A 41,138-nucleotide genomic window follows, 5' to 3' on the forward strand; every position below is an offset into this window, starting at 1 on the left:
GGCGAGGGCCAACGGCACGCTGTAGGCGTGTGCGACGACTTGTCCGTGCTCGTCCTCGGCGAAGCCGCCCCGGCCGCCTCCGCCGCCTCCGCCCCGGCCGCCCCCGCCTCCGCCGCGCCGGCCATCGGTCGTGTCAACGTCACCTCACGATGCTCACCAGCCGCCGCCCACCCGGCGACTCACGTTAGCCCGTCCGGCGTTGAGGGTCCGGGCCCACCGGAAAAGCGGCGGACACCGTCACCGAGCCCGGCCCCCGGGACCCCCTTTCCCTCCTCACACCCACCGCGCCGCATCCGCACCCAGCGGGCCCGGCGGGCGGGACCAGTCGGCGGGGGCGCCGGTGTAGGCGACCGGGGGGAGGGCGTAGCGCAGGTGGGCGGCCGGGGCTTCGCGGGTGGTGAGCCAGGGGGCCGGGGTGTCGTAGGGGAGGGCCGTTTCCGGGGAGCCGCCGGGCTCCGCGCGGGCGTCGGCCGACGCGGGGATGTCCCGGGTCAGCCACGCCGCCGTCCGGGCGAGGGACAGCCGGACGCGGCGTCCCCGGCCGTCCCGCGACCGCTCGGTCAGGGAGCGCAGTACGGCCGCCGCCAGCAGATACCCGGTGCCGTGGTCGAGGGCCTGCGCGGGCAGCGCGCCGGGGTTCTCCGCCGACCCTTCGGTGACGGCGATGCCGGTCGCCACCTGCACCAGGCTGTCGAAGCCGCGCCGCCCGCCCCAGGGCCCGTACGCGCCCCACGCCGACAACTGCGCCACGATCAGGCCCGGCCGGCGTTCGGCCAGCGCCTCCGGGGAGAGCCCGAACCGGTCGAGGGAGCCCGGCCGGTAGCCGGTCACGACGACGTCGGCCTCCGACAGCAGCTCCTCGAAGACGCCCCGGTCGGCCGCGAGGTCCAGCGTCGCCGACCGTTTCCCGAAGCCGGTGTCGGCGTGTCCGTCGGCCAGTTCGGGAAGCCGGGGCGAGTCCAGGCGCAGCACGTCGGCGCCGAGCAGGGCGAGGGTGCGGGTGGCGACCGGGCCGGCGATGACCCGGGTCAGGTCCAGCACCCGCACCCCGGCCGCGGGCAGCAGCGGCCCGGCGCCGGTCAGGGGAGCGAGGGGACGCGCGGTCCCGGAGCCGAGTACGCCACGCTCGATCAGCGGCCGGGCCGCCACCGCCCGGGCCTGTTCATGGGCGGCCCACTCCTCGGGCGTGCGCGAGGCGACGGCGAGGCCACCGGCCGCGTACACCGTCTCCTCGACCTCCCGCGCGGACCGCGCGGCGAGCACCGCCGCCACGTCGTCCACGGTCGCGTCGTCCGCGAGCGCGAGGGCGGCGAGCAGCCGGGCCCGGTGATGGGGATAGTTCGCGTGGGTGCGCACCCAGCCGTCCGCCGTCCGCCAGAAGCGCGACAGGGGTGCGAAGGTGACCGGCGCGCGCCCGTCGACGAGCAGATGCCGTTCGCTGACGAACGCCGTGGCGACCGCCCCGTCGTCCACCGTCACGTGCGGGACCTCGGCACGGCCGGTCCGCCGGGCCGCCAGTTCGGCGGCGGCCAGCGCGCACCCGCCCACGCAGGCCCGCGCCATCTCCCGTACGGGCAGCCGTGCCTCCAGCGTGCCCGTCCGCACCACGGTCGAGACCGCGGCAGGCAGCGCGGGGTCCCCGTCCAGCTCCCGCCACACGGCGGCGATCGGTGATTGCGTCATACCGGCACTATGCAGAGTGGATCGGATCAACAGCCGCGCCGGGCCCCACCGCAGAAGGCCGGGCCCCCACCCGACGAGGGGGCGCAGCGCCGTGGCCCCGGCCGTCGCGAGGTACGACGGCCGGGGCCACGGAGGCTTGCGGCAGGGCTACTTGACCGCCCGCAGGGCGTTGACGACGCCGAAGCCGTAGAAGCCGTTCACCCGCTTGCCGCCCTCGCAGGTCGCGTCGACCACGCCGTCCCCGTTCCCGTCGTACGGGTCGGCCGGGCAACCCGGGTTGTCCGCCTGGGCCTTGAGCAGCAGCTGGAGCTGAGCGGGCGTCGCCCAGGGGTACTTGGACTTCAGCAGCGCGGCCACACCGGCGACGTGCGGCGTCGCCATCGAGGTGCCCTGGAGGTAGCCGTACGTGTTGTTCGGCAGCGTCGACAGGATGCGGCCGTTCTGCGACGGGGTGTCCGGGATCTGGTACCGGTCACCGCCCGGCGCCGCCACGTCGACAACTCCGTTGCCGTAGCTGGAGAAGTAGGACTTGGTGCCCTTGACGCCGGTCGAGGAGACCGTGACGACACCCGGCAACTGGGTCGGCAGATCAAGGCACTTGTGCGGGTCGACCGTCCGCGTCACCGGCGTCGAGTCGTCGGGGCTGGAGTCGTCGGTCAGCGCGTCCGAGGCGAGGTCGTTGTTGGCGTTGCCCGCCGCGGCCACGTTCAGCGTGCCCTTGCGCTGGGCGTACAATTGGGCCCGGTTGACCGCGTCGACGATCGCCTTCTGGTCGGGGTCGTCCAGGCAGTTGTACTGCCACGGGTCCACGTAGTAGCTGTTGTTGGTGATCTCCACGCCGTGGTCGGCGGCGAACACGAACGCGCAGACGACGCTCTCCGGATAGAAGAGCTGCGTGGAGTCCGGCTCGGCCACGGTGATGCCCGATACCTTCACGCCGGGGGCGACACCGGCGACCCCGATCCCGTTGCGGGCCGCCGCGATCTCACCGGCGACATGCGTGCCGTGGTAGTGGTCGGCGTCCACCGGGCGCCAGGAGCCGTACGACGTGTCCGGCTTGCCGCCCACGCAGTTCGCGGACTGCGAGGCGGAGAAGTTCGGGGCGATGTCCGGGTGCGTGTCGTCGACGCCGACGTCGATCACCGCGACGGTCACCTTCTTGCTGCCCGGGTTGATCGCGGCGGCCTTGTCGGCGCCTATCGCGCGCAGGTCCCACTGGTCGGCCTCAAGGGGCTCCGCGCCGGGAGCCGCCGCCTTCGCGTCCTTGGCGGCCTCGGCCGCCGACAGCACCTGCACCGCGCCCTCGTCCGTCGTCCCCGCCGCGGTCAGCGGCGAGGTGCGGGTGGCGCCGGCCGACTGCACTCCGCGCACCGCCCGGATCCGCTGCCCGAAGTCCGGGTTGGCGGAGTGGACGACGATCACACCGATCTGCTCGTACGCGATGACGACGCTGCCGCCGGCCGCGGCGATCGCCTTCTTCACCGACGCGATGGTGAGGCGGTCCGCCCGGGTGTTGACCACGTAGGAAAGGTTAGGGCCCTCCGCCGCCGTCACGGCGGGCGCGCCGGCCGGGGCGGCGGTGGCGACACCGGGCAGGAAGCCCAGCGAAGCGGTGAGCGACAGAACGACCGGCACGGCAAGGGCAAGACGGCGTCTGGAACGCAGATGAGCCATGGGATCTCCACATCATCCGGAAAACGGAGCTGCCCGAACACAGGTGGTGCTCGGGCAGGTACATGACGGAAATGGCGCAGGCTGAAGCTATCCTCCCGCCGCCCGGGCCAGCAATGACTTCCGGCGACGACTTCCGGAAGCGGGCCCTCAGGGCACGCGAGGACGGCGACTTCCGAAAGAATCCGGGGGAGTTGAACCGGCCCACGCGTGGCGCCGTGACCTTGGGCAGGGAGCCCGTGGACGATCGAGCCCCCTGCCGGATCACGGAACGGAGCCGCGGCCTCGCACCCCGTCACGTGATCCACATCACTGTGAGGTCAGCCGTATGCCCGTAGCCGAACCGACCCCATCCGCGAGCACCGGCTCGCCCCCGCCCACCGTCGCAACCGCACCCGCAACGCGAGGAGACACCGTGGCCACCGACGCCCCGCCACCCGCGAACGACGCCCCGCCGCCCGCGCGGACCGGCGCCCCCCTGCCGTCCACCGAGGAGTTCATCGAGGTCCAGCAGAGCGCCGAGTTCGGTGAACTCCGCCGCTCCCACCGCTCGTTCGCCTTCCCGCTGACCGTCGGCTTCATCCTCTGGTACCTGCTGTACGTCCTGCTCTCCAACTACGCGGGCGACTTCATGGGCACCAAGCTGTTCGGCAACATCAACGTCGCCCTGGTGCTCGGCCTCGCCCAGTTCCTCACCACGTTCCTCATCGCCTGGTGGTACTCGCGGCACGCCGCCGCCCAGCTCGACCCCAAGGCGGAAGCCATCAAGTCCCGGATGGAGGGCGGCGCATGAGTTCCGTACAGACCGGCCTGCACACGACGGTGCTCGCCGCGGGCGAGGCCAGTGAGCACCGGCCGCTGATCATCACCCTGTTCGCGGTGTTCGTCGCCGCGACCCTCGTCATCACCGTCTGGGCGGGCCGCCAGACCAAGGACGCCGCCGACTTCTACGCGGGCGGCCGGCAGTTCACCGGCTTCCAGAACGGCCTGGCCGTCTCCGGCGACTACATGTCCGCCGCGTCCTTCCTCGGCATCGCCGGCGCCATCGCCCTCTTCGGCTACGACGGCTTCCTCTACTCCATCGGCTTCCTGGTCGCCTGGCTGGTCGCCCTGCTCCTGGTCGCCGAACCGCTGCGCAACTCCGGCCGCTACACGATGGGCGACGTCCTCGCCTACCGGATGCGCCAGCGCCCGGTGCGCACCGCCGCCGGCACCTCGACCATCGTCGTGTCGATCTTCTACCTGTTGGCCCAGATGGCGGGCGCGGGCGTCCTCGTCTCGCTGCTCCTCGGCATCACCAGCGACGGCGGCAAGATCGGCATCGTCGCGCTCGTCGGCGTCCTGATGATCGTGTACGTCACCATCGGCGGCATGAAGGGCACCACCTGGGTCCAGATGGTCAAGGCCGTCCTGCTGATCGTCGGCGCCCTGCTGCTCACCTTCCTGGTACTGCTGAAGTTCGACTTCAACATCTCCGACCTGCTCGGCAAGGCCGCCGAGAACAGCGGCAAGGGCTCCGCGTTCCTGGAACCCGGCCTCAAGTACGGCGCCACCTCCACCACCAAGCTGGACTTCATCTCGCTCGGCATGGCACTGGTCCTCGGCACCGCGGGCCTGCCGCACATCCTGATCCGCTTCTACACCGTGCCCACCGCCAAGACCGCGCGGAAGTCCGTCAACTGGGCCATCGGCCTCATCGGCGCCTTCTACCTGATGACCCTCGCCCTCGGCTTCGGCGCCGCCGCGCTGATCAAACCCGACGAGATCATCGGCTCCAACAAGGCGGGCAACACGGCGGCCCCCCTGCTCGCCCTGCATCTCGGCGGCGTCGACTCCAACTGGGGCGCGATCCTGCTCGCCTCCATCTCCGCCGTCGCCTTCGCCACCATCCTCGCCGTCGTCGCGGGACTGACCCTCGCCTCGTCCTCGTCGTTCGCGCACGACATCTACGCGAACGTCATCAAGCGGGGCCAGGCCACCGAGAAGCAGGAGATGAGGGCCGCCCGCTACGCCACGGTCGGCATCGGCGCCGTCTCGATTTTGCTCGGCGCCCTCGCCCGCGACCTCAACGTCGCCGGTCTGGTCGCCCTCGCCTTCGCGGTCGCCGCCTCCGCCAACCTGCCCACGATCCTCTACAGCCTGTTCTGGAAGCGGTTCACCACCCAGGGCGCGCTCTGGTCGATCTACGGCGGCCTGGTCACCGCGGTCGGCCTGGTGCTGTTCTCCCCGGTGGTCTCGGGCAAGCCCACCTCGATGTTCCCGGACGTCGACTTCCACTGGTTCCCGCTGGAGAACCCGGGCCTCATCTCGATCCCGGTCGGCTTCCTGTTCGGCTGGCTCGGCACCCTGCTGTCTAAGGAGGAGCCCGACGCCGGCAAGTACGCCGAGCTGGAGGTCCGCTCCCTGACCGGCACCGGAGCGCACTGAGCCACCGGCACGGCGCGAGGACACCGGCACAGCACGGGCCCGTCGCGGACCGACTGGTGATCACCACTAGTAGGTCCCTACGACGGGCCCGCGCCGCGTCTCGTGGGATCGGGCCGCTGTCGTCACCCGGCCGGTCACGTAGGCTCGCAGATGTCCGGACCACGAGATCGGCATCGCGGAAGGAGGCCCACGTGCTCATCGACACCTTCGGCCGAGTGGCCACCGACCTGCGGGTCTCCCTCACCGACCGGTGCAACCTGCGCTGCACCTACTGCATGCCCGAAGAGGGCCTTCAGTGGCTCGCCAAGCCCGATCTGCTCACCGACGACGAGATCGTCCGGCTGATCGGCATCGCCGTCACCCACCTCGGGATCGAGGAGGTCCGCTTCACCGGCGGCGAACCCCTGCTGCGCCCCGGCCTCACCGGCATCGTCGAGCGGGTCGCGGCGCTCGCCCCCCGCCCCCGGATGTCCCTCACCACCAACGGCATCGGGCTGAAGCGCACCGCCGCCGCCCTGAAGGCCGCGGGCCTCGACCGGGTGAACGTCTCGCTGGACACCCTGCGGCCGGACGTCTTCAAGACCCTCACCCGCCGCGACCGGCACCGGGACGTCATCGAGGGACTCGAAGCCGCCCACGCCGCCGGCCTCACCCCCGTGAAGATCAACTCGGTCCTGATGCCGGGCCTGAACGCCGACGAAGCCCCCGACCTGCTCGCCTGGGCCGTCGCCCACGACTACGAACTCCGTTTCATCGAGCAGATGCCGCTGGACGCCCAGCACGGCTGGAAGCGCGACGGCATGGTCACCGCCGGTGACATCCTCGCCTCCCTGCGCACCCGCTTCGAGCTGACCGAGGAGGGCGCCGGCGAGCGGGGGTCCGCACCCGCCGAGCGCTGGACCGTCGACGGCGGCCCGCACCGGGTCGGGGTCATCGCCTCGGTGACCCGCCCGTTCTGCGCCGCCTGCGACCGCACCCGCCTGACCGCCGACGGCCAGGTCCGCACCTGTCTCTTCGCCACCGAGGAGACCGATCTGCGGGCCGCGCTGCGCTCGGACGCGCCCGACGAGGAGATCGCCCGGATCTGGCGGACCGCCATGTGGGGCAAGAAGGCGGGAGCGGGCCTGGACGACCCGTCGTTCGTCCAGCCGGACCGCCCGATGTCCGCGATCGGCGGCTGACTCCGCGACGCGATCGGCGGCTGACTCCGCGATCGGCGGCTGACTCCGCGATCGGCGGTGACTTAGCGACCGGACCGGAGATCGGCTGTCGGAGCCGGCCGGGTTCGGCCTGGAGACCACCCGTCGGGGCCGGGTTCGGCCCCGGGGCCCTAGCCCAGACACCAGGGAACAAGTAACCCGCCAGTAGGTTCCGGGGGTCGCTTCCCTGCCGTTTCCCGGTACCTGGTCGCATCGTTGGGCTGTCCGGGTGAATGCCCGGAGGGCCGACGACAAGGGGCGGGTGTGCAACAGGAGTGGTCGCCGGAAGAGCTGCTGGAGATGGGCAAGCGGCTCGACTTCGCTCTGCCCACGGCGCCCCGCCCCCGGACACCGGTCAGTGCCCTCGGCCAACCAGCAACGGAGCCCCGCCATGCCCGCTGAACAGTACGGACGCTGGATCAGCTGACGTACTTGTTTGCGATCCCGAGGAGTGGGAGCGAGGGCGCACGCACCGTTGTGACGGGGGCGAGAGCATGCGGAGCGAACATTCCGTGAGTGTGGAACAGGCCGTTGCACACATGGTCCCGCCAGGTTACGCGGGGTTCCCTGATCCGGAGTCGAGGCCTGAAGCCCGACGCGGCGGACTCTGGGAGGCGGCAAGCGCTCTCCAGGCCCCAGCCTCCAGGTAAGCGGAGTCTCAAACGGAGTCGCGGCGTCCCTGTCGGCGGTCGCCGACAGCGCGCACGCCGGTACGACAACATCACCGACAGCTACAACAACTGCGGGTACAGCGACTCGGTTGGCGCGAAGACAAACTTCTTGTCCGAGACCAGCTACGAGGCGGACGTCAACACCAGCTCCCAGTGCACCGACAGGGACGGGCTGAGTACCTGGGATGCAGGAGACCTCAAGAGCGGCGTCGTAGCCACGACCTGCTCGTGGACCTGGCCCATGCCCGGAGTCAAGAACGACCTGCGGGAGGCTGACGTCCGCTTCAACACCCACGACTACGACTTCACGAACAAACCGACCAGCAGCTGCTCGAACAAATACGACATCCGCTCCGTCGGTACTCATGAGGCCGGACACGTCTTCGGACTGGGACACGTCGGTTCGGGACACGAAAACCTCACCATGTACACGAACTCGTTCGTGTGCTCGACGAAAGCCAGGACGCTCGGCAAGGGAGACGTCCTCGGTCTTCGTAGCATCTACTGAGGAGAGGCTTGATGAGCTGGGTCGGGCGAAGCACGGCGCTAGTGGCGGCCGTGATGGTGTCAGCAGTCGCATGCACGGCGGGTAGCAGCAGCGACGGCGAGGAGTCAGGATCTTGTGAATACCGGATCCTGTACCAAGACCGAACGTACCGTGACGTTGCGAATGTGGAGTTCACAGTCGGAGAGAAGCTCGGCAAGGCCACCAAACCGCCTTGTGACGACACTGGCGGACAAGATGTATCCGAGGCGTCAGGGACGACAGAGACCGTCTACGAGGTCGACGGCATCTCTCCCAAGGTGGCCATCGCAGTCGGCGACACTCCTGGTGAAGCCAAGTTTGTCGCTGCCTACTCTGGCACGAAGCTTCCTCCCGAGGTGAAGAAGCTGACCGACGGCTCATAGCGCCGAGTGTGGGGCGTCGCAGCCCGGATAGTTGCGGCGCCCCGGCCGAGGCCGGCGGGGGCAGCCGGTCGCCTGTACCCCCACGTCGTCGTCCGCGGGACGCCCCCGCCGCCGATTGCCGCACGTCTGGTGGCGCAGTGCTGGGAACCCGCGAAGTTGTCGTATTGAGGTGAGTCTGCGCCCGGCCTGAGTGTCGGCAAACGAACGTCTGCCGACACTCGGCGCAGTGATCACGAACCCGCAGGTGGACAGTGTCGGCAACTCGCGTCGGCAATCAACGTCGGAGAACGGTCCCTCGGGTAGTTTCCGACGATGCTCATTGGCTACTGCCGCACATCGACGCCCGACCAGAACCCCGATCATCAGATCGACGCACTACTCCGCCACGGCGTCGACCGCGACAACATCCACATCAAGGTCGCCAGCGGCGCGAAGGCGTCGCGCCCGAAGCTCGATCTCGTCATGTAGCTGCTGCGCGAGGGCGACACTCTGAAGGTGACCGGCTCGACCGGCTCTCCCGCTCGGTGCTGCATCTGGTGACCCTCGGCGCCGAACTGTGCGAGCGGAGTATCGGGCTACACGTCATCGAGCAGGGCATCGACACCGCCACCATGGAGGGCCGCGCGATGTTCGGCATGCTGTCCGTACTCGCTGAACTCCAGCGTGAGCTGATCGTGGCGAACACAAACGACGGGCTCGCCTCCGCACGGGCCCGCGGCCGCGCGGGCGGGCGCCGGCCGAAGCTCACCGCGGACCAGGCCGCGCTGGCCCAACGGCTCTACGACGAGCGAGAGAAGACGGTCCAACAGATCGCCGACATGTTCAGCGTGCCGAGGTCGACGGTGTACGGGCACCTCGACAAGACCAGGACCGTACCTCGCCAGCCGAAGAAAACTGGGGGCACGAAGCCCTGAAAGCTACCGGCGGGTTACTTGTTCCCTGGTGTCCGGGCTAGGACTCCGGGGCCGGTTCGGCCGGGCGGCCGGCCGCCGCAGCCGTCTGGGGCCGCCCAGGGAAGAGCCCTCAGGCCTCCGGCGACTCCCACTCCTCCAGCCGGACCACGTCCTTCAGGAACCCGCGGATGCCGAGGAACTTCGACAGGTGCTCGCGGTGTTCGTCGCACGCCAGCCAGGTCTTCCTGCGCTCGGGCGTGTGCAGCTTCGGGTTGTTCCACGCGAGCACCCACACGGCGTCCGCGCGACAGGCCTTGGCCGAGCAGACGGGCGAGGAGGGGGAGTCGGGGCCGGAACCGGGCACGTTCAGCATCACTCCACCGACCCTAGCCGAGGCCGCGCCTGACGCGTCCCGCGCGGTCGGCCGACGTCCCCGGAGGGGCCCGGACCGGGTCCCCCGGCACCCCCACAAAGGCGACGCCGAGCAGCCACGGGGGGAGCTGCCCGGCGTCGGTCCGTCGCTCCGACGGGGGATGCGGAGCGCGTACGAAGTATGTCACGGCCGACCCGCCGCCCGGCACCTGAACAACATGATTGATCTGAGGTTTTCTTGAGCTTCGCGCGTGGCCGGATTCCGTTTCGGGAGGAACCCCCGGCCCCGTTTCAGCAGGCGTAACAGACCCCCGCGGGGGGCCGGCGGACCCGCTGTGCGTCAGCTCGGATCGTGCGGCGCGGGACGCGGCGGCGTCCCCGCGTCGGCGACGACGTCCTGCGGCACCGGACCCGCCGGACCGTCCTGCCGCGGCGGCGCGATCATCGGCCGGGAGGGCGCGGTGAGGAACGTGGAGGGGAGTCCCGGCGCGTTCTCGCGGCCCGCGTTGGCGATGACGACCGCGACGTAGGGCAGCAGGATGCCGAGGACCAACGCGACGATCGCCACATACCGCTCGACGTTCCACAGGGTGGCCGCGAGGATCACCGACACCGTACGGACGGACATGGAGATGACATAGCGGCGCTGCCGGCCGCGCACGTCCTCGTCCAGTCCCTGCCGCGCTCCGGTGATCCGGAAGACCTGGACGTCGCTCTGCTTCCTGATCACACTGCACCACCCGCCTGTCTCGGACGCTCCCCGGTCCGTACCCGGTACGAACCCGTCGAGAGCGGGCCCGGACAGCGTCCACGGTACGCCGCGGCTGCGCCGCCTTCGAGACCGGGGCAGGTCCGGTACGGGTGGATCGGCTGCGCCGTAGCGCGTATGGCCGTGCCCGACATGCGCCGTACGACGGACGCCACGACACTGGCGGTACTGCTCACGGAGAGCCGTACTAGGAGGCAGACATGGGCTGGTTGTGGGCGATCATCGTCGGGTTCGTGCTGGGTCTGATCGCCAAGGCGATCATCCCGGGCAAACAGCACAGCCCCCTGTGGCTGACCACGATCTTCGGCATCCTCGGAGCCATCGTCGGCAACGCGATCGCGCGCGGCATCGGCATCGCGGAGACCCGCGGCATCGACTGGGGCCGGCACGCGCTCCAGCTCGCCGCCGCGATCGTCATCGTCTTCCTCGGCGACATGCTCTACATGGCGGTGCGCGGCAACAAGGTGAAGGCGACCCGCTGACCGAGGCCCGGTGAGCCCGCTGACCGAGGTCCGGTGAGGCGCACGCCGGTACGGGACTTGCGCCCCGGGCGCGGCGCGGCGGTACGGCGAGAGGGGGCGGCCCCGTTCAGGGAGCCGCCCCCTCTCGCCGTCGTGCGCCGTCGTCCACGTACACCCCGAGGACGCCGTGCCGCGTGCGGCGGGGACCTCAGGCGCCGGTGATCTCAGGCGCCGGTGACCTCGACCGCCGCCAGGCTCTTCTTGCCCCGGCGCAGCACCAGCCAGCGTCCGTGCAGCAGGTCCTCCTTGGCGGGGACCGCGTCCTCGGCGGCGACCTTCACGTTGTTCACGTACGCCCCGCCCTCCTTGACCGTGCGCCGGGCGGCCGACTTGCTGGCCACCAGGCCGACCTCGGCGAAGAGGTCCACGACGAGACCCGGCTCGGCGACCTGGATGTGCGGCACCTCGGAGAGGGCCGCGCTCAGCGTCCGCTCGTCGAGCCCGGTCAGCTCGCCCTGGCCGAAGAGCGCCTTGGACGCGGCGATCACGGCGGCCGTCTGGTCGGCGCCGTGCACCAGCGTGGTCAGCTCCTCGGCCAGCGCGCGCTGCGCGGCCCGCGCCTGCGGCCGCTCCTCGGTCTGCCGCTCCAGCTCCTCCAGCTCCTCACGGGACCGGAAGGACAGGATGCGCAGGTACGTCGACACGTCCCGGTCGTCCACGTTCAGCCAGAACTGGTAGAAGGCGTACGGCGTCGTCATCTCCGGGTCGAGCCAGATGGCGCCGCCCTCGGTCTTGCCGAACTTGGTGCCGTCCGCCTTCGTCATCAGCGGTGTCGCCAGCGCGTGCACCCGCGCCTGCGGCTCCAGCCGGTGGATCAGGTCCAGGCCGGCCGTCAGATTGCCCCACTGGTCGCTGCCGCCCTGCTGGAGGGTGCAGCCGTACCGGCGGTACAGCTCCAGGAAGTCCATGCCCTGGAGCAACTGGTAGCTGAACTCGGTGTAGCTGATGCCCTCCTCGGACTCCAGCCGGCGGGCCACCGAGTCCTTGGTGAGCATCTTGTTCACCCGGAAGTGCTTGCCGATGTCCCGCAGGAACTCGATGGCCGAGAGGCCGGCCGTCCAGTCCAGGTTGTTCACCATGACCGCGGCGTTCTCGCCCTCGAAGGACAGGAACGGCTCGATCTGCGAACGCAGCCGCGTCACCCAGTTCGCCACCGTCTCCGGGTCGTTCAGCGTGCGCTCCGCCGTGGGGCGGGGGTCGCCGATCTGGCCCGTCGCCCCGCCGACCAGCGCGAGCGGCCGCAGCCCCGCCCGCTGGAGCCGGCGCATCGTGAGCACCTGCACCAGGTGGCCGACGTGCAGGCTCGCCGCGGTCGGGTCGAAGCCGCAATAGAACGTGACGGGACCGTCCGCGAGCGCCTTGCGCAGTGCGTCTTCGTCGGTGGACAGGGAGAACAGCCCCCGCCACTTCAGCTCGTCGACGATGTCCGTCACGGTTCTCGTATCTCCTTGGGTGGTCGCGTGGATCAGGTACGAGGTTATACGCCCTGGCTGACAGAGCTCATATTGAAGTCCGGCACCCGCAGCGGGGGCATCGCGGCCCTGGTGAACCAGTCGCTCCACTCCCGGGGCAGCGTCTTCTCCGTCCGCCCGGCCTCGGTGGCCCGGCCGAGCAGGTCCACCGGCGACTCGTTGAACCGGAAGTTGTTCACCTCGCCGACGACCTGCCCGTTCTCCACCAGGTAGACGCCGTCCCGGGTGAGCCCGGTCAGCAGCAGCGTCGCCGGGTCGACCTCGCGGATGTACCAGAGGCAGGTCAGCAGCAGACCGCGCTCGGTGGCGGCGACCATCTCCTCCAGCGACCGGTCCTCACCGCCGTCCAGGACGAGGTTCCCGATCGACGGCGCCACCGGCAGCCCGGTCAGCTCCGCGCTGTGCCGGGTGGTGGACAGATGCCGCAGCTCGCCCTCCCGGATCCAGTCGGTGGCCGTCAGCGGCAGCCCGTTGTCGAACACCGAGGCGTCGTCGCCCGAGGAGTGCGCCAGCACGAACGGCGCGGACTCCAGACCCGGCTCGTTCGGGTCGCTGCGCAGCGTCAGCGGCAGCTCGGTGAGCCGCTCGCCGATGCGGGTGCCGCCGCCCGGCTTGCTGAAGACCGTACGGCCCTCGGCGGCGTCCCGCGCGGCGGCCGACCACATCTGGTAGATCATCAGGTCCGCGACGGCGGTCGGCGGCAGCAGCGTCTCGTAGCGCCCGGCCGGCAGGTCCACCCGCCGCCGCGCCCAGTCCAGCCGCACCGCCAGCTCCGCGTCGAGCGCGGCCGGGTCGACGTCCTTGAAGTCCCGCGTCGAACGCCCCGCCCACGCCGACCGCGTCCGGTCCGGGGACTTGGCGTTCAGCTCCAGCGTCCCGTTCGGCTGGTCGTGCCGCAGCCGCAGCCCCGTCGACGTCCCCACGTAACTGGTCACCAGCTCGTGGTTGGCGAAGCCGTACAGCTCCCGGCCGCCCGCCCGCGCCCGCGCGAAGGACTCGCCGAGCGCCGGCGCGAAGTCGGCGAACACCGCGGAGGACGTCTCGGCCGGCGCGTCCGTGAAGTCGGGGGACTCCGGCACGCCCGTGACCAGCGGCCGGCCGTCCTCGGCGGGACCGGCGCCGCGCGCCGCCGCCTCCGCCGCCCGCACCAGCGGCTCCAGCTCGTCGGCGGTCACGGCCGACCGCGAGACCACGCCGGACGCGGTGCCCTCCCGGCCGTCGATGGTGGCGATCACGGTGAGCGTGCGCCCCCGGGTGACACCGTTGGTGGTCAGCGCGTTGCCCGCCCAGCGCAGGTTGGCCGAGGACTCCTCGTCGGCGATCACCACACAGCCGTCGGCCCGGGACAGTTCGAGGGCGCGCTCGACGACCTCGTGCGGCTTGTTGGTACGGGCGCTCATCGACCGGCCTCCTGCGTCGTGTTCAGAATGTTGACGCCCTTGAAGAGGGCGGAGGGGCAGCCGTGCGAGACCGCCGCGACCTGGCCCGGCTGGGCCTTGCCGCAGTTGAAGGCACCGCCCAGGACGTAGGTCTGCGGACCGCCCACCGCGGCCATCGAACCCCAGAAGTCGGTGGTCGTCGCCTGGTACGCGACATCCCGGAGCTGGCCCGCGATCCGGCCGTTCTCGATCCGGAAGAACCGCTGGCCGGTGAACTGGAAGTTGTAGCGCTGCATGTCGATCGACCAGGAACGGTCGCCGACGACGTAGATCCCGCGGTCCACCCCGCTGATCAGGTCCTCCGTGGACAGACCGCCCGGGTCCGGCTGGAGCGACACGTTCGCCATGCGCTGCACGGGCACATGCCCGGGGGAGTCGGCGTACGCGCACCCGTTGGAGCGGTCGAAGCCGGTCAGCCGCGCGATCCGCCGGTCGAGCTGGTAGCCGACGAGCGTGCCGTCCTTCACCAGGTCCCAGGACTGCCCGGCCACCCCTTCGTCGTCGTAGCCGATGGTCGCGAGGCCGTGCTCGGCGGTACGGTCACCGGTCACGTTCATCAGCTCCGAGCCGTAGCGCAGCTTGCCGAGCTGGTCGAAGGTGGCGAACGAGGTGCCCGCGTACGCCGCCTCGTAGCCGAGCGCCCGGTCCAGCTCGGTGGCGTGCCCGATGGACTCGTGGATCGTCAGCCACAGGTTGGACGGGTCGATGACCAGGTCGTACGCTCCGGCCTCGACGCTCGGCGCCCGCATCTTCTCCGCGAGCAGTCCGGGAATGCGCTCCAGCTCGTCGTCCCAGTCCCAGCCGGTGCCCCGCAGGTACTCCCAGCCCCGCCCGACCGGCGGCGCGAGCGTCCGCATCGAGTCGAACTCGCCGCTCGACTCGTCCACCGCGACCGCGGTGAGCTGCGGATGCAGCCGCACCCGCTGCTGGGTGGTCACCGTCCCCGCCGTGTCCGCGTAGAACTTGTTCTCGTGCACCGCCATCAGCGAGGCGTCCACGTGGTTGACGCCGTCGGCCGCCAGCAGCCGCGCGCTCCACTCGGCGAGCAGCCCCGCCTTCTCCTCGTCCGGCACGGAGAACGGATCGATCTCGTACGAGGAGATCCACGTCCGGTCGGCGTGCACCGGCTCGTCCGCCAGCTCCACGCTCCCCCACTGCCCGAGAGGCGTGGGAGGTGCCCCCACGCCGGAACCGGCCGCCTTGATCACCTGGGCGGACAGCTTCGCCATCGCCACGGCCTGCGAGGCGACCTTCGCCGCCGCGTCCATCGTCAGATCGACGCCCGACGCGAACCCCCAGGTCCCGCCGTGCACCACCCGCACCGCGTAGCCCAGGTCCGTGGTGTCCGACGAGCCGGCCGGCTTGGCGTCGCGCAACCGGAGCGAGGCGCTGCGCACCCGCTCGAACCGGAAGTCCGCGTGCTCCGCGCCGAGCGCCCGCGCCCGCGCGAGCGCGGCGTCCGCGAGGGCGCGCAGCGGCAGCGCCGTGAACGCTTCGTCGATGGAATGAGGCACCGAGGTCTCCCTGCTGTCGTGGCCTGTCGGGTCCGATCATGTCGCGCGGAACGGCTCCCGGGCCACGTCTTTCGCGGGACCGGGTGCTTTTTCGGCCGGGGCCGCGTCGGCTGTCCGACGGCTTTCTGTAGGGACCCGACAGCGGGCACCCGGACCCACTGTCGGTGCCCGATTCCCTCGGACGCGGGACGGACCGATAGGTTTTCGAGGAAGGCGCCTGCACACAGGGGGTGCCGCACGCGGGGGTTCCCGCACACGGGGGTTCCTGCTCGCAGGGTTTCAGTCCGCTATCGAAAGGGTGATCCGTTGAGCCGCTCGGTTCTCGTCACCGGAGGCAACCGAGGCATCGGCCTCGCCATCGCCCGCGCGTTCGCCGACGCGGGCGACAAGGTCGCGATCACATACCGGTCCGGCGAGCCGCCGGCCGCCCTGACGGAGTTGGGGTGCCTCGCGGTCAAGTGCGACATCACCGACACCGAGCAGGTGGAGCAGGCCTACAAGGAGATCGAGGCCGAGCACGGCCCGGTCGAGGTCCTCGTCGCCAACGCCGGCGTCACCAAGGACCAGCTCCTGATGCGCATGTCCGAGGAGGACTTCACCTCGGTCGTCGACACCAACCTGACCGGCGCCTTCCGCGTCGTCAAGCGCGCCAACCGCGGCATGCTGCGGGCCAAGAAGGGCCGCGTCGTCCTCATCTCCTCGGTGGTCGGCCTGCTCGGCTCGGCGGGCCAGGCGAACTACGCCGCCTCCAAGGCCGCGCTGGTCGGCCTCGCGCGCTCGCTCGCCCGGGAACTCGGCTCGCGCAACCTCACCTTCAACGTCGTCGCCCCCGGCTTCGTCGACACCGACATGACGCAGGCGCTCACCGAGGAGCAGCGCGCGAACATCGTCTCGAAGGTGCCGCTGGGCCGTTACGCGAAGCCCGAGGAGATCGCCGCGACGGTGCGGTTCCTCGCCTCGGACGACGCCTCGTACATCACTGGAGCCGTCATCCCGGTTGACGGCGGACTGGGAATGGGTCACTGATCACCATGAGCGGAATTCTCGAGGGCAAGCGCGTCCTGATCACCGGTGTGCTGATGGAGTCCTCCATCGCCTTCCACACCGCCAAGCTGGCCCAGGAGCAGGGCGCCGAGATCATCCTGACCGCGTTCCCGCGGCCGACGCTGACCGAGCGCATCGCCAAGAAGCTCCCGAAGCCCACCAAGGTCATCGAGCTGGACGTCACCAACGACGAGCACCTGGCCCGTCTCGCCGACCTGGTCGGCGAGGAGCTGGGCGGCCTCGACGGCGTCGTGCACTCCATCGGCTTCGCGCCGCAGGACGCGCTCGGCGGCAACTTCCTGAACACGCCGTTCGAGTCGGTCGCCACGGCCATGCACGTCTCGGCGTTCTCCCTGAAGTCGCTGACCATGGCCTGTCTGCCGCTGATGCAGAACGGCGGCTCGGTCGTCGGCCTCACCTTCGACGCGCAGTACGCGTGGCCGCAGTACGACTGGATGGGTCCGGCCAAGGCCGCCCTGGAGGCCACCAACCGCTACCTCGCCCGCGACCTGGGCAAGCAGAACGTGCGTTCCAACCTCATCTCCGCGGGCCCCATCGGCTCGATGGCCGCCAAGTCCATCCCGGGCTTCGGCGAGCTGGCCGCGGTGTGGGACTCCCGCGCCCCCCTGGAGTGGGACCTCAAGGACCCGGAGCCCGCGGGCAAGGGCGTCGTCGCCCTGCTGAGCGACTGGTTTCCGAAGACCACCGGCGAGATCATCCACGTCGACGGCGGCCTGCACGCCATCGGCGCGTAGCGCTCACGCCTGTACGGACGCCCCGTTCCCCGCGGCTCGCGGGGGGCGGGGCGTCCCCCGTTCGGCCTATTCGGCCGGGCGCCCCGGGTACCGCGGCACGCAGTCTGGGAGAACGCACCGCCCCGCAGCCGTACGGCCGAGGAGGTCCCCTTGTGCGCCTGTCCCGCCGCATTGCCCCGGCGCTCGCCGCTGTCGCCCTGGTGACGGCCGTACCGTCCGAAGCGATACCCCGGACCCTCGGCGACCAGGGCGGCGCGGGCCCCGCACGCTCCTCGCGGTCCCAGCCGTTCGGCGCCGACTGCCGGACCACCGTCACCGGCTCACACGTCGTGGCCTACTGCCACAACCCCTATGTCGACCCCGACAGCGTCCGACTGCACGTCGAGTGCGCCCGCTGGTGGGACATCGACACGGACAGCGCCCCCGCCGAGGTGGCACCCGCCGGCACCGTCCGGCTGACGGGGCGGTGCTGGAAGGAGATCCGCGCGGTCTGGATCACGCACGGCACCTGACGCCCCCGGCGAGGTCCTCCGGATCACGCACGGCCCCCGACGGTCGGCCGGGTCCTCACGGCCCCCGACGGCCGGCCGGGTCCTCCGGATCACGCACGGCACCTGACGCCCCCGGCCAGGTCCTCCGGATCACCGCACGCCCCCCGACGGCCGGCCGGGCCCGCCTTCGAGCCCACACGGCGCGGCACCTGTCCGCCCGGCCCTCCCCGCGCTCAGCCCCGGCGGGTCCCCGGAGCCCGGCGCCCGGTGTCCAGCCGCCCCGGCCGGCACATGAACGCGTAACTCCCCGCCTCCTCGGCCGCCTCCTCCGCCGCGCCCGCGCGGATCGCGTCCACGAGCCGGGCGTGGTCCATATGACTCTCCGGAGTCAGCTCCGCGCCCACGTCCTCGCGCAGCCAGTCGCGCAGCACCTCGCCCAGGTCCGCGTACATCGCCGTCATGACGTCGTTGTGCGACGCGGCCACCACCGCCAGATGGAAGGTCGCGTCCGTCGTCACGAAGGCCTCCGCGTCCCCCGACTCCCAGGCCTCCTCCCGGCGTACGAGGAGGGCGTCCAGCCCCTTCAGATCGCGCTCGGTGCGCCGCTCGGCGGCCAGTGCGGCGGCGCTCGACTCCAGCGTGGACCGCAGCTCGGCGATGTGCCGCGGATCGGCGTCCGCGAACCTGCGGTGCATCACGCCCGCCAGCTCGCTGGTCGTCACGACGTAGGTGCCCGAGCCCTGCCGGATGTCCAGCAGACCGTTGTGCGCCAGTGCCCGGACGGCCTCGCGCACGGTGTTGCGCGCGACCCCGAGCTGGTCGACGAGTTCCGGCTCGGTGGGGATACGGGAGCCCACCGGCCACTCGCCCGAGGTGATCTGGTTCCGCAGCTCGGCGATGACCTGCTCGGACAGCGCCGAACGGCGGGGATGGCTCAACGGCATGACGGTCCTTCGTACGGGCCCGGGTGCGGTCGGTCGCGCGGGCCGGAGATCCGGAGATTAACGCAGCGGGATTGGACAGCCAATCATCCCATGATTCTATGATGGGCCACATGGCAAGCGAGGAGACCCGGACGACGATGACGTCCCCCACCACACAGCGCCCCACCGAGAGCACGGCACCCCGGCCGCCCGCCCCGCGCGCGTGGGCGACCCGCCTCGTGGTCGCCGGCATCGTCCTCACCGCGCTGAACCTGCGCCCGGCCATCACCAGCCTCGGCGCCCTCCTCGAAGAGGTGCGCGACGGGCTCGGCATGAGCGGCAGCGTCGCCGGTCTGCTCACCTCCGTGCCGCCGCTCTGCTTCGCCGTCTTCGGCGTGACGGCCCCCCGGCTCGCCCGCCGCTTCGGACCCGCCGCCGTCGTCTGCGCCGGCATGGCCGCCATCACGGCCGGGCTCGCGCTGCGCCCCTTCGTCGGCGGCACGGCCGGATTCCTCGCCGCCAGCGCGCTCGCCCTGATGGGCATAGCCGTCAGCAACGTCCTGATGCCGGTCATCGTCAAGCGCTGGTTCCCCGACCGGGTCGGCTCCATGACGGGCCTCTACTCGATGGCCCTCGCGCTCGGCACCTCGGTCGCCGCCGCCGTCACCGTGCCCATGACCGACGCCCTGGGCGGCTCCTGGCGGGCCGGACTCGTGGTCTGGGCGGCCCTCGCCGCGGCTGCCGTCCTCCCGTGGATCGCGCTCGTCCGCGCGCGGGACACCGCTCCCGGGTCCGTCGCCCCGGACCCGGCGCCGGCTCCGCGGGGGGCCGCCGTACCGCGCATCACCCGCAGTCGTACGGCCTGGGCGCTCGCCGTCTTCTTCGGCCTCCAGGCCACCGCCGCCTACATCACGATGGGCTGGATGGCGCAGATCTTCCGGGACGCGGGCGTCGCCGCGGGCACCGCCGGACTGCTCCTCGCCGTCACCATGGTGATGGGTGTGCCGCTGGCCTTCGTCATCCCGCGCCTCGCCACCCGCCTGCCCCACCAGGGCCCCATCGTGGTAGCCCTCGGCGTCTGCGGACTCGCCGGATACGCGGGCCTCTACCTGGCCCCGGCGGCCGGCGCCTGGGCCTGGGCCGTCCTGCTCGGCATCTCCAACTGCGCCTTCCCGCTGGCCCTCACCATGGTCGGCATGCGGGCCAGGACCGGCGCCCGGGTCGCCCAGTTGTCGGCCTTCTCCCAGAGCACCGGCTACCTGCTGTCGATCCCCGGCCCGCTCCTGGTCGGCGTGCTCTACCAGCACAGCGGCGGCTGGGGTCTGCCGCTCGCGCTGATGGCCGGCCTGATGATCCCGCAGATCGGCGTCGGCATCCTCGCGGGCCGCAACCGGACGGTCGAGGACGAACTGACCGGCTGACCGGCTGACCGGCTGACCGCGCCCGGCGACAGGGCCCTGCGAACCGCGGGACCGTGTGAACCGCGGGCCCCGGTGACCCGGGCTCTGCGAACCGTGCCCCTTTTGAACCGGCCTCCGCGAATGAACCGGCCCGGTGCGAACGGGTGCCCGCGGACGGGTGCCCGTGAACCGGTACCCGGCGGCGCCGGGCCCGGCCCGGGGTGCGAGACTGACCGCATGCCTGTGCTCGACCCGAACCCCCAGAACGGCCAGAAGAAGCTGCTGCTCGTGCTCGGCGCGATGCTGGCCATCACGGTGATCATCGGCGTCATCGCCTCCATCGCGTCGCCGTGAACGCCCCGCCGCTCGGCCGGCCCGCCACGCCCGGAACGGGCCGGGGGTAGGGCTAACCCCCCGTCCCCTAGGGGGTGAGTGTCAGGGTCAACTGGGTGGATCACCGGATGGGTTGGGGCCCGCGCGCTCCGTACCTTCGAAGCATGGCCGCGAGAGGCGGCCGCGGACTCGAAGACCCACGGAGGCGGCATGTCGGCCCGTACGCACACCCGGATCCACCCGGCGACGCCCGGCCCCGTGGACACCCGCCTGCCCTGGTGGGCCCTCGCGCTCCCGACGCTCGCCTTCATCGCGCTCCTGCTGATGATCCTGAACCCCTCGGACGCGCACGCGACGAGCGGTGACCCGGCCATCACTCACGTGTTCGAGCGAATCCAGACGGTGCTGCACACGGCGGAGTGACGGGGACCTCTGACACATCCGACGGGGACCTCTGACACACTCGACGGGGATCTCTGGCACATCCCGCCACTACGGCATCACGCGCCACCCGGCCGGTCCATGCCACCGAGGCCACCCGGAGCGACCGCCGCACCGCTCTCGGGCGCGGCATCACCCCTGACGGGGGAGGCCGTCACCCATGCCGGGGGAGCACGTCAACTCCCTGCGCCTCGCGGCATGTTTCGTGCGAAGCTGGGACGCATGAGCGTCGCAGAACCCCGCAGGATCGTCCTCTTCCGGCATGCGAAAGCCGACTGGCCGCAGATGTCCGACCACGAGCGGCCGCTCGCCGACCGGGGCCGCATGGACGCCGCCGTCGCCGGCCGCAGACTGGGCGAGACCGGCATCCCCTTCGACCTGGCCCTCTGCTCCACGTCGGTGCGCACCCGCGAGACATGGAAGCACGCGGTCCAGGAACTCCCGCACCGGCCGAAAACCGTCTACGAGGAGCGGATCTACGAAGCCTCGCCCGGCGAACTGATCGCGGTACTGAACGAGACCCCGGACGACGTGCGAAGCGTGATCCTCATCGGTCACAACCCGGGTGTGCACGGCCTCGCCGACATCCTGGCCGGCCAGTCCGAGGACGACACCCGCGAACGCATGAAGGCCCAGGGCTTCCACACCGCCGCTTTCGCGGTGCTCTCGTTCGACGGCCCCTGGAAATCGCTGGAACCGGGATCGGCCTCCCTCACCGAGTACTGGGCGCCCACGGAATGACCCGCCGCTGACACGTACAGGGGCCCGGCACCACCAGGTGCCGGGCCCCTCGCCTGTGCGCGCGTAACGTACGGCGTCTCAGCGCGCGTCGGCGTCCTCGTGCATGTCGGCGGCCTCGACCTCTTCACGGGTGACGCCCAGCAGATAGAGCACCGTGTCGAGGAACGGGAAGTTCACCGCGGTGTGCGCCGCCTGGCGGACCACCGGCTTGGCGTTGAAGGCGACTCCAAGGCCCGCGGCGTTCAGCATGTCCAGGTCGTTCGCGCCGTCGCCGACCGCCACGGTCTGGGCCAGCGGCACCCCGGCCTCGGCGGCGAACCGGCGCAGCAGCCGCGCCTTGCCGGCCCGGTCCACGATCTCCCCGGTGACCTTGCCGGTCAGCTTGCCGTCGACGATCTCCAGGGTGTTGGCCTGGGCGAAGTCGAGCCCGAGCCGCTCCTTCAGATCGTCGGTGACCTGAGTGAACCCGCCCGACACGACGCCGACTTGGTAGCCGAGGCGCTTCAGCGTACGGATCAGGGTGCGGGCGCCGGGGGTCAGCCGCACCTGTTCGCGGACCTTCTGGACGACCGACTCGTCCAGCCCGGCGAGGAGCGCCACGCGTGCGTGCAGGGACTGCTCGAAGTCCAGCTCACCGCGCATCGCGGCGGCGGTCACCTCGGCGACCTCGTCCTCGCATCCGGCGTGCGCGGCGAAGAGTTCGATCACCTCGTCCTGGATGAGGGTCGAGTCGACGTCCATCACGACGAGGCGCTGGGCCCGTCGGTGCAGGCCCGCCGCCACGACGGCGATGTCCACGCCGAGAGCGGCGGCCTCGGTCACCAGCGCGGTGCGCAGCGCCTCGGTCTCGGCACCCGACACCGCGAACTCGACCGCCGTCACCGGGTACTTGGCGAGGCGGAAGATACGGTCGATGTTGCCGCCGGTCCTGGTGATCCGGGCGGCGATGGCGGCCGTGGACTCGGCGGTGAGAGGGTGTCCGAGGACCGTCACCAGCGAACGTCCGGAGCCGCGCGGGCGGTTGTCGCCGAGGCCGGAGATGATCTCCGCCTGCATCTTCATCGACTCCGCCCAACTGTGGACGGTGGCCCTCAGATCACCCTCCGAGCCCGGCGTCGGCTCGGTCACGAGCGCGCACAGCACCATGCGGCCACGGGTGACGACCTGCTCGATGTCGACCACGTCGACGGAGTAGGCGGCGAGGGTGTCGAAGAGTCCGGCGGTGATGCCCGGGCGGTCCTTGCCGAAGATCTTGACGAGGAGGGTGGGGACATCGGGGGTCTGCGAAGCGCTCATGGTGGTCCCACCGTATCGGGCGGGGTGTGGCGTCCGCCCGTCTGGTCCGCCTGACGGACAGGGAACACTCGGCAACATCCAGGTCCCCCGAGTGCCCCCGTCCCGGGCCCCCTGCTTCCGAGTCCCGCCCCGCTCCGCCGCACCCCCGGCGGAGCCCACCCCCCCAACCTTCTCTCGCCCCCTCCGCCCCTACCCAACCCGAACCTGGGGGCTCCGCCCCCAGACCCCCGCTCCTCAAACGCCGGAGGGGCTAATACTTTCGCCGCCGGCCCTTCAGACGCCGGAGAGGCTGAAACTCTCCGGCTGGAAATGTCGGCCCGCAGTCGCCCACCGGCGGGAGGGGCCGTGCCGGTACATCAGATGGTCGTCGCTTACGTTCGGATCGAGCAGGTCCCGCTTCTCGACTCACGTCTGATCCGGCGGCGACGACCGGATGTACCGGCACGGCCCCGACCCACCCACCGCCCCCGGGCGCTCGCCCGGCCTCAACGCCGAGGACTCCCCGGAGGAGGCGGAGGCGGAGGCGCCCCCGGCGGCGGCGGAGGCTCAGCCCCGTCCGACCGCCGCTTCGGCACAGGCCCAGGCCCAGGCCCCGGCCCCACGGGCCGCACCACCGTCGGCGCCCCGTACACATCCCCAGCCCCAGCCCCAGCCCCAGCCCCACCCCCGCCCCCTGCCCCCGACCCCGACCCGGACCCCGGGTCGGACTCCCGCCCCACCCCCGGCCGCCGATCCTCCGGCTCCGCCGCCCGCAACTCCTCCGGCACCCTCAGATAAGGATTCGTGTCCGGATTGGGCGCCCGGTACGGCCCCCGCGGCCGATAAGGCCCGGCCTCCTCACCCACCTCGGCGCTCACCCCCGATCCCACCTCGGCTCCCACCCCGGGCCCCACCCCACCCGGGGCCACCACCCGCCGCCCCGCCACCCCACTCACCCACGCCAGCAACGCCCCCACGCCCCCGGCCCCGGCGCCCCACACCGCGCCGAGGAGCAACGCCATCCCCAGCCGTCCGTGAAGCCGGACCCCCGCCCCGAACGCGTCGAAGCCGAGCACGGACAGCGACGCGTCCACCGACACGTCCGTCAGCCAGGCGAGCAGCGGCAGCGCCAGCGCGGTCACGACGCCGAGCCGGAGTGCGCAGAGACCGGCGAACCGCAGGGCACCCCCGCCCCGTTCATCGGTACGACCCGGTGCCCCCGCAGCAACGGCACCCCCACCCCGTACAACTGGCGTACGCACGGCCGTCAGGACGCCCGCGTACAGCATCATGAGCGCGGTCCCGACGGCCAACAGCCAGACGCGGCCGTCGAGTTCGGCCAGCCGGCCCAGCGTGACGGGCCGGTCGGCGGCGCCGTCGAGGAGGCGGTCGAGGGGGTCGGGCAGGAGCGTGGCGAGCGCGCCGGTGGCACGGCCGTCCCAGGGGACGAAGAGCCCGAGGGGGACGGCGAGCCACACCCCGTTGGGGGCGCCGAGCAGCGCCGCTCCCGCGATCCGCCGCGGATGCTCGTCACCGACCGCCGCGTACGCGGCCGCCGCCAGCCCGGCGAGGACCGCGACGAGCAGGACGGCGACGAGGGAGGCCACGGCGGGACGTACGACGCGGTGCACGGCGTCCCAGCCGGGCGGCAGGGGCGTGCGCCGGGAGGCGAGCAGGGCGATCAGCAGGACACCGGCGGCCCAGGCGGCTCCGCCCAGGAGGGTGGGCGCGGTGTCGACGGAGAAGCCGACGGCCGCCTTCGCCTTCACGAGGTCGCCGACCTTGCCCGGCAGCAGCCCCCCGAGATCGCCGAGTCCCCCCAGCCCGCCCGGCAGTTTGTCCGTGATGTCCCCGAGCCCGCCGCCCTTGGCCCCACCGCCGGTGACCTTGTCGAGCCCGAGCTTCCCGCCGTCGATGGTGATGACGTCGTGGCCGGCCCAGGCGAGCCCGCCCAGGGTGGCGACGAAGAGGACGATCACCGAGCCCGCGCGGGCGAGGAGTTCCGTCGGCGCGATCACAACTCCCGCCCCGCGCAAGGACCGCAGGAAGAGCCAGGCCATCAGGAGCGCGCCGACGAGCCCGACGCCGAGGGGCGTGATCTGGATCGCGGTGTGCGCCTCGGCCCCGTCGAGGCCGAAGGCGGACACGTCACCGGAGGGCGTCACCGAACCGTTCGCCCCGAGGGCCACGACGGCCGCGGTCATCGGCCCGAGCGAGCCCGCCGCGTCCGCCCCGAGCAGACGCAGCCCGAGCGCCGCGGTGCCCGCCATGCCGATCAGCGCCCAGCTCACGGCGGCGACCGCGGAGAGCAGCACGTCCCCCCACGGCACCCGCCCGGCACGCCCCCGTACCTGCCCGGTACCCCCCGGCACCCGCCCGGCGCCTGCGCCGTGGTGCACGGTTGTGTCGCCCATCGTCCGACCCCCCGATCCGCGCCGCGGTCTCCCCGCGGATGTCCCCCTCGCGGGGGATTACCACTCTCCGGGCCGGTTTCAACCCCGTCAACGGAAACGGGCAACCCGCCCGTACCCGTCGTTCCCGCGGCCCGACTTTCGGTCAGGGGGCTCCTACTGAAATAGTTCCCCACGATGTTCGACATCCCTAGACTCCCTGTGCTGGGGGTAACTCGGGGGACAACACAGTGGGGCTGGAGTGCCGGAACTCGTACTGGAATTGAATGGACGGACCTGGACGCTCGACGCCTCCAGGTCCTACGCCCTCGGACGTGATCCGCAGGGGGACATCGTGCTGGACGACGCCAGGGTGTCCTGGCGGCACGCCACGATCAGCTGGAACGGCCGTAGTTGGGTCATCGACGACCACGGGAGCACCAACGGGACGTTCGTACAGGGGCAGCGCGTCCACCAGACGGAGATCGGCCCCGGGTCGGCCGTACATCTCGGCAACGCGACGGACGGGCCGCGGCTGAGCCTGTCCGGCACGGCGGCCCCGGCGCAGCAGGCGCAGCAGCAGCCGTACGCGGCGCAGGGCGCGGGCGCCGGCTGGGCTCAGCAGCCGACTCCGCAGCAGGCTCCGGCCCAGGGCGGGCAGCAGCCGCCGCGGCAGGCCGCGGGCATCCCGCAGCAGCAGGGACCCGGTAGTGGCGCGGGGGCGCCGCCGGTCTACGGCGACCGCAGCCCGACGACGTTCCACCAGTTCTCGCTGGGACGCGTGATGCGCATCGGCCGTGCCCTGGAGAACGAACTGGTGGTCTCCGACCTCCAGGTCTCCCGGCACCACGCCGAGTTCCACGCGACGCCGGACGGCCGCTTCGAGATCCGCGACCTCGGCTCGCACAACGGCACGTACGTCAACGGCATCCCGATCGCCAAGGGCGGCTCGGCGCTGCTCGGGCCGAACGACATCGTCGGTGTCGGCCACTCCACCTTCCGGCTGGTGGGGGACCGGCTGGAGGAGTTCGTCGACACCGGTGAGGTGTCCTTCTCGGCCCGCCACCTGACGGTCACCGTCGACGGCGGCAAGCAGATCCTCAAGGACGTCTCCTTCGGCGTGCCCGAGAAGTCGCTCATCGCGGTGATCGGCCCGTCGGGCTCCGGGAAGTCGACGCTCCTGAAGGCGCTCACGGGCTACCGCCCCGCCAACCAGGGCGACGTCCTCTATGACAACCGCAACCTCTACAAGCAGTTCGCCGAGCTGCGGCAGCGCATCGGTCTGGTCCCGCAGGACGACATCCTGCACAAGGAACTGACCGTGCGGAAGGCCCTCAAGTACGCGGCCAAGCTGCGCTTCCCCGCGGACACCACCGGCCAGGAGCGCGAGGCCCGGATAGACGAGGTGCTGCGCGAGCTGAAGCTGGACATCCACAAGGAGAAGAAGGTCACCTCCCTCTCCGGCGGCCAGCGCAAGCGTGTGTCGGTGGCCCTGGAGCTGCTGACCAAGCCGTCGCTGATCTTCCTGGACGAGCCGACCTCCGGCCTGGACCCGGGCATGGACCGCGACGTCATGCAGTTGCTGCGCGGCCTCGCGGACGACGGCCGTACGGTCCTGGTCGTCACGCACTCGGTGGCCGAGCTGGCGATCTGCGACAAGCTCCTGGTGATGGCCCCGGGCGGCGCGGTGGCCTACTTCGGCCCGCCGGAGGAGGCGCTGAACTTCTTCGGCTACGACACCTGGGCCGACGTGTTCTCCGCGTTCGAGAACTACCGCGACTACGACTGGGCGGGCCGCTGGAAGGGCTCGCAGCACTTCCAGATGTACGCCGCGGACATCGACGCGGTCGCCCCGCAGTCGACGCAGATGCCGCCGGCGCAGGCGATGAAGCCGCCGAAGCCGCAGAGCTGGGGCTCCCAGCTCACGACGCTGATCCGGCGCTACGCCTCGGTGATCGCGTCCGACAAGGGCTTCCTGGCGCTGACGGTGATCCTGCCGGCGGTGCTCGGCTCGGTGAGCCTGCTCATCGACAACGGCAAGACCCTGCTGGTCAACGAGAAGGTGCTGCCCTCGGGCGTCCATGTCGCGAACGGCACGGCGACGACGGTCCTGCTGATCCTCGCGGTCGGCGCGTGCTTCGCGGGCGCGGCCAACTCCGTCCGTGAGCTGATCAAGGAACGGGTCATCTACGAGCGGGAGCGGGCGACCGGCCTGTCCCGGTCGGCGTATCTGATGTCGAAGGTGATCGTCCTCGGAGTGATCACCCTGCTCCAGGGTGCCCTGGTCGGCGCGATCGGCTTCGGCAGCCGTACGGTCCCGGACGAGGGCCTGATCCTCAAGAGTCTGCCCAAGGTCGAACTCACCATCCCGATCATGGCGCTGGGCTTCGCCTCGATGATGTTCGGCCTGGTCATCTCCTCGCTGGTGAAGACCGCCGAGAAGACGATGCCGCTGCTGGTCATGTTCGCGATCGTCCAGGTCGTCTTCACCGGCTGCCTGTTCATCCTGAACGGCACTCCGGGCGTCAACCAGTTCTCGTATCTGATGCCGGCCCGCTGGGCGGTCGCCGCGTCGGGCACCACGCTGGACTTCAACAACATCTTCCCGAACCAGGACGATCCGACGAACACGGACCCGCTGTGGGACCACACGGCCGGGGCCTGGACCATGGACATGATCGCGCTGATCGCGCTCGGCGTGGCCTGCGGTTTCCTCGTGGCGCGCTTCCTGCGCCGCCACGAGCCCGAGGTCATGCGCAAGTAGGGTCCAGGGTCCGCCGCGCGGCGGCGCCGGACAGAGCGCGAGGGCGGCACCCCGGTCCGGGGTGCCGCCCTTCGGCGTCTGTGACGGGAGCTCCGCGCTCGGCCCTCAGTACGCGCTGTTGACGTTGTCCATCGAGCCGTACTTGTCGGCCGCGTAGTTGGCGGCGGCGGTGATGTTGGCGACCGGGTCGTAGATGTTCCACGACGTGCCGGCCACGTGGTACGCCTTGAAGGTCGGCGGGATGACCTGCAGCAGACCCTTCGAGGGGATGCCGTTGATCGCGTTGATGTCCCAGTTGTTGATGGCCATCGGGTTGCCCGAGGACTCCCGCAGGATGTTGCGGTGCAGCCCGTTGTAGGAACCCGGGATGCCCTTGGCCTTCATGATGTCCAGGGACTGGCGGATCCAGCCGTCCAGGTTGTTCGCGTACGTCTTGGCGGCGACCGGCTGGACCTTGACGCGCTGCGAGGAGCGGCTCGCGGCGGCCTTGGAGCGGGCCTCGTCGGCCTTCTTCTTCGCGGCGGCCTGGGCGGCGGCCTTCTTCTTGGCGGCGGCCGCCTCGGCCGCCTTCTTCTTCGCCGCGGCGTCGGCCGCCTTCTTCGCCGCGTCGGCCTTCTTCTTCGCAGCGATGGCCTGGGCCTTCAGGTCGGCGCCGGCCAGCTGGTCGGTGACGCTCGCCTTGACGTCCTTGATCTGCTGGTCGCTGTAGGCGACCTTCGCGGTGGCGGCGGCGTCGTCCGTGGTGGTGTGGGAGTTGTCCGGCACCAGGGAGAACGCGAGGGTGGCGGCACCGAGGGTGGCCACACCGGCGATCGAAAGCTTGTGGAGCTTGGTCAGCTTCGGACTATGTCCAGGAGTGGTGATGTTCTTGGGCATGACTGTTGACCTCTTCGAATAGCGCGGAGGTCGCTCGCGGTCCGAGGGGACAGTGCTTCGTTGCGTTTCCGGACGAACGCCCCGGGGCGGAACCCGAGGCGCTGAGCGACGAGGGCAATTCTTAGCGGCCGCAAAATGCTGAGGCAAAGGTGTGACGTACGAAGCCCGGTAGTGGAGACGGAAAGGGCAAAACGGGGCAGACTGGCATGTCTGCCCCGCTCATTCAGGGTCCGCTTGTCTCCTATGTCCGTTCGTACGTGATGTGCACCCTATGTGCGGGCTCACATCGGGCAGGGCTCCATCTCACCAAGAGTTGCTGGCGCAACGCTCTGTGTGAGGGGCCTCCTCCGGGAGGATGAGGTGCACGTCCCCGAACTCGTGCCAGAGGTAGCGCCCGGCCAGCGCCGCCTCGTAGCCGAGGTCTACGGCGGCCCGCCCGGCGACCGCCTCCAGCATCAGCAGATGCGAGGCCTCCGGCTCGTGCAGCCCGGTCAGCAGCCCGTCCACCACGCGCACCCCCCGCTCCGGGGTCACCACCAGATCCGTCCACCCCCGCGCTGCCCGCACCAGCCCGTCCGCCCCGGCCGCCGACTCCACGGCCCGCACCGCCGTCGTGCCCACCGCGACGATCCGGCCCCCGCCGGCCCGCGCCGCGTTGATCAGCCGGGCCGACGCCTCGGGCACCGCGTACGGCTCCGGATACGGCGGCTCGTGCGCCTCCGCCGACGCCACCCCCGTATGCAGCGTGACCGGCGCGAACTGCACCCCCCGGCTCACCAGCTCCGCCACCATCCGCGCGGTGAAGGGGCGCGCCGCGCTCGGCATCTCCGCGCTGCCCGCCCCGTCCTCGGACGGCAGCGCGAACACCGTCTGGTACACCGACAGCGGCTGGTCCCGCTCCGTATAGGAGTAACGGATGGGCCGCCCGAACCGGCGCAGCACCCCCAGTACGTCCGCTCCCGCCGCCACCCGCGCCCACCACAGCCGCGGCCCGCGCGGACTCAGCGGCTCCTCCAGCACCAGCCGTACGGCCCCGGGCAGCCGCACCACTGTCCCCGCGGGCCCGCCCGCACGCGCGCGCGTGGTGCCCGCCCCGTCGGGCTCCCGCAGCTCCACGGCCCACCGCCCGTCGTCCCCGCGCGTCGAGAAGTGCACCACCACGCGCGCGTGCCCGACGAGCCCGTCCACCGCCGCCGCCAGGGTGGCCGACGTGTTCACGATCAGCAGATCCCCGGCCGCGAGCTGCCGCGGCAGCTCCGCGAACGCGTGATGCGACACCGCACGGCCACGCGACACCAGCAGCCGTACGGAATCCCGGTCGCGGCCCGGACCCCGCTGCTCGGCCGGCACCCGCGCCGACAACCCCTCCGGAACCGGCCCCCAGGTCCGCCCACGCCCCGCCCCGGGCACCCCCGTCGCCGTCGTCACCGCTCCTCCAGCAGCGCCGGAGCCGCGTAGCGCCCACTGGCCGGCCGTTCGTCGAGCAGCCGCAGGAACGCCGGGACCACCCGCTCCGGCGACGGCCGCGGACCGTCGTCGTCCGGTACGGCCGCCCGGTAGAGGTCCGTCCCCATGTCCCCGGGGTCCACGGCCCAGACCCGCAGCCCGGGCTCCTCCACGCCGAGCACCGCCGACAGCTGGTCCAGGGCGGCCTTCGAGGCCCCGTAACCGCCCCACGTCTCGTACGCCTCCGCCGCCGCGTCCGAACTGACCGCGACGACCGCGCCCGCCCCGGCCGCCCGCAGCAGCGGCAGCGCCTCCCGCACCAGACCCAGCGCGGCGACCACGTTCACCTCCAGCGCCCGCCGCAGCCCGGCCAGATCCAGCTCCTCAAGGCGTACCAACGGCTCGGCGCCCAGCGCGCTCGCGTTGTTGACCAGCAGGTCGACCCCGCCCAGCTTCCCGGCCGCCGCCACCAGCGCGGCACGGTGACCGGCGTCCGTCACATCCCCGGGCACCGCCTCCACCCGCGTCCCGTACGCCGACAGGGCCAGCGCCGTCTCCTCCAGCAATGGAGCCGTCCTGGCGTCCAGCACCAGATCCCAGCCGCGCTCCGCCAGGGCCGCGCCCAGCGCCCGTCCCAGTCCCTTCGAGGCTCCCGTGATGATCGCTACCGGCATGACGTCCGTCCCCTCGTCCACGACCCGCCCTCCGGCGGATGCCCTCACGCTAGGAACCCGGCCCGCCCCGACGCCTCGGACGCGGGCCGCAACGATCAGGGGCCCTTCGTCCTAGGACCGGACGGGCAGCCGACCGGAGGTGGACCTAGGTCCATCGGCCCAGGCCGGCGCCATCACCGGCCCGATACGCGCTGTCACCGCCCGCCGGTACGTTGGGGGCATGAGCCAAGGACCCCGGTCGGGCCTGTACGCGGTGAGCACCGCGCTGCTGGCCATGAGCAGGCACCTCGAAGTGCGCGACGTCCTCAAGACGATCGTCGCTTCGGCCCGCGAGCTGCTCGACGCGCAGTACGCGGCCCTCGGCGTGCCCGACGACCACGGGGGCTTCGCCCAGTTCGTCGTGGACGGTGTCAGCGACGCCCAGTGGAAGGCCATCGGCCCGCTCCCGCGCCAGCACGGCATCCTTGCCGCGATGCTCGGCGAGACCCGCCCCCAGCGCCTCGCCGACGTCCGCGAGGACCCCCGCTTCGAGGGCTGGCCCTCCGCCCACCCCGATATGTCCGACTTCCTCGGCCTGCCGATCCGCGACGGCGACGAGACCATCGGCGCGCTCTTCCTCGCGAACAAACGCCGGCCCACCACGGGGGAGGCGGCCACGGGTTCCGAGGCGTCCGCCGCTTCCGGGCCGTGCACGTCCTCCGAGGGGTCCGCCGCCTCCGAGGGGTCCGCGGCCTCCGCGACCGCGGGCGCGGGCGCCGGCTGCGGCTTCACCGAGGACGACGAGGAACTCCTCACGATCCTCGCCCAGCACGCCGCCATCGCCCTCACCAACGCCCGCCTCTACGAGCGCAGCCGAGAGCTGACCATCGCCGAGGAGCGCTCCCGCCTGGCGCACGAACTGCACGACGCCGTCAGCCAGAAGCTGTTCTCCCTGCGCCTCACCGCCCAGGCCGCCGCCACCCTCGTGGACCGCGACCCCTGCCGCGCCAAGGGCGAACTCCAGCACGTGGCCGCCCTCGCCGCCGAGGCCGCCGACGAACTGCGCGCCGCCGTCGTGGAGCTGCGCCCCGCCGCCCTCGACGAGGACGGCCTCGTCGCCACCCTGCGCACCCACATACAGGTCCTCGACCGCGCCCACTCCGCTCGCGTCACCTTCGCCGGGCGCGGAGTGCGGGCGCTGCCCGCCGCCCAGGAGGAGGCGCTGCTGCGCGTCGCCCAGGAGGCGCTGCACAACGCGCTGCGCCACTCCGGCGCCGAGAACGTCGACGTCACCCTGGAGAAGCGCGGCCCCGGCGCCGTCCTGCACATCGTGGACGACGGCAGCGGCTTCGACCCCGCCGCGACCCGCACCGCCGGCCGCCACCTCGGCCTGGTGTCGATGCGCGACCGGGCCGGCGGGGTCGGCGGCACGCTCACCGTGGAATCGGCGCCCGGAAAGGGCACCACGATCGAGATGGAGGTCCCTGGTGGCTGACGCAATCAAGGTGCTGCTCGTCGACGACCACCAGGTCGTCCGCCGGGGCCTGCGCACCTTCCTCGAAGTGCAGGACGACATCGAGGTCGTCGGAGAGGCGTCCGACGGCGCCGAGGGGGTCGCCCGCGCCGAGGAGCTGAGGCCCGACGTCGTCCTCATGGACGTCAGGATGCCGGGCATGGACGGCATCGACGCGCTGCGAAAACTCCGCGAACTCGCCAACCCCGCCCGCGTCTTGATCGTCACCAGCTTCACCGAGCAGCGCACCGTGGTGCCCGCCCTGCGCGCCGGAGCCGCCGGCTACGTGTACAAGGACGTGGACCCGGACGCGCTGGCCGGCGCCATCCGCTCCGTGCACGCCGGACACATCCTCCTGCAACCCGAGGTCGCGGGCGCCCTGTTGTCCCAGGAGGAGGCCAACTCGGGCCAGGGGAGAGGCGGTTCCCTCACCGAGCGGGAACGCGAGGTGCTCGGGCTGATCGCGGACGGCCGCTCCAACCGGGAGATCGCCCGCGTCCTCGTCCTCTCCGAGAAGACCGTGAAGACCCACGTCTCGAACATCCTGATGAAACTCGACCTCGCCGACCGCACCCAGGCCGCGCTCTGGGCGGTGCGCAACGGGATCGCGAACTGACCGCCGCGCGCCCGTCACCAGCGAGACCGCGCTCCGGCGCACCTCTCGCGCACGCTCCGGAACCGCCGGCCGCCCGTCCGGTTCCGGGCCGGAATGAGATTCATACCGTCGGGTGTATGTCCCCCGAACGGCGCAACCTCCCCGAGGGGCCGCCGTTCTCCATGGTGTGCCGCGGCGATCCTGCCGCGGTGTTCGCAAGGAGGGGTTTCAGAAGTGAAGAACCTGAAGAAGGTCACCGCTGTCGCGATGGTCGCCGGTGGCCTGGTCGCCGCCGGTGCGGGCATGGCCTCGGCCAGCGACGGCTCGCTGGCGCTCGGCAAGGCGCAGGGTTCCCCGGGCGTCGTCTCCGGCAACGTCATCCAGGCCCCGGTTCACGTCCCGGTGAACGCGGTCGGCAACACCGTGAACGTCATCGGCCTGCTCAACCCGGCCTTCGGCAACCTCGGCCTCAACCGCTGACGTCGGTCACCGGACGGTTCCGCCCACCTGCCCCCGGGGACTTCCCCGAGGGCAGGTCCGTTTGTCGGCTTATCGCGGTAATGCATCGAACGGGGCAATCGAGGCGGCCCCCCGTGCCGTCCGGGCCTCCCCGGCGTTGCTCAGCGTACGACCCGCGGGCCGGGTCGGTTTCGTATACGCAGGAGGAACGCTTCTCATGAACATCGCCAAGAAGGCCGCCCTGGCCATCACCGTCGCCGGTATCGCCGCTGGCGCTTCCGCCGGTGCCGCTGTCGCCGACTCGGGCGCCGAGGGTGCGGCCATCGGCTCGCCGGGCGTCGCCTCGGGCAACGTCGCCCAGCTCCCGATCCACATCCCGGTCAATGTCGTGGGCAACTCCGTCAACGTCATCGGCCTGCTCAACCCGGCCTTCGGCAACGCCGGCGTCAACGGCTGACATGCCCCCTGGAAGAGCCCCGCGGCCGAACGCGCCGCGGGGCTCTTCCGCGCGCCCACCTCCGCCCGCGGACACCGGGACGAGAACCCCCGGAGCGGTCAGTGCTGCACAGGCCCGCAGCGGGCGGTGCTCAGCGCGCCCCCGGAGAGTCCGACGCTCAGCGCAGGCCCGGCCGGGCGGTGCTCAGCGCATCCGCGCAGGGGCCGACGTTCAGCGCAGGCCCGGAGCGGACAGTGCTGAGCGCCTCCCGGGGCGGACCGCGCTCAGCGCCCCCGAAGCGGGCGGTGCTGCGCATCCCCGCAGCGGGCGCGCTCAGCGCAGGCAAAGCGCCGGGACACGCTCAGCGCACGCCCCGCTCGCGCTCCTCCACGAACGCGTTGTACGCGGCCACCTGCGCCCGCCGCGCCGTCCGCTCCACCGGCCGCAGCGCCTCCGCGCGGGCGGCCATCTCCGAGGCGCTCACCGCCCCGCCGTGCCCGTTCTCGTACGCGACCGAGATCAGCAGCCCCACCCGCTGGGCCAGCTCCAGCACACGTACCGCACGCGCCGGGTACCCGGGCGCCAGCACCTCCCGCCCGCGCTCGGCCCGCGCCCGGTACGCGTCCACCGCCGCCTCGGCGACCGGCCCCGAGCCGGCCACGTCCAGCCGCGACAGCACATCCGTCGCCTCGCGCAGCGCCTCCGCCAGCTCCCGCTCGGCCTCCCCGAGCGAGGGCACGTCCGCCGGCGGCGCCTCACGGACGGCGAGGCAGTGCCAGACCACCTCGACATGCACATCACCGGCGGGCCCGGCCTCGTACACCTCCGGAACGAGCCCCAGCGCCGAGCCGTGGCACACGACGGCCTCCTCGGCTTCGAGGGCCCGCGCGTTGAACGCGGGCGGCCCGCTGAGCCCGAGGGGATGACCCGGCGCGGGCAGCGCCACCCGCAGCCCGGTCACCCCGAGCGCGCGCAGCCGGCCGAGGGCGAGCGTGAGCCCGACGGGCCCCGACTCGCCCGGCAGCCCGTCGACCCGGTGCACGGCGTCCTCCCCGACGATGGCGAGCACGGCGTCGTCCGGCGAGACAAGTCCGGCCAACAGGGCGTTTCCCCATGCGGCGAGTTGTCCTGAGCGTGGTTCCGAGAGCATGCCTCCACCCTAAGGACCGGCCGATGGAACGGTGTGGCCGACCGGTGGCGTAGGTTTTCCCTGGGGGCTGCGTCCACAGACGTAAGCGACGGCCGAGACTGCAATGGGAGACAACGCGCTCATGAGCGATGTACTGGAGCTGGAGGACGTATCCGTGGTCCGCGAGGGCCGGGCTCTGGTGGACCAGGTCTCCTGGTCGGTCAAGGAGGGGGAGCGCTGGGTCATCCTCGGTCCCAACGGCGCCGGGAAGACCACCCTGCTCAACGTCGCCTCCAGCTACCTCTTCCCCAGCACGGGCACCGCCACCATCCTCGGCGAGACCCTCGGCAAGGTCGACGTCTTCGAACTGCGCCCGCGCATCGGCATCGCCGGCATCGCGCTCGCCGAGAAGCTCCCCAAGCGGCAGACCGTCCTGCAGACCGTCCTCACCGCCGCCTACGGCATGACCGCCGGCTGGAACGAGAACTACGAGGACGTCGACGAGCAGCGCGCCCGCGCCTTCCTCGACCGCCTCGGCATGAGCGAGTACCTGGACCGCAGGTTCGGCACCCTCTCCGAGGGCGAGCGCAAGCGCACCCTGATCGCCCGCGCCCTGATGACCGACCCCGAGCTGCTGCTCCTCGACGAGCCCGCCGCCGGTCTCGACCTCGGCGGCCGCGAGGACCTCGTGCGCCGGCTCGGCCGGCTCGCCCGCGACCCGATCGCCCCCTCCATGATCATGGTCACGCACCACGTCGAGGAGATCGCCCCCGGCTTCACCCACGTCCTGATGATCCGGCAGGGCAAGGTGCTCGCCGCCGGCCCCCTGGAACTCGAACTCACCTCGCGCAACCTCTCGCTCTGCTTCGGCCTCCCGCTCGTCGTGGAGCAGGTCGGCGAGCGCTGGACCGCGCAGGGCCTCCCGATGGCCTGACACCACCGGCGTACGGACGCGCACATCCCCACCGCGGCAGGCGAGTTGATCGCGCGCCCTGTCCGCGCGGGGGGCGCGGACCTACCATGACCACGTGGACGACATCGACGCGTGGGTGTGGTGGCTGATCGGCGCCGTGGGACTGGGTATCCCGCTCGTGGTGACCGCGATGCCCGAGTTCGGCATGTTCGCCGTGGGCGCCGTCGCCGCGGCGGTCGTGGCGGGACTCGGCGGCGGCATCGTCGCCCAGGTCCTCGTCTTCGTCGTCGTCTCGGTCGCCCTCATCGCGGTCGTCCGCCCCATCGCCGCCCGGCACAACGCACAGCGCCCCCAACTCGCGTCCGGAATCGACGCGTTGAAGGGCAAACAGGCCGTCGTCCTGGAGCGCGTGGACGGTTCGGGCGACGGCAGGATCAAACTCGCCGGAGAGATCTGGTCGGCCCGCGCCCTCGACGCCGGACAGACCTACGAGGTGGGCCAGCAAGTCGACGTGGTGGACATCGACGGAGCCACGGCGATCGTCATGTGACCTCGTACAACGCAAGTCAACCGAACGCCCCACGCGGCAGACGACGTTCTGTCAGACTCGTCCAGCAAGATCTTCAACAGCCTTAAGATCTTTCGGAATTACCGAGTGGAGAAGGGTACGGGGAGCATCGATGGAACCGATCATCATCGTCCTGATCATTCTGGTGGTGTTGGTCTTCATCGCCCTGATCAAGACCATCCAGGTCATCCCCCAGGCGAGCGCGGCCATCGTGGAGCGGTTCGGCCGCTACACGCGCACACTGAACGCGGGCCTCAACATCGTCGTCCCGTTCATAGACTCGATCCGCAACCGCATCGACCTGCGTGAACAGGTCGTCCCCTTCCCGCCGCAGCCGGTGATCACCCAGGACAACCTGGTCGTCAACATCGACACCGTCATCTACTACCAGGTCACCGACGCGCGCGCCGCGACGTACGAGGTCGCCAGCTACATCCAGGCGATCGAGCAGCTCACCGTCACCACGCTGCGCAACATCATCGGCGGCATGGACCTGGAGCGCACCCTGACCTCCCGCGAGGAGATCAACGCGGCCCTGCGCGGAGTCCTCGACGAGGCCACCGGCAAGTGGGGCATCCGCGTCAACCGCGTCGAGCTGAAGGCCATCGAGCCGCCCACCTCCATCCAGGACTCGATGGAGAAGCAGATGCGCGCCGACCGCGACAAGCGCGCCGCGATCCTCACAGCCGAAGGTATCCGGCAGTCGCAGATCCTCACCGCCGAGGGCGAGAAGCAGTCCGCGATCCTGCGCGCCGAGGGTGAGGCCAAGGCCGCGGCCCTGCGCGCCGAGGGCGAGGCCCAGGCCGTCCGTACGGTCTTCGAGGCCATCCACGCCGGAGACCCGGACCAGAAGCTCCTCTCCTACCAGTACCTCCAGATGCTCCCGAAGATCGCCGAGGGCGACGCCAACAAGCTCTGGATCGTGCCCAGCGAGATCGGCGACGCCCTCAAGGGCCTGAGCGGCGCCATGGGCAACTTCGGCGGCCTGGGCGGGAGTTCGGGCAACAGCGGATCGTCCGGGAACTCCGGCGGCGGCACCGAACGCCGCGAGAAGCCCTCGATCACGGACTGACGCCGCACGCCGGACGCCGGACGACAGTGGGGCCCGCCTTCCCAGCAGGGAGGCGGGCCCCGGTCGTTCACAAGCCCTCGTTCACAAGCCCTCGTTCACAAGCCCTCGCTCACGGGCGGCCGTTCACTTGCGTACGCTCACGGGCCACGCGGATTCACCGGCTACGCGGCCGGCTGGGCCAGCCACTCCGGAAGCGCCTCGAAGTCGTCCTGCCCGAGGGCGAGCAGCATGGCGTCGGCCGGCGTCGGCTCGAACGGCTGCCGCAGCAACGGCATCTGCGCCTGCTCCGGCGTACGCGCCGCCTTGCGGTGGTTGTCCTCGGCGCACGAGGCCACCGTGTTCAGCCACGAGTCCTGACCGCCCTGGGCACGCGGCACCACGTGGTCCACGGTCGTGGCACGGCGACCGCAGTAGGCACACCTGTGCCGGTCGCGTATCAGCACACCCCGCCTGGACCACGGCGCTTGTCTTCGGAACGGCACCCGGACATAGCGGCAGAGCCTGATCACCCGCGGCACGGGGATGTCCAAAGCGGCCCCACGCATGCGCAGTTCGGGGTGAGCCTGCTCGACGACGGCCTTGTCCGTCAGCACCAGCACGACGGCTCGGTTCAACGTCACCGTCGACAGCGGCTCAAAGCTCGCGTTCAGTACCAGCGTGTCCCGCATCCCGCCCACCTCCTCCTGCGCACCGGCCCACCCGCGGCGGGCTGGGATCAACTCTGGCCGGGCACGCCGAGATGGACAACGCAATAAAAATGCCCGCCCCTGATCACTTCCAAGACCAGAGGCGGGCAAACGTTCCGTGAACGTCAGTCTTCCGCGGGAGCCGCGTACTCACCGATGAGCTGGGCGCGCGCCAGCGTGTGGAACCGCAGGTTGAAGCCCACCACGGCCGGCGAGGCGTTTGCGTCGGGGCCGAGCTTCTCCTGATCCACGGCGTACACCGTGAACACGTACCGGTGGGCGGGGTCCCCGGCGGGCGGCGCGGCGCCCCCGAAGTCCCGGGACCCGTAATCGTTGCGCGCCTGGACCGCGCCCTTGGGCAGCCCCTCGAACGAGCCACTGCCCGCACCCGCTGGCAGTTCCGTCACGGAGGCCGGGATGTCGAACACCACCCAGTGCCAGAACCCGCTGCCCGTCGGGGCGTCCGGGTCGAAGCACGTCACGGCGAAGCTCTTGGTCTCCGCCGGGAACCCCTCCCAGCTCAACTGGGGCGAGGTGTTCCCGGCGGCCTGGACCTGCGCGTCCTTCAGCACGGCACCCGGAGCGACATCCTCACTGGTGACCGTGAACGCCGGAACCGGCGGATGGAAAGCGTGCGGGAGCGGCGCCCTGTCGAACTCGGTCACGTCATACCTCCTGAACGGCGGAATCTGTGAGTCCGAGCCTAGGACAGTCCTAGAACCAACTGCGCTTGCTGCCGACCTCGGACAGCCACTGGTTCAGATAGCCGGCCCAGTCCGTGCCCTGGAAGTCGTGCAGGCCCACCTGGAAGGAGCGGTAGGAGTCGCTGCCCTCGCTGAAGAGACCCGGCTTCTTGTCCATCTCCAGGACGACGTCCATCGCACGGTCGTCCGCGACGAAGCTCAGCTCCACCTGGTTCAGCCCGCGGTACTGCGACGGCGGGTAGAACTCGATCTCCTGGTAGAACGGCAGCCGCTGACGGGTGTTGCGGATGTGCCCCTTCTCCATGTCCGCGTTCTTGAAGCGGAAGCCGAGCTGGATGAAGGCGTCGAGGATCGCCTTCTGCGCGGGCAGCGGGTGCACGCTGATCGGGTCGAGGTCACCAGAGTCGACCGCGCGGGCGATCTCCAGCTCGGTCGTCACCCCGATGTTCATCCCACGCAGGTGCTGCCCGTCGATCGTGGTGATCGGTGTCTCCCACGGGATCTCCAGACCGAACGGCACCGCGTGCACCGCACCGGCCTGGAGCTGGAAGGCGCCCCCGAGACGCAGCTTCGCGAAGTCGATGTTCTGCTTGTACTCCTGGTCGTCGTGGCCCTCCACCTCGACCCTGGCCTGCAGACCGACCGACAGACCCTCGATCGCCTGGTCGACCGAACCACCCTGGATCCGCACCTCGCCCTGGACGACGCCGCCCGGCACGGTGTTCGCCTCGGTCAGCACCGTCTCGACCGAGGCCCCGCCGGCCCCCAGGCTCGCAAGCAGCCGCTTGAACCCCATGTCACTTCCTCCCCAGGCAACGCCTGTTCCGTCCTGTGTCCGTGTGGATCCCTTGATCCCTACAAACGCGATCCGGCCCCGGCCGGTTCCGTGCCGTCACCCTTCCAAGGGAGCGGCCCCCTGACCAGCCCGCCGGCAGCGCGCGCCTCGGCCCTGCCACCACCGCCCGACGGACCGGACAGGCTGCACTACGCTCGGACGCCATGATCGCGGCCCCTGACCGTACGCCCCTGACACGGGACTTCTTCGACCGCCCCGTCCTGGAGGTGGCCCCTGACCTCCTGGGACGTCTCCTCGTACGCGCCACCCCGGACGGTCCCATCGAACTGCGCCTCACCGAGGTCGAGGCGTACGACGGACCGAACGACCCCGGCTCACACGCCTACCGCGGTCGCACCGCCCGCAACGCGGTGATGTTCGGACCGCCCGGTCATGTGTACGTCTACTTCACCTACGGCATGTGGCACTGCATGAACCTGGTCTGCGGTCCCGTCGGCCGGCCCAGCGGCGTCCTCCTCAGGGCCGGCGAGGTGACGGCGGGCGCGGAACTGGCCCGCGAACGTCGGCTCTCGGCCCGGAACGACAGGGAACTGGCCAAAGGACCGGCCCGCCTCGCCACGGCACTGGACGTCGACCGCTCGCTCGACGGCGCGGACGCCTGCGGCCCCGAGGGCTCACCCGTGACCCTGCTGACCGGGACGCCCGTGCCTCCCGACCAGGTGAGCAGCGGCCCTCGCACCGGCGTCTCGGGCGACGGGGGTGTCCACCCCTGGCGGTTCTGGATCGCCAACGACCCGACGGTGAGCCCCTATCGGGCCCACGCACCTCGCCGCCGCTCAACTTGACGCGCCCTTGCGGGAACCGTAATGTAGCCCGAGCCGCTTGAACCGGGTACGGCGATCAGCCAGCAGCCGGAAGCAGCCAACCCACTACCTACGACTTCCCCTCCGCCGGGGCATATTCGGCATGTCCGCATGCCTGAATTCGAACTCGCGGAACTCGATTATGAGTCATCGAGGGAATCGGCTAACGTAGTGAATGTCGAAAGGCCGACGAAACGCGAAAGCTTTCCACGGCCCAAAGACACCCGGCCGACCGGGAATCGGGCCCGAAAGGATCTGATAGAGTCGGACTCGCCGGAAAGGGAAACGCGGAAGCGGAAACCTGGAAAGCGCCGAGGAAATCGGATACGGAA

At 71.3% G+C, this 41,138-nt stretch carries 41 protein-coding genes; 24 read left to right on the plus strand and 17 right to left on the minus strand.

Translation table 11 applies throughout. The features are described 5' to 3' along the window. Positions 1 to 273: 273 nt before the first annotated feature. Positions 274 to 1,683 (minus strand): CoA transferase, encoded by a 1,410-nt coding sequence (locus tag AB0912_RS31090; protein ID WP_366705747.1) that lies wholly within the window; start codon positions 1,681 to 1,683, stop codon positions 274 to 276. A gap of 147 nt (positions 1,684 to 1,830) precedes the next feature. Then, the gene (locus AB0912_RS31095) at positions 1,831 to 3,357 is read right to left on the minus strand and encodes a S8 family serine peptidase (RefSeq protein ID WP_366705749.1); all 1,527 of its coding nucleotides are present in this window, start codon (positions 3,355 to 3,357) and stop codon (positions 1,831 to 1,833) included. A gap of 412 nt (positions 3,358 to 3,769) precedes the next feature. Here AB0912_RS31095 and AB0912_RS31100 point away from each other — a divergent pair, with 412 nt between their 5' ends. The 7 genes from AB0912_RS31100 (at position 3,770) to AB0912_RS31130 (ending at position 9,474) form a co-directional block, all read left to right on the plus strand. Then, positions 3,770 to 4,147, plus strand: coding sequence for a DUF485 domain-containing protein (locus tag AB0912_RS31100; protein ID WP_366705751.1), 378 nt, complete (start codon positions 3,770 to 3,772; stop codon positions 4,145 to 4,147). After that, a complete protein-coding gene (locus AB0912_RS31105) occupies positions 4,144 to 5,781 on the plus strand; it encodes a cation acetate symporter (protein ID WP_366705753.1) in 1,638 nt (545 codons plus the stop codon). Before AB0912_RS31100 ends, AB0912_RS31105 begins: the two co-directional genes overlap by 4 nt. 191 nt (positions 5,782 to 5,972) lie before the next feature. Further along, on the plus strand, positions 5,973 to 6,962 hold the full coding sequence (gene moaA / locus AB0912_RS31110; RefSeq protein WP_366705755.1) for a GTP 3',8-cyclase MoaA: 990 nt from the start codon (positions 5,973 to 5,975) through the stop codon (positions 6,960 to 6,962). Positions 6,963 to 7,760: 798 nt separating this feature from the next. Beyond that, on the plus strand, positions 7,761 to 8,159 hold the full coding sequence (locus AB0912_RS31115) for a matrixin family metalloprotease (protein ID WP_366705757.1): 399 nt from the start codon (positions 7,761 to 7,763) through the stop codon (positions 8,157 to 8,159). Positions 8,160 to 8,170: 11 nt separating this feature from the next. Further along, positions 8,171 to 8,560: a DUF6281 family protein gene (locus tag AB0912_RS31120; protein WP_366705759.1), complete on the plus strand. Its 390-nt coding sequence runs from the start codon at positions 8,171 to 8,173 to the stop codon at positions 8,558 to 8,560. A 312-nt stretch (positions 8,561 to 8,872) separates the two neighbouring features. Continuing rightward, the gene (locus AB0912_RS31125) at positions 8,873 to 9,028 is read left to right on the plus strand and encodes a recombinase family protein (protein WP_366705761.1); all 156 of its coding nucleotides are present in this window, start codon (positions 8,873 to 8,875) and stop codon (positions 9,026 to 9,028) included. 56 nt (positions 9,029 to 9,084) lie between these two features. Then, the gene (locus tag AB0912_RS31130) at positions 9,085 to 9,474 is read left to right on the plus strand and encodes a recombinase family protein (RefSeq protein WP_366705763.1); all 390 of its coding nucleotides are present in this window, start codon (positions 9,085 to 9,087) and stop codon (positions 9,472 to 9,474) included. Between the two features lie 109 nt (positions 9,475 to 9,583). Here the strand turns inward: AB0912_RS31130 and AB0912_RS31135 are convergent, their stop codons facing one another. Next, complete coding sequence (locus tag AB0912_RS31135) at positions 9,584 to 9,826, minus strand: hypothetical protein (RefSeq protein WP_366705819.1); 243 nt, start codon at positions 9,824 to 9,826, stop codon at positions 9,584 to 9,586. 339 nt (positions 9,827 to 10,165) lie between these two features. Then, on the minus strand, positions 10,166 to 10,552 hold the full coding sequence (locus tag AB0912_RS31140; RefSeq protein ID WP_366705821.1) for a DUF3099 domain-containing protein: 387 nt from the start codon (positions 10,550 to 10,552) through the stop codon (positions 10,166 to 10,168). A 242-nt stretch (positions 10,553 to 10,794) separates the two neighbouring features. Between AB0912_RS31140 and AB0912_RS31145 the strand changes: the two genes are divergently transcribed. Beyond that, on the plus strand, positions 10,795 to 11,076 hold the full coding sequence (locus AB0912_RS31145) for a GlsB/YeaQ/YmgE family stress response membrane protein (RefSeq protein WP_355876702.1): 282 nt from the start codon (positions 10,795 to 10,797) through the stop codon (positions 11,074 to 11,076). Positions 11,077 to 11,279: 203 nt separating this feature from the next. Here AB0912_RS31145 and tyrS read toward each other — a convergent pair whose 3' ends face one another. Genes tyrS through AB0912_RS31160 form a run of 3 tightly spaced genes read right to left on the minus strand, consistent with a single transcriptional unit; the run spans position 11,280 to position 15,540 of the window. After that, positions 11,280 to 12,548, minus strand: a complete 1,269-nt coding sequence (tyrS, locus tag AB0912_RS31150; protein WP_366705765.1) for a tyrosine--tRNA ligase — start codon at positions 12,546 to 12,548, stop codon at positions 11,280 to 11,282. Between the two features lie 44 nt (positions 12,549 to 12,592). Beyond that, complete coding sequence (locus AB0912_RS31155) at positions 12,593 to 13,987, minus strand: metallopeptidase TldD-related protein (protein WP_366705767.1); 1,395 nt, start codon at positions 13,985 to 13,987, stop codon at positions 12,593 to 12,595. Beyond that, complete coding sequence (locus tag AB0912_RS31160; protein WP_366705769.1) at positions 13,984 to 15,540, minus strand: TldD/PmbA family protein; 1,557 nt, start codon at positions 15,538 to 15,540, stop codon at positions 13,984 to 13,986. The genes AB0912_RS31155 and AB0912_RS31160 overlap by 4 nt, the downstream gene beginning before the upstream one ends. Positions 15,541 to 15,846: 306 nt before the next feature. Here AB0912_RS31160 and fabG point away from each other — a divergent pair, with 306 nt between their 5' ends. The 3 genes from fabG to AB0912_RS31175 all read left to right on the plus strand — a co-directional run bounded on the left by fabG (position 15,847) and on the right by AB0912_RS31175 (position 17,851). After that, positions 15,847 to 16,566, plus strand: a complete 720-nt coding sequence (gene fabG / locus AB0912_RS31165) for a 3-oxoacyl-[acyl-carrier-protein] reductase (RefSeq protein ID WP_366705771.1) — start codon at positions 15,847 to 15,849, stop codon at positions 16,564 to 16,566. A 5-nt stretch (positions 16,567 to 16,571) separates the two neighbouring features. Then, positions 16,572 to 17,339 (plus strand): enoyl-ACP reductase FabI, encoded by a 768-nt coding sequence (gene fabI / locus AB0912_RS31170; protein ID WP_366705773.1) that lies wholly within the window; start codon positions 16,572 to 16,574, stop codon positions 17,337 to 17,339. Between the two features lie 152 nt (positions 17,340 to 17,491). Next, positions 17,492 to 17,851, plus strand: a complete 360-nt coding sequence (locus AB0912_RS31175) for a hypothetical protein (RefSeq protein ID WP_366705775.1) — start codon at positions 17,492 to 17,494, stop codon at positions 17,849 to 17,851. A 212-nt stretch (positions 17,852 to 18,063) separates the two neighbouring features. Here AB0912_RS31175 and AB0912_RS31180 read toward each other — a convergent pair whose 3' ends face one another. Then, positions 18,064 to 18,774: an FCD domain-containing protein gene (locus AB0912_RS31180; RefSeq protein ID WP_366705777.1), complete on the minus strand. Its 711-nt coding sequence runs from the start codon at positions 18,772 to 18,774 to the stop codon at positions 18,064 to 18,066. A gap of 110 nt (positions 18,775 to 18,884) precedes the next feature. Between AB0912_RS31180 and AB0912_RS31185 the strand changes: the two genes are divergently transcribed. From AB0912_RS31185 to AB0912_RS31200, 4 genes are all read left to right on the plus strand, one after another. Continuing rightward, a complete protein-coding gene (locus AB0912_RS31185; protein WP_366705779.1) occupies positions 18,885 to 20,174 on the plus strand; it encodes a CynX/NimT family MFS transporter in 1,290 nt (429 codons plus the stop codon). A gap of 216 nt (positions 20,175 to 20,390) precedes the next feature. Next, a complete protein-coding gene (locus AB0912_RS31190; RefSeq protein WP_358853437.1) occupies positions 20,391 to 20,507 on the plus strand; it encodes an SGM_5486 family transporter-associated protein in 117 nt (38 codons plus the stop codon). Positions 20,508 to 20,696: 189 nt separating this feature from the next. Further along, on the plus strand, positions 20,697 to 20,909 hold the full coding sequence (locus tag AB0912_RS31195) for a hypothetical protein (RefSeq protein WP_366705781.1): 213 nt from the start codon (positions 20,697 to 20,699) through the stop codon (positions 20,907 to 20,909). Positions 20,910 to 21,149: 240 nt separating this feature from the next. Beyond that, positions 21,150 to 21,668: a histidine phosphatase family protein gene (locus AB0912_RS31200; RefSeq protein ID WP_366705783.1), complete on the plus strand. Its 519-nt coding sequence runs from the start codon at positions 21,150 to 21,152 to the stop codon at positions 21,666 to 21,668. Between the two features lie 78 nt (positions 21,669 to 21,746). Here the strand turns inward: AB0912_RS31200 and serB are convergent, their stop codons facing one another. Both serB and AB0912_RS31210 read right to left on the minus strand, forming a co-directional pair. Then, positions 21,747 to 22,964 (minus strand): phosphoserine phosphatase SerB, encoded by a 1,218-nt coding sequence (serB, locus tag AB0912_RS31205; RefSeq protein WP_366705785.1) that lies wholly within the window; start codon positions 22,962 to 22,964, stop codon positions 21,747 to 21,749. Between the two features lie 485 nt (positions 22,965 to 23,449). Beyond that, the gene (locus AB0912_RS31210; RefSeq protein WP_366705823.1) at positions 23,450 to 25,213 is read right to left on the minus strand and encodes a streptophobe family protein; all 1,764 of its coding nucleotides are present in this window, start codon (positions 25,211 to 25,213) and stop codon (positions 23,450 to 23,452) included. 382 nt (positions 25,214 to 25,595) lie between these two features. Between AB0912_RS31210 and AB0912_RS31215 the strand changes: the two genes are divergently transcribed. Continuing rightward, positions 25,596 to 28,097: an FHA domain-containing protein gene (locus tag AB0912_RS31215; protein WP_366705787.1), complete on the plus strand. Its 2,502-nt coding sequence runs from the start codon at positions 25,596 to 25,598 to the stop codon at positions 28,095 to 28,097. Positions 28,098 to 28,202: 105 nt separating this feature from the next. Here AB0912_RS31215 and AB0912_RS31220 read toward each other — a convergent pair whose 3' ends face one another. The 3 genes from AB0912_RS31220 to AB0912_RS31230 all read right to left on the minus strand — a co-directional run bounded on the left by AB0912_RS31220 (position 28,203) and on the right by AB0912_RS31230 (position 31,093). Continuing rightward, positions 28,203 to 28,973, minus strand: coding sequence for a transglycosylase SLT domain-containing protein (locus tag AB0912_RS31220; protein ID WP_366705789.1), 771 nt, complete (start codon positions 28,971 to 28,973; stop codon positions 28,203 to 28,205). A 303-nt stretch (positions 28,974 to 29,276) separates the two neighbouring features. Continuing rightward, positions 29,277 to 30,401, minus strand: coding sequence for an S-adenosylmethionine:tRNA ribosyltransferase-isomerase (locus AB0912_RS31225; protein ID WP_366705791.1), 1,125 nt, complete (start codon positions 30,399 to 30,401; stop codon positions 29,277 to 29,279). Then, entirely contained in the window at positions 30,398 to 31,093 is a 696-nt protein-coding gene (locus AB0912_RS31230) for an SDR family oxidoreductase (RefSeq protein ID WP_366705793.1), read from the minus strand. The genes AB0912_RS31225 and AB0912_RS31230 overlap by 4 nt, the downstream gene beginning before the upstream one ends. Positions 31,094 to 31,313: 220 nt before the next feature. Here AB0912_RS31230 and AB0912_RS31235 point away from each other — a divergent pair, with 220 nt between their 5' ends. From AB0912_RS31235 to AB0912_RS31250, 4 genes are all read left to right on the plus strand, one after another. After that, the gene (locus AB0912_RS31235) at positions 31,314 to 32,567 is read left to right on the plus strand and encodes a GAF domain-containing sensor histidine kinase (RefSeq protein WP_366705795.1); all 1,254 of its coding nucleotides are present in this window, start codon (positions 31,314 to 31,316) and stop codon (positions 32,565 to 32,567) included. Beyond that, positions 32,560 to 33,201, plus strand: coding sequence for a response regulator transcription factor (locus tag AB0912_RS31240; RefSeq protein ID WP_366705797.1), 642 nt, complete (start codon positions 32,560 to 32,562; stop codon positions 33,199 to 33,201). The genes AB0912_RS31235 and AB0912_RS31240 overlap by 8 nt, the downstream gene beginning before the upstream one ends. Before the next feature lie 213 nt (positions 33,202 to 33,414). Beyond that, positions 33,415 to 33,660 (plus strand): chaplin, encoded by a 246-nt coding sequence (locus AB0912_RS31245; protein WP_366705799.1) that lies wholly within the window; start codon positions 33,415 to 33,417, stop codon positions 33,658 to 33,660. Between the two features lie 196 nt (positions 33,661 to 33,856). Next, positions 33,857 to 34,096, plus strand: coding sequence for a chaplin (locus AB0912_RS31250; protein ID WP_366705801.1), 240 nt, complete (start codon positions 33,857 to 33,859; stop codon positions 34,094 to 34,096). A 340-nt stretch (positions 34,097 to 34,436) separates the two neighbouring features. Here the strand turns inward: AB0912_RS31250 and AB0912_RS31255 are convergent, their stop codons facing one another. Next, on the minus strand, positions 34,437 to 35,225 hold the full coding sequence (locus tag AB0912_RS31255; RefSeq protein ID WP_366705803.1) for a hypothetical protein: 789 nt from the start codon (positions 35,223 to 35,225) through the stop codon (positions 34,437 to 34,439). A 121-nt stretch (positions 35,226 to 35,346) separates the two neighbouring features. Between AB0912_RS31255 and AB0912_RS31260 the strand changes: the two genes are divergently transcribed. From AB0912_RS31260 to AB0912_RS31270, 3 genes are all read left to right on the plus strand, one after another. Further along, positions 35,347 to 36,138, plus strand: a complete 792-nt coding sequence (locus tag AB0912_RS31260) for an ABC transporter ATP-binding protein (RefSeq protein ID WP_366705805.1) — start codon at positions 35,347 to 35,349, stop codon at positions 36,136 to 36,138. A 94-nt stretch (positions 36,139 to 36,232) separates the two neighbouring features. After that, complete coding sequence (locus AB0912_RS31265) at positions 36,233 to 36,667, plus strand: NfeD family protein (RefSeq protein ID WP_366705807.1); 435 nt, start codon at positions 36,233 to 36,235, stop codon at positions 36,665 to 36,667. A gap of 130 nt (positions 36,668 to 36,797) precedes the next feature. Next, positions 36,798 to 37,757: an SPFH domain-containing protein gene (locus AB0912_RS31270; RefSeq protein WP_366705809.1), complete on the plus strand. Its 960-nt coding sequence runs from the start codon at positions 36,798 to 36,800 to the stop codon at positions 37,755 to 37,757. Between the two features lie 161 nt (positions 37,758 to 37,918). Here AB0912_RS31270 and AB0912_RS31275 read toward each other — a convergent pair whose 3' ends face one another. From AB0912_RS31275 to AB0912_RS31285, 3 genes are all read right to left on the minus strand, one after another. Continuing rightward, positions 37,919 to 38,425 (minus strand): HNH endonuclease, encoded by a 507-nt coding sequence (locus tag AB0912_RS31275; RefSeq protein ID WP_366705811.1) that lies wholly within the window; start codon positions 38,423 to 38,425, stop codon positions 37,919 to 37,921. A gap of 143 nt (positions 38,426 to 38,568) precedes the next feature. Beyond that, positions 38,569 to 39,108: a YbhB/YbcL family Raf kinase inhibitor-like protein gene (locus tag AB0912_RS31280; RefSeq protein ID WP_366705813.1), complete on the minus strand. Its 540-nt coding sequence runs from the start codon at positions 39,106 to 39,108 to the stop codon at positions 38,569 to 38,571. A gap of 49 nt (positions 39,109 to 39,157) precedes the next feature. Beyond that, the gene (locus tag AB0912_RS31285; RefSeq protein ID WP_366705815.1) at positions 39,158 to 39,943 is read right to left on the minus strand and encodes a sporulation protein; all 786 of its coding nucleotides are present in this window, start codon (positions 39,941 to 39,943) and stop codon (positions 39,158 to 39,160) included. A 203-nt stretch (positions 39,944 to 40,146) separates the two neighbouring features. On the opposite strand from AB0912_RS31285, the gene AB0912_RS31290 reads away from it, so the two are divergent. Beyond that, positions 40,147 to 40,788, plus strand: coding sequence for a DNA-3-methyladenine glycosylase (locus AB0912_RS31290; RefSeq protein ID WP_366705817.1), 642 nt, complete (start codon positions 40,147 to 40,149; stop codon positions 40,786 to 40,788). The last annotated feature ends 350 nt before the right edge of the window (positions 40,789 to 41,138 follow it).

The sequence above is a fragment of the Streptomyces sp. NPDC007084 genome, assembly GCF_040703595.1.
Taxonomy (GTDB): domain Bacteria; phylum Actinomycetota; class Actinomycetes; order Streptomycetales; family Streptomycetaceae; genus Streptomyces.

Bases quoted from the DNA above. Each gene is read 5' to 3' on its own strand.
- AB0912_RS31145 (WP_355876702.1), top strand. From the start codon at position 10,795: ATGGGCTGGTTGTGGGCGATCATCGTCGGGTTCGTGCTGGGTCTGATC.
- AB0912_RS31230 (WP_366705793.1), bottom strand. From the start codon at position 31,093: ATGCCGGTAGCGATCATCACGGGAGCCTCGAAGGGACTGGGACGGGCG.
- AB0912_RS31095 (WP_366705749.1), bottom strand. From the start codon at position 3,357: ATGGCTCATCTGCGTTCCAGACGCCGTCTTGCCCTTGCCGTGCCGGTC.
- AB0912_RS31290 (WP_366705817.1), top strand. From the start codon at position 40,147: ATGATCGCGGCCCCTGACCGTACGCCCCTGACACGGGACTTCTTCGAC.
- AB0912_RS31275 (WP_366705811.1), bottom strand. From the start codon at position 38,425: ATGCGGGACACGCTGGTACTGAACGCGAGCTTTGAGCCGCTGTCGACG.
- AB0912_RS31190 (WP_358853437.1), top strand. From the start codon at position 20,391: ATGCCTGTGCTCGACCCGAACCCCCAGAACGGCCAGAAGAAGCTGCTG.
- AB0912_RS31155 (WP_366705767.1), bottom strand. From the start codon at position 13,987: ATGAGCGCCCGTACCAACAAGCCGCACGAGGTCGTCGAGCGCGCCCTC.
- AB0912_RS31185 (WP_366705779.1), top strand. From the start codon at position 18,885: ATGGCAAGCGAGGAGACCCGGACGACGATGACGTCCCCCACCACACAG.
- AB0912_RS31255 (WP_366705803.1), bottom strand. From the start codon at position 35,225: ATGCTCTCGGAACCACGCTCAGGACAACTCGCCGCATGGGGAAACGCC.
- fabI (WP_366705773.1), top strand. From the start codon at position 16,572: ATGAGCGGAATTCTCGAGGGCAAGCGCGTCCTGATCACCGGTGTGCTG.
- AB0912_RS31105 (WP_366705753.1), top strand. From the start codon at position 4,144: ATGAGTTCCGTACAGACCGGCCTGCACACGACGGTGCTCGCCGCGGGC.
- AB0912_RS31250 (WP_366705801.1), top strand. From the start codon at position 33,857: ATGAACATCGCCAAGAAGGCCGCCCTGGCCATCACCGTCGCCGGTATC.
- AB0912_RS31200 (WP_366705783.1), top strand. From the start codon at position 21,150: ATGAGCGTCGCAGAACCCCGCAGGATCGTCCTCTTCCGGCATGCGAAA.
- AB0912_RS31235 (WP_366705795.1), top strand. From the start codon at position 31,314: ATGAGCCAAGGACCCCGGTCGGGCCTGTACGCGGTGAGCACCGCGCTG.
- AB0912_RS31135 (WP_366705819.1), bottom strand. From the start codon at position 9,826: ATGCTGAACGTGCCCGGTTCCGGCCCCGACTCCCCCTCCTCGCCCGTC.
- AB0912_RS31270 (WP_366705809.1), top strand. From the start codon at position 36,798: ATGGAACCGATCATCATCGTCCTGATCATTCTGGTGGTGTTGGTCTTC.
- AB0912_RS31210 (WP_366705823.1), bottom strand. From the start codon at position 25,213: ATGGCGGGCACCGCGGCGCTCGGGCTGCGTCTGCTCGGGGCGGACGCG.
- AB0912_RS31195 (WP_366705781.1), top strand. From the start codon at position 20,697: ATGTCGGCCCGTACGCACACCCGGATCCACCCGGCGACGCCCGGCCCC.
- AB0912_RS31180 (WP_366705777.1), bottom strand. From the start codon at position 18,774: ATGCCGTTGAGCCATCCCCGCCGTTCGGCGCTGTCCGAGCAGGTCATC.
- serB (WP_366705785.1), bottom strand. From the start codon at position 22,964: ATGAGCGCTTCGCAGACCCCCGATGTCCCCACCCTCCTCGTCAAGATC.
- AB0912_RS31125 (WP_366705761.1), top strand. From the start codon at position 8,873: ATGCTCATTGGCTACTGCCGCACATCGACGCCCGACCAGAACCCCGAT.
- AB0912_RS31285 (WP_366705815.1), bottom strand. From the start codon at position 39,943: ATGGGGTTCAAGCGGCTGCTTGCGAGCCTGGGGGCCGGCGGGGCCTCG.
- AB0912_RS31090 (WP_366705747.1), bottom strand. From the start codon at position 1,683: ATGACGCAATCACCGATCGCCGCCGTGTGGCGGGAGCTGGACGGGGAC.
- AB0912_RS31220 (WP_366705789.1), bottom strand. From the start codon at position 28,973: ATGCCCAAGAACATCACCACTCCTGGACATAGTCCGAAGCTGACCAAG.
- AB0912_RS31120 (WP_366705759.1), top strand. From the start codon at position 8,171: ATGAGCTGGGTCGGGCGAAGCACGGCGCTAGTGGCGGCCGTGATGGTG.
- AB0912_RS31260 (WP_366705805.1), top strand. From the start codon at position 35,347: ATGAGCGATGTACTGGAGCTGGAGGACGTATCCGTGGTCCGCGAGGGC.